Annotated in this window: 50 protein-coding genes and 1 pseudogene (1 of these 51 running past the window's edge); 21 read left to right on the top strand and 30 right to left on the bottom strand. The window is 43.1% G+C overall.

Annotated features, from left to right (window positions below; all coding sequences use genetic code 11):
• A protein-coding gene (locus tag ACN0T8_RS04955; RefSeq protein WP_417879553.1) for a PAS-domain containing protein crosses the window boundary here: on the bottom strand, positions 1-2990 show its 5' portion. The gene continues 451 nt to the left of window position 1, outside the view; the window shows 2990 of its 3441 coding nt (coding positions 1-2990); its start codon is at positions 2988-2990; the stop codon falls past the left edge of the window.
• A 125-nt stretch (positions 2991-3115) separates the two neighbouring features.
• Positions 3116-4276 carry a 3-phenylpropionate MFS transporter gene (locus ACN0T8_RS04950; RefSeq protein WP_417879552.1) on the bottom strand — a complete coding sequence of 387 codons (1161 nt, stop codon included), beginning with the start codon at positions 4274-4276 and terminating at the stop codon, positions 3116-3118.
• 316 nt (positions 4277-4592) lie between these two features.
• On the opposite strand from ACN0T8_RS04950, the gene ACN0T8_RS04945 reads away from it, so the two are divergent.
• The 12 genes from ACN0T8_RS04945 to ACN0T8_RS04890 all read left to right on the top strand — a co-directional run bounded on the left by ACN0T8_RS04945 (position 4593) and on the right by ACN0T8_RS04890 (position 17550).
• Positions 4593-6422, top strand: coding sequence for a DUF294 nucleotidyltransferase-like domain-containing protein (locus ACN0T8_RS04945; protein ID WP_417879711.1), 1830 nt, complete (start codon positions 4593-4595; stop codon positions 6420-6422).
• 4 nt (positions 6423-6426) lie between these two features.
• Entirely contained in the window at positions 6427-7062 is a 636-nt protein-coding gene (locus ACN0T8_RS04940) for a 3'-5' exonuclease (RefSeq protein ID WP_417879551.1), read from the top strand.
• Positions 7063-7239: 177 nt separating this feature from the next.
• Entirely contained in the window at positions 7240-9186 is a 1947-nt protein-coding gene (gene acs / locus ACN0T8_RS04935) for an acetate--CoA ligase (RefSeq protein ID WP_417879550.1), read from the top strand.
• 361 nt (positions 9187-9547) lie between these two features.
• Positions 9548-10006, top strand: a complete 459-nt coding sequence (gene aroQ, locus ACN0T8_RS04930; RefSeq protein ID WP_417879549.1) for a type II 3-dehydroquinate dehydratase — start codon at positions 9548-9550, stop codon at positions 10004-10006.
• A gap of 112 nt (positions 10007-10118) precedes the next feature.
• Positions 10119-10577, top strand: coding sequence for an acetyl-CoA carboxylase biotin carboxyl carrier protein (gene accB / locus ACN0T8_RS04925; RefSeq protein ID WP_417879548.1), 459 nt, complete (start codon positions 10119-10121; stop codon positions 10575-10577).
• 55 nt (positions 10578-10632) lie between these two features.
• Entirely contained in the window at positions 10633-11976 is a 1344-nt protein-coding gene (gene accC, locus ACN0T8_RS04920; RefSeq protein WP_417879547.1) for an acetyl-CoA carboxylase biotin carboxylase subunit, read from the top strand.
• A 509-nt stretch (positions 11977-12485) separates the two neighbouring features.
• Entirely contained in the window at positions 12486-12770 is a 285-nt protein-coding gene (locus ACN0T8_RS04915) for a YhdT family protein (RefSeq protein WP_417879546.1), read from the top strand.
• The gene (gene panF / locus ACN0T8_RS04910; RefSeq protein WP_417879545.1) at positions 12763-14229 is read left to right on the top strand and encodes a sodium/pantothenate symporter; all 1467 of its coding nucleotides are present in this window, start codon (positions 12763-12765) and stop codon (positions 14227-14229) included. The genes ACN0T8_RS04915 and panF overlap by 8 nt, the downstream gene beginning before the upstream one ends.
• A gap of 98 nt (positions 14230-14327) precedes the next feature.
• A complete protein-coding gene (prmA, locus tag ACN0T8_RS04905; protein ID WP_417879544.1) occupies positions 14328-15218 on the top strand; it encodes a 50S ribosomal protein L11 methyltransferase in 891 nt (296 codons plus the stop codon).
• 159 nt (positions 15219-15377) lie between these two features.
• Complete coding sequence (gene dusB, locus ACN0T8_RS04900) at positions 15378-16346, top strand: tRNA dihydrouridine synthase DusB (RefSeq protein ID WP_417879543.1); 969 nt, start codon at positions 15378-15380, stop codon at positions 16344-16346.
• 263 nt (positions 16347-16609) lie between these two features.
• Positions 16610-16906, top strand: coding sequence for a DNA-binding transcriptional regulator Fis (gene fis, locus ACN0T8_RS04895; RefSeq protein WP_027695356.1), 297 nt, complete (start codon positions 16610-16612; stop codon positions 16904-16906).
• Between the two features lie 353 nt (positions 16907-17259).
• Positions 17260-17550, top strand: a complete 291-nt coding sequence (locus ACN0T8_RS04890) for a hypothetical protein (RefSeq protein WP_417879542.1) — start codon at positions 17260-17262, stop codon at positions 17548-17550.
• Positions 17551-17575: 25 nt separating this feature from the next.
• On the opposite strand, the gene ACN0T8_RS04885 is transcribed toward ACN0T8_RS04890, so the two are convergent.
• The 9 genes from ACN0T8_RS04885 to ACN0T8_RS04845 form a co-directional block, all read right to left on the bottom strand.
• Complete coding sequence (locus ACN0T8_RS04885; RefSeq protein ID WP_417879541.1) at positions 17576-17785, bottom strand: hypothetical protein; 210 nt, start codon at positions 17783-17785, stop codon at positions 17576-17578.
• A 181-nt stretch (positions 17786-17966) separates the two neighbouring features.
• Positions 17967-18137, bottom strand: coding sequence for a hypothetical protein (locus ACN0T8_RS04880; RefSeq protein ID WP_417879540.1), 171 nt, complete (start codon positions 18135-18137; stop codon positions 17967-17969).
• Positions 18134-18424: a DUF5681 domain-containing protein gene (locus tag ACN0T8_RS04875; protein ID WP_417879539.1), complete on the bottom strand. Its 291-nt coding sequence runs from the start codon at positions 18422-18424 to the stop codon at positions 18134-18136. Before ACN0T8_RS04875 ends, ACN0T8_RS04880 begins: the two co-directional genes overlap by 4 nt.
• A 23-nt stretch (positions 18425-18447) precedes the next feature.
• Entirely contained in the window at positions 18448-19086 is a 639-nt protein-coding gene (locus ACN0T8_RS04870; RefSeq protein WP_417879538.1) for a hypothetical protein, read from the bottom strand.
• Between the two features lie 282 nt (positions 19087-19368).
• On the bottom strand, positions 19369-21954 hold the full coding sequence (locus ACN0T8_RS04865; RefSeq protein ID WP_417879537.1) for a YfjI family protein: 2586 nt from the start codon (positions 21952-21954) through the stop codon (positions 19369-19371).
• A 209-nt stretch (positions 21955-22163) separates the two neighbouring features.
• Entirely contained in the window at positions 22164-22463 is a 300-nt protein-coding gene (locus tag ACN0T8_RS04860; RefSeq protein ID WP_417879536.1) for a hypothetical protein, read from the bottom strand.
• A complete protein-coding gene (locus tag ACN0T8_RS04855) occupies positions 22460-22645 on the bottom strand; it encodes a helix-turn-helix transcriptional regulator (RefSeq protein ID WP_417879535.1) in 186 nt (61 codons plus the stop codon). The genes ACN0T8_RS04860 and ACN0T8_RS04855 overlap by 4 nt, the downstream gene beginning before the upstream one ends.
• 80 nt (positions 22646-22725) lie before the next feature.
• Positions 22726-23304 carry a hypothetical protein gene (locus tag ACN0T8_RS04850; RefSeq protein ID WP_417879534.1) on the bottom strand — a complete coding sequence of 193 codons (579 nt, stop codon included), beginning with the start codon at positions 23302-23304 and terminating at the stop codon, positions 22726-22728.
• Positions 23304-24518, bottom strand: coding sequence for a tyrosine-type recombinase/integrase (locus ACN0T8_RS04845; protein WP_417879532.1), 1215 nt, complete (start codon positions 24516-24518; stop codon positions 23304-23306). Before ACN0T8_RS04845 ends, ACN0T8_RS04850 begins: the two co-directional genes overlap by 1 nt.
• Positions 24519-25064: 546 nt before the next feature.
• Between ACN0T8_RS04845 and ACN0T8_RS04840 the strand changes: the two genes are divergently transcribed.
• On the top strand, positions 25065-26087 hold the full coding sequence (locus tag ACN0T8_RS04840; RefSeq protein ID WP_417879531.1) for a LacI family DNA-binding transcriptional regulator: 1023 nt from the start codon (positions 25065-25067) through the stop codon (positions 26085-26087).
• Between the two features lie 158 nt (positions 26088-26245).
• Positions 26246-27745, top strand: coding sequence for a PTS transporter subunit EIIC (locus ACN0T8_RS04835; RefSeq protein ID WP_417879530.1), 1500 nt, complete (start codon positions 26246-26248; stop codon positions 27743-27745).
• A gap of 109 nt (positions 27746-27854) precedes the next feature.
• Here ACN0T8_RS04835 and ACN0T8_RS04830 read toward each other — a convergent pair whose 3' ends face one another.
• A complete protein-coding gene (locus tag ACN0T8_RS04830) occupies positions 27855-28676 on the bottom strand; it encodes a helix-turn-helix domain-containing protein (RefSeq protein WP_417879529.1) in 822 nt (273 codons plus the stop codon).
• Between the two features lie 153 nt (positions 28677-28829).
• On the opposite strand from ACN0T8_RS04830, the gene ACN0T8_RS04825 reads away from it, so the two are divergent.
• The 4 genes from ACN0T8_RS04825 (at position 28830) to purD (ending at position 33477) form a co-directional block, all read left to right on the top strand.
• Positions 28830-29792, top strand: a complete 963-nt coding sequence (locus ACN0T8_RS04825; protein ID WP_417879528.1) for a DMT family transporter — start codon at positions 28830-28832, stop codon at positions 29790-29792.
• 325 nt (positions 29793-30117) lie between these two features.
• On the top strand, positions 30118-30252 hold the full coding sequence (locus ACN0T8_RS04820; protein ID WP_417879527.1) for a hypothetical protein: 135 nt from the start codon (positions 30118-30120) through the stop codon (positions 30250-30252).
• A 226-nt stretch (positions 30253-30478) separates the two neighbouring features.
• Entirely contained in the window at positions 30479-32071 is a 1593-nt protein-coding gene (gene purH / locus ACN0T8_RS04815) for a bifunctional phosphoribosylaminoimidazolecarboxamide formyltransferase/IMP cyclohydrolase (protein WP_417879526.1), read from the top strand.
• Between the two features lie 110 nt (positions 32072-32181).
• Positions 32182-33477, top strand: a complete 1296-nt coding sequence (purD, locus tag ACN0T8_RS04810) for a phosphoribosylamine--glycine ligase (RefSeq protein WP_417879525.1) — start codon at positions 32182-32184, stop codon at positions 33475-33477.
• 97 nt (positions 33478-33574) lie between these two features.
• Here the strand turns inward: purD and ACN0T8_RS04805 are convergent, their stop codons facing one another.
• From ACN0T8_RS04805 to ACN0T8_RS04795, 3 genes are all read right to left on the bottom strand, one after another.
• Complete coding sequence (locus ACN0T8_RS04805; RefSeq protein WP_417879524.1) at positions 33575-34306, bottom strand: DUF1481 domain-containing protein; 732 nt, start codon at positions 34304-34306, stop codon at positions 33575-33577.
• An 87-nt stretch (positions 34307-34393) separates the two neighbouring features.
• A complete protein-coding gene (locus ACN0T8_RS04800) occupies positions 34394-34666 on the bottom strand; it encodes an HU family DNA-binding protein (RefSeq protein WP_027695367.1) in 273 nt (90 codons plus the stop codon).
• A 251-nt stretch (positions 34667-34917) separates the two neighbouring features.
• Positions 34918-35511, bottom strand: a complete 594-nt coding sequence (locus tag ACN0T8_RS04795) for a YjaG family protein (RefSeq protein WP_417879523.1) — start codon at positions 35509-35511, stop codon at positions 34918-34920.
• 118 nt (positions 35512-35629) lie between these two features.
• Between ACN0T8_RS04795 and ACN0T8_RS04790 the strand changes: the two genes are divergently transcribed.
• On the top strand, positions 35630-36571 hold the full coding sequence (locus tag ACN0T8_RS04790; protein WP_417879522.1) for a D-2-hydroxyacid dehydrogenase: 942 nt from the start codon (positions 35630-35632) through the stop codon (positions 36569-36571).
• A complete protein-coding gene (locus ACN0T8_RS04785; protein ID WP_417879521.1) occupies positions 36571-37149 on the top strand; it encodes a uracil-DNA glycosylase family protein in 579 nt (192 codons plus the stop codon). Before ACN0T8_RS04790 ends, ACN0T8_RS04785 begins: the two co-directional genes overlap by 1 nt.
• Here ACN0T8_RS04785 and ACN0T8_RS04780 read toward each other — a convergent pair.
• The 6 genes from ACN0T8_RS04780 to nudC form a co-directional block, all read right to left on the bottom strand.
• Positions 37127-38293 (bottom strand): ABC transporter permease, encoded by a 1167-nt coding sequence (locus ACN0T8_RS04780; protein WP_417879520.1) that lies wholly within the window; start codon positions 38291-38293, stop codon positions 37127-37129. The genes ACN0T8_RS04785 and ACN0T8_RS04780 overlap by 23 nt on opposite strands.
• Positions 38290-39447 carry an ABC transporter permease gene (locus ACN0T8_RS04775; RefSeq protein ID WP_417879519.1) on the bottom strand — a complete coding sequence of 386 codons (1158 nt, stop codon included), beginning with the start codon at positions 39445-39447 and terminating at the stop codon, positions 38290-38292. The genes ACN0T8_RS04780 and ACN0T8_RS04775 overlap by 4 nt, the downstream gene beginning before the upstream one ends.
• Positions 39447-40436, bottom strand: coding sequence for an HlyD family secretion protein (locus tag ACN0T8_RS04770; RefSeq protein ID WP_417879518.1), 990 nt, complete (start codon positions 40434-40436; stop codon positions 39447-39449). The genes ACN0T8_RS04775 and ACN0T8_RS04770 overlap by 1 nt, the downstream gene beginning before the upstream one ends.
• Positions 40436-41824, bottom strand: coding sequence for a TolC family protein (locus ACN0T8_RS04765; RefSeq protein WP_417879517.1), 1389 nt, complete (start codon positions 41822-41824; stop codon positions 40436-40438). Before ACN0T8_RS04765 ends, ACN0T8_RS04770 begins: the two co-directional genes overlap by 1 nt.
• Positions 41825-42094: 270 nt before the next feature.
• A complete protein-coding gene (hemE, locus tag ACN0T8_RS04760) occupies positions 42095-43162 on the bottom strand; it encodes a uroporphyrinogen decarboxylase (protein WP_417879516.1) in 1068 nt (355 codons plus the stop codon).
• Between the two features lie 430 nt (positions 43163-43592).
• Entirely contained in the window at positions 43593-44357 is a 765-nt protein-coding gene (gene nudC, locus ACN0T8_RS04755) for an NAD(+) diphosphatase (RefSeq protein WP_417879514.1), read from the bottom strand.
• A gap of 189 nt (positions 44358-44546) precedes the next feature.
• Between nudC and rsd the strand changes: the two genes are divergently transcribed.
• Positions 44547-45038: a sigma D regulator gene (gene rsd, locus ACN0T8_RS04750; RefSeq protein WP_417879513.1), complete on the top strand. Its 492-nt coding sequence runs from the start codon at positions 44547-44549 to the stop codon at positions 45036-45038.
• Between the two features lie 199 nt (positions 45039-45237).
• Here rsd and rpoC read toward each other — a convergent pair whose 3' ends face one another.
• From rpoC to tuf, 9 genes and pseudogenes are all read right to left on the bottom strand, one after another.
• A complete protein-coding gene (gene rpoC, locus ACN0T8_RS04745; RefSeq protein ID WP_417879512.1) occupies positions 45238-49437 on the bottom strand; it encodes a DNA-directed RNA polymerase subunit beta' in 4200 nt (1399 codons plus the stop codon).
• A 114-nt stretch (positions 49438-49551) separates the two neighbouring features.
• The gene (rpoB, locus tag ACN0T8_RS04740; RefSeq protein ID WP_417879511.1) at positions 49552-53580 is read right to left on the bottom strand and encodes a DNA-directed RNA polymerase subunit beta; all 4029 of its coding nucleotides are present in this window, start codon (positions 53578-53580) and stop codon (positions 49552-49554) included.
• 279 nt (positions 53581-53859) lie between these two features.
• Positions 53860-54228, bottom strand: a complete 369-nt coding sequence (gene rplL / locus ACN0T8_RS04735; protein ID WP_089124753.1) for a 50S ribosomal protein L7/L12 — start codon at positions 54226-54228, stop codon at positions 53860-53862.
• Positions 54229-54285: 57 nt separating this feature from the next.
• Positions 54286-54777, bottom strand: a complete 492-nt coding sequence (rplJ, locus tag ACN0T8_RS04730) for a 50S ribosomal protein L10 (protein ID WP_417879510.1) — start codon at positions 54775-54777, stop codon at positions 54286-54288.
• Between the two features lie 286 nt (positions 54778-55063).
• On the bottom strand, positions 55064-55768 hold the full coding sequence (gene rplA / locus ACN0T8_RS04725; protein ID WP_417879509.1) for a 50S ribosomal protein L1: 705 nt from the start codon (positions 55766-55768) through the stop codon (positions 55064-55066).
• A 4-nt stretch (positions 55769-55772) separates the two neighbouring features.
• Positions 55773-56201, bottom strand: coding sequence for a 50S ribosomal protein L11 (gene rplK, locus ACN0T8_RS04720; protein WP_027695383.1), 429 nt, complete (start codon positions 56199-56201; stop codon positions 55773-55775).
• 144 nt (positions 56202-56345) lie between these two features.
• Positions 56346-56894, bottom strand: coding sequence for a transcription termination/antitermination protein NusG (nusG, locus tag ACN0T8_RS04715; RefSeq protein WP_027695384.1), 549 nt, complete (start codon positions 56892-56894; stop codon positions 56346-56348).
• A 12-nt stretch (positions 56895-56906) separates the two neighbouring features.
• The gene (gene secE, locus ACN0T8_RS04710) at positions 56907-57284 is read right to left on the bottom strand and encodes a preprotein translocase subunit SecE (protein ID WP_027695385.1); all 378 of its coding nucleotides are present in this window, start codon (positions 57282-57284) and stop codon (positions 56907-56909) included.
• A 253-nt stretch (positions 57285-57537) separates the two neighbouring features.
• Positions 57538-57671 (bottom strand): annotated as a pseudogene (tuf, locus tag ACN0T8_RS04705) (elongation factor Tu); the annotation flags it as partial.

Genomic DNA, 57671 nt, shown 5'->3' with positions numbered 1-57671 from the left:
TGTGGCCATGAGCGCAGATCTAGGTGATGTCCCAGCAACCGAGTGATTCCGCGAGCGATGGCTAAACCTAATCCTAGCCCTTGATCGGCGCGATTTTCATCGACTCGGGTAAATTCATCGAAAATTTCACTCTGTTTTTCCAATGGAATGCCAATGCCGTTATCCCACACTTCAATACGAATATCATCCTGCGTACGTCGCACACCAAGTAATACTTTGCCTCGACGACCTTCTTGTTGACTATAACGAAATGCATTAGTCAGTAGGTTTTGCAGTACTCGACGGAGTAATTTTGGATCGGATTCAACAATCAACTGAGTCGGTACTCGCTCAAATTCAACATTTTGCTCTGCCGCTAATACGCTAAATTCTGCATCCAACTTGTCTAGTACTTCACGCAATTCAAAACAGCGAATATCGGTCGGCACTTTACCGGACTCTAAACGTGAAATATCCAACAGATCACCAATTAAATCTTCCGCCGCCCCTAAAGCACTTTCGATATGAGCAGAAAATTGCTTAGTATTATCATCACTGGCAGTTTCGTTGAGCGATGAGGCAAACAAACGTGCAGCATTGAGCGGTTGCATTAAATCATGGCTAACAGCAGCCAATAGTCGGCTTTTGGATTGAGAAGCTTGTTGTGCATCTTGAGTTGCACTCACCAGTTTGGTGTTTAGATTTTCTAACTCGTGGGTACGCTCTTGTACTCGGTCTTCTAAGGTTTCATTCGCTTCTTTTAATGCTTGTTCGGCGCGCCGGAAAGCAGTGATATCAGAAAAACTCATGACAAAGCCGCCACCAGGCATTGGGTTACCTTGTACTTCAATCACTTGACCATCTTCGCGAGTTCGAGAAGATGTGTGTTGAGTTCCGCGCTCTAAATGCTCAACCCGACGGCGAACATGTATTTCAGGATCGCCCGGCCCACATAAACCTTGCTGGGAATTATGACGAATAATATCAGCAATAGGTCGCCCGACTTGAATTAAACCCGGAGGAAAATCAAATAGCTCCAAATAACGCTGATTCCACGCCACCAGTCGTAACTGCTTATCAACTACCGCAATACCTTGGCTAACGTGTTCAATCGCCCCTTGCAATAACCCACGGCTAAAGTCATACAGCTCGGAGGCTTCATCGACTATCGCTGCCACTTCTTCCAACTGCATATTGCGACCTTGCAGCGCCGAGGTCAGCACTAAACGCGCGGAAGATGCACCAAATACCCCCGCTAGTACCCGCTCGGTGTGACGAATCAATGGTGCGGAAGCCTGTTGTTGAGGTAGTAACGTTTCTGGTTGTTGTGACCAAAAAAGTTGGAAAGCATTACGTGCTCGCTTGCGACCAACAAAGCGTGAAGCCAGCATTTCTAATTCTGCCACACAGACTCGACTTTGATACAAACTGACATCTTCACTTTCTGGAAATGGTGTACCAACAAACGAAGCGGCTTGCAGGCGTTCACTTAAACTCGAACGCGTCACTAAAGAAACAAAAACGTAGGCCAAACTGTTCACCACAAGGCTCAACGCCATCCCCCAATCGGAAGACTGTAAATTGAAGCTTTGTAGCCATTCAGGAGGGGTAAGGAACCAGACTAAGAAGTTAGTTTCTTTGCTCCCCGCCAGCATATTGGTTTGCAGCATTAAGGTAGCAAGCCATACCACAAAGCCGAAAGTTAATCCGACATACACACCTTTACGATTCCCCTTGCGCCAATACAAACCGCCAAGTAATGCAGGAGCAAATTGTGCGATTGCCGCGAAAGACAATAAGCCAATCACTGCAAGTGAAGGCACCCTATCAAGTATTTGATAAAAGCCCCATGCTCCCGCTAATAACAGGGCAATCAAAGCGCGACGTACATTGAGTAATAGGCCTGAAATATGTCCAGGTTTGGCCTTAGATAACTTCATTCGGCGCAGTAACATCGGCCACACTAGGTCATTAGACACCATAATGGTAAGTGCAATAGTCGAAACAATTACCATGCCACTGGCAGCAGAAGTCCCCCCTAAATAAGCCAGCAAAGCAATGGTATCTGCACCAACCGATAACGGCAGATTAATCACATAAGCATCCGCACTTGAACTACCCAGTAAATATTGACCAGCCCAAGCGACAGGCAATACAAACAAGCCCATCAACACTAAATAGATAGGAAAGACGCGTCTTGCAACATGCAGATCACGCGCTTGGTCGTTTTCCACTATGATAGTGTGGAACTGACGCGGCAAACAAATGATCGCCGCCATCGTCAATAGCATGTGAATCACTAAAGTGGGAATGTTAGGTGCTTGGTAATACTGTTGTGATAGTTGGCTTAAGCTGATATCCGGAGTTTGATAAATCAGATACATCACAAATATGCCAACCACTAAAAAGGCCAACAGTTTAACTACCGACTCAAACCCCACCGCCATCATAATGCCGCGATGATGCTCAGTGTTATCGATATGGCGAGTACCAAACAACATGGTAAACACCGCCAACACGCCAACCACAAACCATGACACCTGCATATCTTGGTAGCCAAGTTGTTGCATTAAATTGGGCGCAACCAGCCCTAGCCCCATGGTAATACCACGTAATTGCAACGCGATATAAGGCAAGATACCAATAACTGCGATTAAAGTGACGGTTATGGCTAACCCTTGAGATTTACCATAACGCGCCGCGATAAAATCGGCAATCGAGGTAATATGTTCACGTTTGGTGATCAGAATTAAACGCGCGAGAATGCGCCATCCCAGAGTAAACACAAGAATGGGAGCAAGATAAATCGGTAAGAAAGACCACATATCTGCACCAGCTTGACCGACCGTGCCATAGAAAGTCCAAGAGGTACAATAAACCGCAATAGATAAACTATAGATCCAAGGTCGCCAACGAAATAACCAGCTTTTTTGCCTATCACCATACCAGGCAATTAAAAACAGTATCCCTAAATACGCCAGTGATACTGGGATCACTATCCATCCTTGCATATCGCCTCAATCTACCATCCATGTATCTTGATTCGATTGTGCTATGGCGAGCTTTTCCCCTCAATCGCTTTACGCCTAATTTGTGGGCTCAGTGCGAAATTACTGGATAATAAATTCACATCAAATCAGTCTGATGATTTTAATCTTTTGGGATCATCTAATTTAATCAATAGAGCCAGGACGCCCATTGCCGCCATTGCCCAGAAAACGCCCGCGCCCCACACTTGATAACCCCAACCACTTAACGCTGTCATCAAAGCAACAAATGCGCCTAGAGGAATCGCATTGTACAAACCTTGCAATGGCACCATATGACGGTCATCAGACTGCTGAATATAACGAATCGTAGCAAAGTGAGTCAGCGCGAAAGTTAAGCCATGCAACGTCTGCAACCCCGCCAACAGCCAAATATCATGAGTCAGCGCCAGGCCACTCCAACGGACTATCACTGCGACAGAAGCAACTAAAAACATAGCACGCAGCGACCACCCTCCGAATAATCGCGCGCTAAACGCAAATAACAACACTTCGGAAACCACCGAAAAACTCCACAAATAGCCAATCATCGACTCGGGAATCCCTACTTCTTTCCAATGAATGGCACTAAAGCTGTAGTAGGCAGCATGAGAACCTTGAATCAAAGCAATCAAGCACAGAAATTTCACGATTGACCATTGCTTGACTAACCCAATAAGTTTCGGTCGTTCTTGATGCTGATCGGCGGCTTGAGTCACCAATAACTGAGTTGGATTACGCAGAGAAAATAAGGTGGCCACCAATAAACCTGCCATCGCCGTATAGACAATCATATCCGCACCAAAACCATTGGCTAAATAACCCACCAATGTTGAACCAACGATAAAGGACACCGAGCCCCATAAACGACTACGGCCATAATCAATCACTTTCAATTTACTGTAATAGTTAGCGACCGCATCGGACAATGGCATACCGGGACCAAAGCTAGCATTAAAACCGACCGTCGTTAACGCCAACCACCAGAAATCACCGCCAGTCAGCACATGCAAGCTACAGAAAATTAACGAAATAAACGTCAGAATACGCAAAGCTGGTAATAAATATTCGACTTTGTGTAGTCTCGGGGTGAGTAATAAATTAGTTACACAGCGAGTAGCAAAGCCTAGCCCAATTAACAGTCCAATATCTGTTGAGGAGACACCTTGTTGTGAAAGCCATAAGCCCCAAAAAGGCAAGTACACACCATAAACAAAAAAGAAGCCGAAAAAATATTGCGATATCCAGCCGAAAGGCGCGAGCTTGAGCATGATTCCATCCAAGGTTTTGTTGAGATACAAAAATCAAACGATATTATGCCTGTAAACCCACGAAGTGACTATTCAAGTAATATTAAAAATACCGAGCCCCCATGATCGAATTAAGATATATAGCCAAACTTCTTGAAGTTGCAATGAGGTGACAAGAGGATGAAGCCCCATGAGCATAGCTTGCCTATTCAATTGGGATGACAACAAAGCGGCAACTTCAAGAACAAAGGATATAGACCAAAGTCGTCTAGCGTGGTTACTAGAAAATAGCCACACTGATACCTCACATTTTTGTATGAGTATGAGTGTCGTTGCCATGCCTGATAAATTTAATATGACATTAGCACCTTTTGATCGCTTGTCAGAACAGCAACGGGCACAACTACGCTCGAATCTTGATGTGGCTTACTTTCGCCAATCCGACACCATACTCACTCCAGGAAAATGTGATGAAAATCTGTATGTATTAATTAAGGGCGCAGTAGAAGAAACCAGTGATGATGGTCGAGAAGTGTTTGCACACTACGGCCATGAAGACATGTTTGATGTGCGCTCGCTACTTGATGGCAGCATAAAACATCGTTATACCGCCCTAGAAGATACCCTTACCTACCTACTTCCTCGACGTATTTTCTTGGCTTTATATGAAGAAAATGAAGACTTTGCCGCTTATTTTGATAACAATTTATCCGCTCGCCAACAACGAATTGAACAAGCACATAATCAACAAAATCTAGCTGAATTTATTCTGACCAAAGTTGATGCAGCTATCTACACCCCAGCATTAATACTTGAGGCGGATGCCAATTTAAAACAAGCCACCGAACAGATGCAGCAACATGGCAGTGATGCAGCATTAATTGCCTTGCCCACTCACCGACATGCCAATCAACAACATACCGATTCACAATTACCGTTTGGCATAATTACTCGTACCGATTTATTGCACGCCATTGCCCTAGATGAACAACCGCTTGATTACCCTGCTCAACAAGTGGCGAATTCTCCGGTTCTGCATGTGCCTGAAGGTGATTATTTATTTGATGCCATGATCATAATGACCCGTTACAAGTGCAAACGCCTTGCGGTAACTCAAGGGCAACAAATCATCGGTATGCTTAACCTCACCCAAGTGCTGAGCGCATTTTCAACCCATTCGCACGTATTAACCTTAAGAATTGCTAACGCCAATAATCTAGAGGAACTGATCGATGCGGCCAGTCGACAACGAGAATTAGTACACACCCTGCAACATAACGGTATTCGTACTCGATTTATTATGGAGCTTATTTCTGCAGTCAATGAACAGATCATAGAGAAAGCGTTTGAGCTTATTGTGCCAGCGCACTTACATGATCACTGTTGCTTATTGGTACTCGGCTCGGAAGGACGTGGCGAACAAATTCTCAAAACCGATCAAGATAATGCGTTAATCATTAAAGATGGTCTACATTGGCATCAATTTGGCCCTTTGATGGACAGTTTCAGTGAAACTTTGCAACGGCTTGGTTATCCACCGTGCCCCGGTAAAGTGATGGTCAACAATCCTGAATGGGTCAAAAATCAGCTTGATTGGAAAAAATGCTTACAACAATGGGCCAAAGAAAGTTCGTCATCTTCGGTGATGAAACTGGCGATTTTTTCGGACGCTCAAGCCATTGCTGGCAATAAAAGTCTACTCGAACCACTGAAACAACAACTACACATTTTAATGCACAATAATGGGCTAGGCTTGATGGAATTCGCTCGTCCTGCGCTAGGCTTTGCGGTGCCATTAACCTTTTTTGGCCAAGTAAAACAAAGCAAACAAGGCATTGATATTAAACAAGGTGGGATTTTCCCAATCGTACACGGCATTCGCACTTTGGCACTAGAGCATCAAATTCTCGCTAGCAATACTTTCGAGCGAATTGAACAGCTACAAAAACAAAATATTCTAGAAAGCTTAACCGCTGATAATTTATCGGAAGCCCTCAAACTGTTTATCAAGTGGCGACTATCACAACAACTGACTTGCCAACATAGTCACAATCAACTGGATGTCCAAAGCCTCAATCGTAGTGAGCGCGATCTACTACGCCATAGCCTACATGTAGTCAAAAAGTTCAAGCAATGGCTTGGTTACCATTATCAAATTAGGGAATAAGCGTATGAACACTCTACAGCGTTTATATTGGTTTTATCGCCTGAAAGGTTCTCCGTATCAACCGTTATTTGGTATGAGCCCCAAAGGTGAATTTGTGTCTTTAGATTGCGAAACTACCAGCTTAAATCCACAACAAGCGGAATTGGTCACCATTGCTGCCACCAAAATCATCAACAACAAAATCATTACAAGTGAGCCGTTTCATATCAAGCTGAAAGCGCCGCAATCGTTATGTTCCAATTCAGTGAAAATTCATCGTATTCGCCATAATGATTTAGCTGAAGGCTACTCGGAAGCCGAAGGATTAGAGAAATTACTGGCATTTATCGGCAATCGCCCATTGGTGGGATACCACATCCGTTATGACAAAACGATACTCGATCGCGCTTATAAAAAGCACTTTGGGTTTCCACTCCCTAATCCATTAATTGAAGTCAGCCATCTTTATCATGAGCAACTAGAACGCCTACTCCCCAACGCTTATTGCGATTTAAGTTTAGAGGCGATTTGTCGACACTTAGAACTACCGATTCAAGAACGCCATGATGCCCTACAAGATGCCATTACCGCAGCATTGATTTATGTTCGGCTCACTTACGGCAGCATGCCAAACCCAAGTCTTGCTTATCGAAAAGGTTAAAACATCCGATCCAGCTCTCATTTCATCCGATAATTTTAGCTAAAAAACCTTTATTAACAATATCTAAGCCTAAAGTCTAATTGTAGAAAACACCTCATAGGCGGAAAGTAAGATAAAACAAAAAAGACAACCCCCTACAGATTAAGAATTGAGTCCTACTCAAGCAAGGAGAGCCCAATGAGTGAAGTTCATATTCATCCAGTTAAAGAAAACATCTTGCAGCAAACTCACGCCGATAATGACACTTACTTATCCATGTACCAGGAATCGGTCAATGACCCACAAGGTTTCTGGGACAAGCACGGCAAGATTGTTGATTGGATCAAACCTTTTACTCAGGTTAAAAATACGTCTTTTGAACCTGGCAACATCAGCATCAAATGGTTTGAAGATGGCCAGCTTAACGTCTCCGCTAACTGTATTGACCGTCATCTCGCAGAACGTGGTGATGAAGTCGCGATTATTTGGGAAGGTGATGATCCAAACGATGACGCGCAAATCACCTTTAACCAACTGCATGAAAAAGTGTGTCGCTTCTCCAATGTATTAAAAGCACAGGGCGTGAAAAAAGGCGACGTGGTTTGTCTTTATATGCCAATGGTGCCAGAAGCCGCCGTCGCCATGCTAGCATGTACTCGTATCGGTGCTATCCACACTGTCGTCTTTGGCGGTTTCTCTCCTGATGCTCTGGCCGGTCGTATTATTGATTCTAACGCAAAAGTTGTGATCACCGCCGATGAAGGGGTACGCGGTGGACGCGCCGTGCCACTTAAAGCTAACGTAGACCAAGCTTTGCAAAACCCAGAAAACAATATTAGCAGCGTGGTAGTTTTCCAACGCACTAGTGGCAATGTTGAATGGAATGCTGAGCGTGATATTTGGTGGCATGAAGCAACCGAACAAGCCTCGCCAGAATGCGCGCCAGAACCAATGAATGCTGAAGACCCGCTATTTATTCTCTACACTTCAGGGTCAACTGGTAAACCAAAAGGCGTACTTCATACCACTGGCGGTTACTTAGTGTATGCCACGATGACATTCAAATATGTGTTCGACTACCAACCAAATGACGTGTTCTGGTGTACCGCCGATGTCGGCTGGATCACTGGTCACACTTACCTTGTATATGGTCCACTCTCTAACGGTGCAAAAACCATTCTATTTGAAGGGGTGCCAAACTATCCGAATACTAGCCGAATGAGCGAAGTGGTTGATAAACATCAAGTCAGCATTTTATATACTGCACCAACGGCGATTCGTGCACTCATGGCAAAAGGCGATGAAGCAATTAAAGGCACCAATCGTTCCAGCCTACGCATTATGGGCTCGGTAGGTGAACCAATTAACCCTGAAGCTTGGGAGTGGTACTACAAAACCATCGGTGATGAACGTTGCCCAATTGTTGATACTTGGTGGCAAACAGAAACTGGCGGCATTTTGATCACGCCACTTCCGGGCGCAACCGAACTAAAACCGGGTTCAGCCACACGTCCATTCTTTGGTGTGCAACCAGCATTATTTGATAATGAAGGAGAGACACTGGAAGGTGCTAACGAAGGTAACTTAGTGATCACCGACTCTTGGCCGGGACAAATGCGCACTATTTATGGTGACCATGACCGCTTTGAGCAAACCTACTTTTCAACCTTTAAAGGGGTTTACACCACAGGTGATGGCGCACGCCGTGATGAAGATGGTTATTACTGGATCACAGGTCGTGTCGATGATGTACTTAATGTATCAGGTCACCGCATGGGTACCGCAGAGATTGAATCGGCTCTCGTGGCATTTGATAAAATTGCCGAAGCGGCGATTGTCGGTATTCCACATGATATTAAAGGTCAGGCAATTTATGCTTACATCACGCTAAATGATGGTGAGTTCCCATCTGCGGAATTACATAAAGAAGTCAAAGACTGGGTACGTAAAGAAATTGGCCCAATCGCCACGCCAGATGTACTGCACTGGACAGATTCTCTACCGAAAACTCGTTCAGGTAAAATTATGCGCCGCATCTTACGTAAAATTGCCACCGGTGATACCGGCAACCTAGGAGATACTTCAACTCTTGCCGACCCAAGCGTAGTCGATAAGCTAATCGAAGAAAAAGCGAATTTGGTGTAGATATCGATCGCGACACCTAAAGCGTAAAAATAAATAATAAAGACCGTGGCTTAGGCTGCGGTTTTTTTTCGTTACTCGATTCTCGGGCGCTACGCTGCTCATGGCTCGAAAAAGAAAAAGCCCTTCTCACTTCAATCATAATATTGAAGGTTTCACATCAATGTCGAGAAACGAGCCACGAGACTCCGAAAACTGGCTATCACCTCATTAGACCAGTAAAATGCTGCGATTTGCGCTGATTTAGCTATAATTGGACAAATCATTAGATGTAGCGTCATTTTTTTTGCTATCTTACTTAGCAAAGCATCAAAATTATGACATGATGCATTTTACATTCACTTTAATGGATATTAGCCACACAATGTCAGCAAACTTACGAGTTCTAGTCTTAAATGGGCCGAATTTAAATTTGCTCGGGTTACGTGAACCGACGCATTATGGTTCTAATACATTGTCGGATATTGTTAATAACTTAGAGGCGCAAGCTAAAGAGTTAGGTATCGAACTGTCTCATTTACAATCGAATCGTGAATACGAATTGATCGAAGCAATTCATGCCGCCTACAACACCGTCGACTTTATCATCATCAACCCTGCCGCGTTTACCCACACTAGTGTGGCATTACGCGATGCATTGCTTGGAGTAAAGATTCCATTTATTGAAGTGCACCTATCGAACGTTCACGCTCGCGAAGCTTTCCGCCATCATTCTTATCTTTCTGATAAAGCAGTTGGTGTGATTTGCGGGCTCGGTGCTCAAGGTTACCAATTTGCACTCTCGGCAGCGCACACTCATTTAAGCCAAACATCATCGGTTTAATGACGTCGCTACCAAGATTTCACGCGTTCAAATTACTTGACCGCGTTTACGATATTGGCAGTAGTTTAACTATTGTCGTGAAATGAATAATTAAATTAATAGAGAACACATTATGGATATTCGTAAAATCAAGAAGCTTATCGAGCTAGTAGAAGAATCTGGCATCGCTGAACTTGAGATCTCTGAAGGTGAAGAATCAGTACGCATCAACCGCTATAGCAATCAAGCGGCGCCTGCGGCTCCAGTTCAATATGCAGCAGCTCCTGCTCCAGCAGCGCCTGCGGCTGCTCCAGCGGCATCTGAACCAGCAGCGCCTGCGGCTGCTCCAGTAGAAACTGGTCACAAAGTACTTTCACCAATGGTTGGTACTTTCTACCGTTCTCCAAGCCCAGAAGCGAAATCTTTCATCGAAGTTGGTCAAAGCGTACAAGAAGGTCAAACGCTTTGTATCGTTGAAGCGATGAAAATGATGAACCAAATTGAAGCTGATAAAACAGGTGTTGTTAAAGCTATTCTTGTTGAAGATGGCCAGCCTGTTGAATTCGATCAACCGCTTGTTGTGATTGAATAAATCTGTTGTCTCAAACAGATCTCTCATCATTAACACCGCAACAAGAGGCAATAAAATGCTAGATAAATTAGTCATCGCGAACCGAGGCGAAATCGCCCTACGTATTCTTCGCGCATGTAAAGAGCTAGGCATTAAAACGGTCGCCATTCACTCAACGGCTGACCGTGATTTAAAACATGTACTACTTGCAGATGAAACCATTTGTATTGGTCCCGCTCGCAGTACAGATAGCTACCTAAACGTGCCACGCATTATTTCTGCTGCAGAAGTATCGGGCGCAGTTGCTATCCACCCAGGTTACGGTTTCTTATCTGAGAATGCCGATTTCGCTGAACAAGTTGAAAAATCTGGCTTCATCTTCGTTGGCCCGAAAGCTGAAACGATTCGCCTAATGGGTGATAAAGTTTCTGCTATCAACGCAATGAAAAAAGCTGGCGTACCTTGTGTACCGGGTTCTGATGGTCCGTTAGACGATGACGATGCGAAAAATCGTGCCTTTGCAAAACGTATTGGCTACCCAGTTATCATCAAGGCCTCTGGTGGCGGCGGTGGTCGTGGTATGCGTGTCGTACGTAAAGATGCCGATTTGGTTGAAGCAATTGCAATGACTCGCTCTGAAGCAAAATCTTTCTTCAACAATGACATGGTTTACATGGAGAAATACCTAGAAAACCCTCGTCACATTGAAGTTCAGGTATTAGCAGATGGCCAAGGCGGCGCAATCCACCTAGGTGAGCGTGACTGTTCAATGCAACGTCGTCACCAAAAAGTGGTAGAAGAAGCTCCAGCTCCGGGTATTACCGAAGAAATGCGTCAATACATTGGTGAGCGTTGTACGCGTGCTTGTATTGAAATCGGCTACCGTGGCGCCGGTACTTTCGAGTTCCTATACGAAAACGGCGAGTTCTACTTCATCGAAATGAACACTCGTATTCAGGTAGAGCACCCAGTGACAGAAATGGTAACTGGCATTGACCTAATCAAAGAGCAATTACGTATTGCAGCAGGCCAACCTTTATCATTCACGCAGAACGATATTAAGATCCGCGGCCATGCGGTTGAGTGTCGTATCAATGCGGAAGATCCAGTGCGCTTCCTACCTTGTCCGGGTAAAATCCAACACTTCCATCCACCAGGTGGTATGGGGGTTCGTTGGGAATCTCACGTGTATGCTGGCTACTCTGTACCGCCACACTACGATTCAATGATCGGCAAGCTTATTACTTTCGGTGAAAACCGTGATGTTGCAATTGCACGTATGAAGAATGCATTAGCTGAAACCATCATTGATGGCATCAAAACCAACATTCCTCTACAGCTAGACATCATGATGGATGAAAACTTCCAGCACGGTGGTGCAAACATTCATTACCTTGAGAAGAAGTTAGGGTTACAGTAAAAGCAGGTTGCTAGGAGCTAGTCCCTAGTTACTAGGAAAAGATAAGAGACCGTGGTGAAAACTGCGGTCTTTTTTTTGTTTTCGGGTTTCGGTACTCGGGCTCTTTCTTGCTTAAGCAAGAAAGAGCGTTAATAAGTGATACAAAAAGCTGTCATCCTTGAGGAGCCTAGGCGACATCGAGGATCTATATTCAACGCGTTGTGAGTAGATTCCCGCTCTCGCCTAGACTCGGCAGGAATGACGTTTTTTTGTTGGGAATTGTGCGTTTCGAGTGACGCGTCTCGTGTTGCGTGTAAGAGCGATCAGCCTCTCGCAATATTTTTTGCTCTTGCTTTTACACGCAACACGAAGCGAAGCGCTCACACAACGCGCAACCATCTTTTCGCTTTTCCAAGCCACGAGAAGTAAAACGCCCGAGATTCGAGTAACGCTCATTTATCCTATTTGTGTTTCTTTTGATTGTTTGTAAAAATGCTTCCCCTCTCTTCACCTCAGTAAAGATCATCTCGATGAAAACACTACAGGCTCGTTATCGACAAGCACATAAAGAAGCTAAGTGGGCGATTGGCCTCGCCTTAGCCTATTTTGTCTGGTGGTATATTTCCGCTTATGGTTTAGCGCCTAGCCCACAAAACATCACCAAGATGCCAACCCTCTACTTTGGTTTCCCGTTATGGTTTTTAATGGCTTGTATAGTCGGCCCAGTTATCTTTACTTTACTGTGCGCTGCGATGGTGAAATGGATGTATAAAGATATGTCACTAGAAATCGAACAAGAAGAACATCATGAATAGCCAAATTCTTATCCCGTTAGCATTATACCTTATTGCGGTGTTCGGTCTGGCTTTTTGGAGTAGTCGCCACAGCAACAAACAAGGTTTTTTAAATGAATATCTAGTCGGTGGTCGTAGCATGGGCGGCTTTGTATTGGCGATGACCCTTGCTGCTACTTATGCCAGTGCCAGCTCCTTTATTGGTGGCCCAGGCGCAGCTTATCAAATGGGACTTGGTTGGGTATTACTGGCGATGATCCAATTGCCTGCGACTTGGCTGACTCTCGGCGTATTAGGTAAAAAGTTTGCCATTGAAGCCCGTCGTCATAATGCTCTTACTTTAAACGATATTCTGTACGCCCGTTATAAAAATCGCGGTGTCGTAGTGTTTGCATCGTTATCTTTATTGTTAGCTTTCTTTGGCACCATGGTGGTTCAGTTTGTCGGTGGTGCGCGTTTGCTGCAAACCGTGACTGGGCTTTCTTACACCCACGGCTTGATGATTTTTGCTATTACGGTTGGCTTGTACACGACGATTGGCGGTTTTCGCGCCGTCGTCATGACCGATACTTTGCAAGGCATCATGATGATTATTGGTACGATTGCATTACTAGTCGGTATCGTGCATGCAGGTGGTAGCATTGGCGAAATCGTCACCGACTTACACAGTATTGATCCGGCTTTAATTACCCCTTACGGACCAAACCACTTTCTCACCGAACCTTTTATGATGAGCTTTTGGGTACTAGTGTGTTTTGGGGTGATTGGTTTGCCCCACGCCGCGGTGCGCTGTATGTCATATAAAGACAGTGGCTCTCTACACAAAGGCATGGTGATCAGTACTATTATGGTGGCACTATTGATGTTAGGCATGCACTTAGCCGGCGCTTTTGGTCGTGCTATCGTGTCGGATATCGCTAGTCCTGACCAAATTATGCCAACCTTAATGATCACAGTTCTCCCACCCGTCGTTGCCGGAGTTTTCTTAGCTGGGCCAATGGCGGCAATTATGTCGACGATTGACTCACAATTAATTCAAGCCTCCGCGACCTTATTGAAAGACTTATACATCAACTACATCAACCCTTCGATGGCACAAGGCGAAAAAGCGGAAAAAACACTACCGAAACTATCATTATGGGTCACCGGTATTTTTGCTGCGTTAGTGTTTGTCGCGGCGCTTAACCCACCGGATATGATCATCTGGCTAAATCTATTAGCCTTTGGTGGCATGCAAGCGGTATTCCTATGGCCATTGGTATTAGGGCTTTATTGGAAAAACGCTTCGGCAACTGGCGCTTTCGCGTCAATGGTGGTTGGGCTGTTTTCTTATATCGCATTCAGTACCTTCAAACCGGACATGGGCGGTATACATGCCATCGTACCGACACTACTACTTGGATTAATCGCCTTTATCATTGGTAGTAAGCTCAAGCCCAACACTCAGCTTCAAACCGTTGATACAAAGACGGTATATTGAAGCCACTTAAGTATATAATCTCTACAAGGCGAGGCGCATCTGCTAAACTTCGCCTCAATTCTTATTTATCCAAATTAACCTAGCAAGAGGCCAATCCCATGCCTTGGATTCAAATTAAACTTAATGCCACTGACACTAACGCCGAAGCCATTGGCGACATGTTAATGGAAGAAACGGGCGCGTTATCTGTCACTTTCTTAGATGCCAAAGATACCCCTGTATTTGAACCACTACCGGGTGAAACTCGTTTATGGGGTGAAACAGACATCCTCGCGCTTTACGATGCAGAGATTGATACTCAACTCGTATTAAACCAAATCAAAGGCAGCCAAATGCTCAGCGACGATTTTGCTTATAAAATTGAGCAGATCGAAGATAAAGACTGGGAACGTGAATGGATGGATAACTTCCACCCAATGCAATTTGGTCAGCGTCTATGGATTTGCCCAAGCTGGCGCGAAATCCCTGATCCAAGTGCCGTTAATGTGATGCTTGATCCGGGCCTAGCATTTGGTACCGGTACTCACCCAACTACCTCTGTATGTTTAGAGTGGTTAGAAGGCTTAGATCTTGAAGGCAAAACGGTCATCGACTTTGGTTGTGGCTCTGGCATTTTAGCGATTGCAGCTATCAAACTAGGCGCTGCCAAAGTGATTGGTATTGATATCGATCCACAAGCGATTTTGGCTTCACGCGATAATGCTGAGCGTAACGGTGTAGCAGACCAATTAGAATTATTCCTACCTCAAGACCAACCAGAAGGCTTAATTGCCGATGTCGTGGTTGCCAATATCCTTGCAGGGCCATTACGCGAGCTTTCAGGCGTGATCACTAGCCTAGTCAAACCAAGTGGTTTATTGGCTATGTCTGGCGTGCTTGATTCGCAAGCAGCCGATGTTGCGACTTACTATCAAGATGCTTTCGAGCTTGACCCAATTATCGAGCAACAAGAATGGTGCCGCATCTCGGGTCAAAAAAAGCCTCAGTAGCACAGCATTAAAAACTTTTTATCTCTACCCTCGGGGTTAATTGACTGAAAAGTAGACAATTTCGCAAACTATTTATGAAATGGTCAAATATTAGTCTTTTCACGCCCCGAAAAAATGCGTAAAATGCGCGCCCTTGCCGAGATGAAGTGTGATGCTGTTTTGAAAATCGGAAATTATACATTACCGAACAACCTAATCGTCGCCCCGATGGCGGGTGTGACCGATAGACCGTTTCGTGAATTGTGTCTTCGATATGGTGCAGGAATGGCTGTCAGTGAAATGATGTCCTCCAATCCTAAAGTTTGGAACACATCCAAGTCGCTACAACGCATGGTACATGAAGGCGAATCGGGCATTCGTTCTGTACAAATTGCGGGCGCAGATCCTGATCTCATGGCACAAGCTGCGCAAATCAGTGTTGAAAACGGTGCTCAAATCATCGACATCAACATGGGTTGTCCAGCCAAAAAAGTGAACAAAAAACTGGCAGGTTCCGCGTTGTTGCAGCACCCCGATATTATCGAGCAGATATTAAAAGCGGTGGTGAATGCAGTTGAGGTTCCAGTAACCTTAAAAACGCGCACAGGATGGGACACAGACAATAAAAACTGTGTTGAAGTTGCCAAGATGGCTGAGCAATGTGGCATACAAGCGCTGGCACTCCACGGGAGAACGCGAGCTTGCATGTACAAAGGCGAAGCAGAATACGACAGCATTAGAGCCGTTAAACAAGCTATCTCTATTCCGGTAATCGCCAATGGTGATATTGATAGCCCAGAAAAAGCGAAATACGTATTAGATTACACTGGTGCGGATGCTCTAATGATTGGTAGGCCTGCCCAAGGTCGACCTTGGATTTTTAACCAGATCCAACATTTTTTACAAACCGGAGAACACTTGCCACCGCTTCCAGCAGAAGAAGTGCAAGACATCTTAATTGGTCATGTTCAAGCCCTTCATGAGTTTTATGGAGAGTTTTTAGGCCCTCGCATCGCTCGTAAGCATGTGGGTTGGTATCTAAAAGAGCATGATAGTGAAGGTGAGTTCCGCCGTATTTTCAACGCCATCGAAGATGCAGAAAAGCAAATTGATGTGCTAAGAAATTATTTTTATACCACGAGTATTTAAACACTCGCAGCAAGACGACCCGCGAATGAAGCCTAGTGATTCAGGTTAATAAGCATCGTCAACAACGCTGTCGCTTTAAACATAAGCAGGGTAAATACCACCCTAAATAGTTAAAGTTACAGCTAGGCGGCAAGTGAACGAGGCCCCATGAGTTTAGCTCGTCTAAATGATTGGGGTGAGAGAACGCTGCCAACAACGCTGTCGCTTTAAATATGACGGGTATCGTTGCATTATAATTACCAGAAGAAGAGCTAAGACTAATTATGTTCGAACAAAATCTGACTTCAGAACCATTCACAGTTACTACTGTTACATCACAAGACCAGATCACACAGAAGCCACTACGTGACTCTGTAAAAGCATCTTTAAAGAACTACCTTGCTCAGTTAAATGGCCAAGACGTTAACGATCTTTACGAATTAGTATTAGCTGAAGTTGAACAACCAATGCTAGACATGGTTATGCAGTACACTCGCGGCAACCAAACTCGCGCAGCGAACATGATGGGTATCAACCGTGGTACTCTTCGTAAGAAGCTTAAAAAATACGGCATGAACTAGGATTGAAACCTAAGTGTTTGATTTAAAAAGGCTTTCTCAGTTAATCTGGAAAGCCTTTTTCATTTGAACCCACATTTGAACCCACTTTTATAAAGCTACCCCTCAGAAAAGCATTAGAATAAATCATGTTAGCCTGTCTGGGGGGCATTAAATGAAATTGATAATTATTATTATTTGACACTAAGGATGGTTTCAGACTGATTTTTGTTTGGATAAGCCCTAACCTGCGAACCTGCATTACCTGCGAATATAAAAAATAGCTTAAAGTTTAGACCAAAACACACTAGACTGGCTAACTTGAACGATACTAGGACTTACTTTTAGTATTTGGGGAGCATTACAAAGGATTGATTATGAAAAAAATTATAGGAATAGTAGCAGCAGTCTTAGCATTAGCAGCTTGTACTTCAAAACCAACACCAGAAATGCTTGCTGTTAAAGCTGTAAACGATACTGACAGCTGTCAATTCATCAAACTTCAATACATAGAGACTGCACCATCTAACACCTCATATTATATTCAAAAATATGTTGTTAGAAATAAAGGGGATTCATATAAACTGATCTCATCAACCCCACTCACAATATTATCTGCTAATGACTCGGTAGGGACTAATTTTGAAATATACAAATGTAAAAACTAGCTAATTACAATTAGGTGAGTTCAAACTAATGTAACTCACTTTCTTTTTGCTCCAACACTTCCAAATAGTCATTCTTTAAGTGTCGATAATGTGGCGGGAAAGAAACATAAATAGGCAAGCCGTATTTTGCTAACCATCTGCGGGGCGTCATGGTATCACCTGCGACAATAGCCTCAGCGTACCAGTCCAAGTCCTCGTCTGAATATTCATAATTGCCTTGCTTATGAATAGTCATTCACACCTCTTTATTGTGTGCTTTGAGTCCTAGCTCGTATTTGTCTAATTCGTCTTGTGTAGCGTCTTTTACCCACGTAAACATTTGATTCTTATTCTGGTCAAATATCGCTAGAATCTCGCCCTCTGGCGTGCAAATAGTGATATGGAAATTCTCCACACAATTGACGCTTTCTAGCTTTTCAATACGCTTTAAATGAATTTTGTTCATCGAGTGCCTGCCCTAATAACCGTTGAAAGTCTTCTTCCGTTCCAGAAAGCAAATGAGCGTTTGCTAGTGCCTCCTCTAGTGAGTCGTACAGCTTATTGCGCTCTAGGTTTTCAATGCGCTTTAGTAGTTGAGCCTTATTCATTCGCTGCGCTCCTCAAGTGCTTTCAGGCGTTCTTCAAACTCGCTGATCTCTTTTATCTTCATGCGTAACATTTCACCGTCTAAGCTGTCATCGGACGTAATCGCTTTAAGTGCTGGGTGCGTACGCTTTAAGATTTCTTGAACCGCCCACTGTTCACCAGAAAGTAACGCTGCCTCAAGCTGCCTAACTGCCTCTTGCGTGATCTTCTCACTGAATTTCCCTTTTGTGTTTTTCGAACCTTTAGGGCGTCCCGTTGGGTTGCCCGATTCGCCCTTTTTAAAAGTCATAATTCACACCTCAATAAAACGGCTTATAGAAAGCCGTTGTCTTGAATTTTTGCAGCATTGTTTGCCGGTGCTGCCACTTGGTTAGCCACTTCTAAAGCTGCCTTGATAACGCTGTCAGCATAATTAATAGCTCGACTAGTTGAGCCTAATTCATCTTGTCTACGTGTAAGCTCTGGGCTGTGCTGCTTGATGTGTAAGTCATTTAGCGAGTCTAAGCGTTCTTGTGTAAGTCCACTCATGAATAAAGGCATCTTGTTTAGGGCGTTCATTACAACCGGATCACGCTCTGCTACGCCTTTGTTTTCAGCTCCCTTATAAGCGTTCACGATATTGGCGGCAAAATTGCTCTCTATGCCATTCACCAGAAAATCAGATTTAGCAGCGTTGTACTTTTCAACTTCAAAAGTCATCTTCACTGCTTTCTCTGCCACGGTATTTGATGCTTTCTCAAGTTCTGCGATCATCTTTTTCGCAATACTGGCTTTTTCTAATGGTGTGCGTACTTGGTCGGCTCGCAATGCTTTTAGTGTGCTAAAGGCATTAGCTGCGGTATTCACCACGCTTTCAGGGTTTAGGTTGGTAATAATCGGAGTCCGTTCAAAACTGCGAAAATGTGGCGGTTGTTCTAAATGACGTTGTGCTTCTTGGCTTAATGGTTTCATGTTTCTGTTCTCTCTATAAATGTGATCTACCTCACAATTATAACAATCAAAACCTATCAATAACAGAAATACAATTGATAAAACCTATTAAAAACCTTGTTTTTCTCTTGTTGTTTACAGTTGGGTGAATTTACTAGAGTGGGTTCATTTGTGGGTTCAAATTAATAAAAAAAACCAGATTGGCTAATAAAATTACTTTTATTTCATTAAGTTAATGCAATTCATTTAATTCATAGACAGTGAATTAGGCAATAAAAAGCCCCATTTAAGGGGCTAATTTACTTATGATTGATAGTCTGGGTGTACATGGTATTGGACAGTGTCTCTACCTTTATCGTTTCGCTTAACTATCTCTTTGATGTATCCCGATTGCTTTAGCCTGTCTATGGCGTTCTCTCTAAGTTCTTTTGTCGTTAAACCTTTCCAATCCTTTTGGCTGACTAAATGCTTAGTGAAGAAAGGCGACAATTGCGGTAACTTCGATAGCAACACTTTTGCAGGTGCGATCTCTTGCTCAGCGTTAAAGTAAGTCATTATGCGGTTTGCATGGCTCTCTAAGTATTCCATCCATGCTATGGCACGCTTTAAATGCTCAATAGCAATAGTATCGCTTGGCTCTGGTTCTTCGCCCGATAACGTTGCGCCACACTCACCAATCAAGTGAAATACTAATGCGAGTTTTGCACACAAAGCAGGGTACTTACCCAACATGCTTTGCCATTGACTCGTTGCTGACTTTTCACGTTTGATCATGTTCTTAGCCCATTTCTCCCAAAGGTCTTGGGCGTCATTATCAAACTTACATACTAATGGCTCATCGTATTCACCAAGATAGGCTAACGCTTCATAAGTGCTTTTGGCTGCTGTCTCTGCCAATATGTTTGGGGCTTTATCTACATATTCCATCTCTGAAAAATCAGGATAAACCAACATTTGCATAAGGCGTTCTAACAAACCATCATCACCATGACCGTTAACCTTGCCCGCTAGTAATGGCGTTAACTTAGCTGGCTGAATACCGCCCATAATTGAGATAATGACACGATCTAGCTCTACGTTTCTTCGTGTTACTCGTTCTTGTGAGTACCCACCAAAACCGTTAAAGCCCTCAAGATAAAAGCCTCGTTCATGCTGGCGGTCTGCTCGTTCCATGTTTGCAAGCCAGCTAGAAAGCTCGTCACGAAACATTAAAACACCTAACGGGTTTTGCTCTAACCTTATTGCTAGTGCTTCACTTGTTGAGTCGTTTATTACTGCCTTTCTAATTTTAGGCGGTTGCGGTTGTTCTTTTTTAGCCTGTCTTTTTAGCTTTAATGCCTCGTCCTTATTGCCATCTTTTAATGCTTCCTTAGCTTTCTCATTTGCAGATTCTAGCTCGTCTTCGTAAAGCTCCTTTTCAAGCTCGTACATTTCCATTTTTTCAGCATTGAGTTTATCAATCACACTTTTTTGTGCGTGTTCGAGTAACCTACGTCCACAACTTAAAGATGGCGTTTTCTTGGTTGACGGTTGACCAACTGCACCGCCCCACATAGTTGGAACAATACGCCAGCCAGTATCTAAGCGTTTCGGCTGAATCTCGGCACTTCCACCAATAAGCGCACCGGCACAAATAATGGTGCTAATTGCTGCAAAGTCTGCTGGGGCTTTATCCATTCGGTGGCTAAAGTCCATTACATAATTTTCTAGCTGTGGCGGTAGTAGTTTTGGATCAAACGATTGAACCTTAACAAGCTCAGCCTCTAATGCTGTCGGCTTCTCCCACTGTTGTGGCAAGTCCTCGAATTTATCTGCAATCAGTTCTTGGCTTCCCTTAGCGTAATTGCGTTGATTGTGTCGCTCTAGCGTGTCTCCGTCTATTGTTCTTGTTTCTCTTGCGTAGGCGGTAGCTGCTTTTATGATTGTTTCCTGACTGATTGAGCCATATTCAAACTGACAGTAAACATCAAATTTATCATGCGAAAAACCATCACAAAGCGGATCGCTAGTATGGCTTGAAACATAACGCCCGTTAGAATCATCACGATAAGAAATAAAAACACCAGGAGCGCCACTTGTGCTATCAGGGTGAAGCCATTTTTTACCTTTACGCTTAAAACCTTTATTAGCTAAAAGCTCATCCCATGTAATGGAATTATTAAAGTGATCAATAGGGCTAACACCAGTCTGGCTAACAAATTTAGGCGGTGATAGCTTGGTTTTCTTCTCTTGTTCTGCTATTTCGTTCTCTTGCTGTAAAACTAAAGCCTTAGCACCATCAACAAATTGAGAATTAAAAACGTCTATAGGTTCGCCTTTTTCAATGGCGTATTGATAGCAATCTTTATTGTAAAAACTTAAAGCAGGTAAATAGCTAATTTGCTGACTACGTTTAGCGCAATCATCACCATCTAAAGCAACCGTTAAGCCTGTTTGTAGCGTTTGCCAATGGTCTAGGTCTATCGCTTCACTGATAGGCACAACGACACGCCAGCGCATATCCTCGGGCTTACTGCTCATGGTCGAATAAATGTAATAGCTATTAATGCCAATCTGTTTTAGTACGCTTTTAACTTCCTCTAAAGGGCTGTTGCCATCGTCAATATCTGCCACTAGGCAAGTGTAATTATTATGGTTTTCAACTGCGGATTTCTGCTTGCTTGTACCAATATCTGACGGCAAAAACCAAGCGCACAAACTTTTAGCCTGTCTGAGTTTTTTGTTCGTATCGGGTTGATATTGTGTAAGGTCTTGCGGGTTGATTATTGCGTGTTCTAAATCGGATAAACCCATAAGGCAAAAGCCGTTTGTCTGGGTGTGATTTGCCCCTGTAGTGAGTCCCATATCTAAATGATCGAACTCGTAGGCAATTGCAGAATTATCTGTCATGCGCTATATTTCCTATTGATTTGGGCGGTTGGTAAGTCGCCAAACTACAACCAACCGCCAATTTGTTTAAACGCTCGCCTTTTGGTGGGCGTTTTTTACATAGTTAAGGGTGAATGAATTAAGTTCAAAACATAAGCCTTTGTTTATAAATGACTTTAAATTTATCCAACTTAACTTTATCGAAAATGAACCCACTAATAGACCCACTTTCATTGGTCTTCCTCATCAATCGTCCAAAGATCATTAGGAATGCGACTGTAATTTTTTAAAGCCAATTCAATAGCTTTACCTAGCCCCCCTACATAAAAATTAGCCATTCTGCAGCGTTCTTCTATGTATTGAAGCATGTAAGTCCAAGCTAGCTCCTTGCTACCGTCAGGTTTAACAAGCACATATCCAATGCCGTAATCAAGACCGCTTTTCCTAAATTTAATCCCATACTGTCGGCACATTTCGTACACGTTATTGATTGTGGATACTGGTCGGAATCCTTTTAATTCGTAACTCATGCTGCATTCTCCTGCTGTTTTAGCCAGTCTTGGATTGCTTCAGGTTTCCAGCCTAATGTGCGACCATTTAATTTAATCGGCTTAGGGAACTTCCCTTCATCGACCCACACCCACAAAGTCGAACGGTGGCGATTGAACATCTCGCAAACTTCACTAATTGTTACTAACTTTTGATTTACCATATCTAAATGCCTCTTATGTTGTTTAGATATGGCTATCTTATAGTGACGCTTTAGTGGGAGCATGGGGGATAAATTGACAATTAAACCCCCAAAAACTCTCTTAGCAAACTTTCATCCATATTATCGATTTCTTTTCTGTAAACATTTTCAATACTTTCAAATGTTATTGGATCGATGGAAAGCTTTATTTTCCTAGCATTTCTCTTTACATCTTCTTTTATCTCACCATCATCTGAATAAATACTTCCATTTTGCTCAAAAATAACCTTATAAACCTCTATCGCTTTAATTAAGGATTTTTCTCTTGAAGTATCCTCTCCTTTTAACGACTTGTTAGAAGATAAACTCTCTAACTTATCAAATGCTATTTTGTATTTAAGACGACAATGACAAAAATCAATTTTGAAGCTAAGGCTTTGCTTGGTTTCATCTTGAAATCTATTCTTTGGCTGACCTTCTCGAAACTTAAATTTTGAGCCTGATTTAGTGCGACAATCCTCAAGTAAATCTGCCAGTAGATTCCGTGCGTACTCACTCATAGGGCGATCACCTCTCAATTCATCTATTAATAACCTTTTATCTACCACTCCAGATTTAAAACATGCTCCCCAGCCGAACATATCATCCAAGCCTACTGGATTACCTTTCTTGTCATTCATCACTTAAACCCCACTACGTTACTTTTATTATCAATATTCATTAATTTGCTGACCCATAAATCTAAAGCCTTACGCTTTTGCTCTAGGTATTGTGATCGGTTATAAACGCCAGCGACCCCACCAATTGAGTGACCTAATAAAGATTCGATAATATGTGGCTGAATACCCATATTATTAAGATGAGTTGAAAAGGTGCGCCTTAAATCATGTAAACGCCATTTCTCATGGTTTAGCTTGTCTGGTAGGTTGGCTGCCCAGCAACTAACCGCTGGCGATCCCTTTTGTTCACCCAATAAATAGCCATTTTCTGATAGCTCAATAAGATGGGTTAAATAAGGCTTTAATGCTTCGGGAATTGGGCGAGTGATCTCTTTTCTATTCTTTGATTGTGATTTGGGAACAGTCCAAACCATTGCGGTTAAGTCCCACTCTTCGACTTGGCTTAATCTGATTTCTTGCGTCCTTGCACCGAAACAAAGTAATAATTTGATCAGGTTTGCGTAATACCAATTAGAGCGCACATTATGACACCAATCCCAGACATCATTTACTTCATTGAGTGTTAAAAAGCGTTCTTTCTCACCTTGCTTTCTTCCAACATCAGAACCAATATTTAATTCTTCTAATGCATCGGTTTTACAAACCCTATGCTTACGACAAAAAGCTAGTGCCTGCTTAACATTGCCAAAAATATAACCTGCCGCCACTGGAGCTGCCTTGTAATAAGTGCCTTGTGCAATATCATCAAAAACTCTCAACCAATGATAAGTCTGAATTTCATCAACCGGTAAATTTCCCACTCTAGGGTAAATATGGCGTTTGAATTGCATTTGATGTTTATCCCAATTAGCACGTTTTTCCATAGCATGCTTCTCAAGCCAATACTCTAAAGCCTGCTCAACGGTTAAAGCATCACGGTATTTATCTTTAATTATTTGCAGCTCAATAGCGGGATCTTTCCCCTCTTTAAACCACGCTTTACACTTTCTAGCTTTCTCCCTAGCTTGCTCTAGCGTCATGCCTCCAGTTTTACCAGTGTAAACACCTAACGCCACATTCTTAGCTTTCTTATCAATTCGATAGCGATAAACAAAAATAACCTTTCCGCTTTTTCGAGCTAATACACTTAGCCCGTCTCTGTCTGATATTTTCTTTGGGACGTCACTGTCATGACCTTTGAGTAAAGACTTTAGTTTTGCATCTGTTAACGCCATATCATCACCTTTTATCTAATTCCGCAGGCTTCGCAGGTTCGCAGGTTGTCGGTTATCAACAAAAAAAACTTAAACCCACACTTGTGGGTTTATTAAAGTAAATGAACCCACATTTGAACCCACATTTGAACCCACTTTTAAGCTAGCACGAAACAGATTAAAGGCAAACACAACAGGACACAATCAATTAATTAACCATTGCTAGACAAGGCATTAGAAAAGATAAGGCAGGATATAACAAGACAGGTTAAAACATGTAAATGGTTAATACGGCATGAACTAAAATTAAGTTAGTTTGATATAATAAAGGCTTACTATGATTTGTAAGCCTTTCCTATTATTGAAAACTCTATAAAAGAAATATTGCTATCTATTTTAAACATATCCAAAACCATCACTTCTCCTGAATCAATAACTCCCTCTCAATTTTTTCATTCACTTTCTTCTCACCATTCTCGAAGATGCAAGATAAATCTGAAAAATATCAGCTATAGTTGACTCTCTAAGCCGTGATGATGGCCATATTTCACTATTCAAGCAGAGTTCATGAAAAATACAGTTACGATCAAAGACATTGCCAAAAAAGCCGAAGTATCGACCACAACAGTGTCAATGGCATTAAGGAGTAAGGGAAATATTTCAACTAAAACAAGAGATAGAATCATTAAGATTGCTCACGATATTGGCTATGTACGCAATCACCTTGCCGCCAAATTGCGATCTAAATACAGCAAAACCGTTGGTATCGTGGTAGGTGATATAAGTTGTGAATACACATCCCATGCTTTAAAAAGCTTGCTTGATAGACTGCAAAAACAAGATTATCTGATCAATATTTATCAATGCGATCATCAATGGAAAAAACTCACCGAACAAACTCATCAGCTCGTCTCCCAAGGAGTTGATGGGATCTTTTACTGTTTATCTGAAGGCGCTTGTTATCACGCGGCATTAGATTTTGTCCCGGATGATTTACCCATTATTGATTTATCAAAAAATACTATCTTTACCGATAAAGTCGATTATCTCGGTATCGACCACGCTAACTCAGGAAGAATGGCAACAGACTATTTCATTAATCAAGGTCACAGAAAAGTTGCCTATGTCGGAGGCGAAACCGGCTCAATGTGCAGAGCTGAGCGAATTTCAGGCTACTTTAAAGCCCTTAATCACGCCAATTTATCCGTAAGCATCCATTGTGTTTTGGATTCAGATGAAGGGTTATCTGAAAGAATTTTTCATTTATTAAAAGAAGATGCAGCTATCTCGGCCGTGATCTGTCATGATCTTCAATCCTACGGTGAAGCGTGTATTGCCATCGAACGTTTAGGCCACAAGGTTGGCTACGATCAAGTCTTCGGTAAAGTTGTCTCTTTGATCTGCTTTGTGGATACAACACCAACCTTCACTTTTAACTATCAACCTTTATTTATTTCAGCCGATCTGGGGGAAATAGGCGTTCAAGCTTGCCGACGATTTTTTGAGGTCAACCAAGAAATGGAAGACTCTCCCAAAGAGAAATCTCCTTCTTTTCGCCTGATGATCCCGTCTAGCATTCATCATAAATAACCATTTTATTAAAATTTTCGAGAAGTAAAACGTTTAACTAAAAAGTCGATTTATAAAGTAAAACGTTTAATTTTTAATAAAAACATCGCTTTATTTCGCTTACTTGACTTGGCCCTTCTTATAATCTCCTTGTCATGAATTCAAGGAGGAAATGATTTATGAACCTTATAAAATCACTCACTGGCGCCGTTTCCAGATTATCGTTAATTGGCCGTGCGTTAATGCTACCGATTTCACTCTTACCCGCTGCAGGCTTATTGCTCGCCTTTGGAGACAAGTTTGACCTACCATTAATGATGCACGCAGGTGGCGTAATCTTTGATAACTTACCCTTATTATTTGCTATTGGATCGGCGGTGGGCTTAGCTGGAGAATCGGGCATTGCAGCATTATCAGCTGCGGTTTCTATTCTCATCATTAATACCACAATAGGCACGATGTTAAATATCACGCCTGAAATGGCAATGTCCGGTGGAAAATATGCATTAGTGCTTGGTATTCCTACCCTGCAAATGGGTGTGTTTGGAGGGTTAATTTCCGGTATTTTAGCGGCCTACTGCTACAATAAATTTCATGCGATACAGCTTCCTGAATTTCTAGGATTCTTTTCTGGAAAACGTTTTGTTCCCCTCACCACTGCATTATTTTCTTTTTTTCTTGGTTTATTACTCCCTTATATTTGGGGGCATATTCAAGATGGTATCAATGCGTTATCTGGTATCGTCAATGGTGGCAATCAGGCATTATCCACCTTCATTTTTGGCTTAACAGAAAGGGCGTTAATCCCTCTTGGATTGCACCATATTTGGTACCCTTCTTTCTGGTATTCGTTTGGTGAGTACACAACGACAACAGGACAAGTTATTCATGGGGATCAAACCATTTGGTTCAAAATGCTTGCCGAAGGTGTGAAACCCTTCTCGACTGATAGCTACCAAAATGCTGGGAAGTTTATGCAAGGCGAGTTTCCTTTGATGCTGTTTGCACTGCCTGCGGCTTGTTTGGCCATGTACCATGAAGCTCACACCAAAAACAAAAAAATCGCCGCGGGTATTTTATTTTCTGCTGCATTAACTTGTTTCTTAACCGGCATTACGGAACCTGTGGAATTCACCTTTATTTTTGTTGCACCTATTTTGTACGTCTTTAACGCTATCATGGCGGGCCTGTCTTACATGGCGATGTATTTATTAGATGCTCATATTGCGAAATCGTTCTCAGCGGGGTTAATTGACTATATCTCATTTGGTATTGTTCCATCACTCAATGGTTTTGAAACTAATTATTTAAGCGCGGTGATTGTCGGCATCCCAATGGCAATTATCTATTATGCTGTATTCCGATTTGTAATCAGAAGGTTAGATGTAAAAACTCCGGGTCGTGTCACCATCACGACTAACATTGATGACATTTCAGATAATGAGTTAGCCACCAAAGTACTCGCAAGTGTGGGCGGACTTGATAACATTCAATCATCTACGGCTTGTATCACACGATTGCGATTACAACTTAAACAAGGTGATCTTATTGATAAAGATAGCCTCACCCAATTAGGTGCTAAAGGAGTGGTTTATGTCGGCGATACTGGAATTCAAGTGATCCTTGGCTCCAGAGCGCAATTTATTTCTAATGAAATTGAAGGGCTATTAAAAGCATAATAAAATAATCCCTGCTCTTAAATTCAAAAAATTATCGATTTAACAAGGTTTACGTGAATTCGTAAACCTTGTTATTTTGAGTACTGCTTTTGCAGCCCCTCCTTCTTTATTACTCATTTAAATGAGGTTGAATACCACTAACTTGTTGGCGATAAACAGCTGGGGTTAATCCTGTATGACGACGAAACATTTTAATGAACGCGGATGCATCGCTATAACCTAACAAGAAAGCCACTTGATTAATTGAATCATTTTCCTTGAGTAACTGTAAAGCCGTCACAACTTTTAAGCGCTGTCGCCATTCATTAAAACTCATACGCAATTGTTTTTGAAAACGACGCGTTAAAGTTCTCTCGGTTGAATACACTGATTTAGCCCAATCAGATAAACCGCGATCATCAGCGGGATTGTCTTCTAATGCTCGTAAGATAGGCTGTAATAAAGCATCTTGCGTTGTGGGAAGAAAATCATCGACTTTGTGAGCGCTCGCTAACCTATCAAGTAATACATCGGTTAAACATTTGTCTTGATGACTTTCAATTTTATCCACTTTTCGAATAATTAAATCATCAATAATAGCAAGCACCAGCGGTGGCAAGGCGATCATACAAGCCTCTGTAGGCAAACCTTCAGAACGGGCAATATCAATATTAATTGCGCAATACTCAACATCCCTTCGGTTAAAAGCACGATGCGGCACATTAGCGGGAGTCCAAATGGCATAACCGGCAGGTGATACCATTTTTCGACCATTAACTTCCATCTCTAACACGCCTTGTTTAATGAGATGAATCTGTCCCCAATTATGTTGGTGCGGCAACGTTTCTGTGCCACCAGCAATGTGAAAGTAATGTATGAATACCGTACTTGGTAATTGCTCAACCAATTTAGGCATAAAGGTTGGGTTGCCATTCATTTGATTGTTTGTCATCACTCCATCCCATTTATCCGCTTGTCTGAATCGACCTATTCAGTGTCCGATTCAACCTACAATCTTTTATTTCTTTCATGCCACACTACATGTTCAGTTTGATAAAACGTTTTATCGTTAAGGTATAACAAGTTTCTTCAAGGAGGAACAACCATGACAACAGACTCCAAAACCTTATTTGTCCGTAGCTTATTTCCGACTATCGCTGTTGCAATATGGGCAACCAATGCAGTCGTCAGTAAAATGGCAACGACAACCATTGAACCTGGCACCATCGCATTTTATCGCTGGTTTGTAGCATTATTAATTCTCACACCATTTTGTTTAGTTGAAGTGTCTCGCCAATGGCTGGCAGTCAAAAAATACTTATTGAAGCTAACGATCCTGGCTTCTTTAGGTATGGTTCTCAATCAAAGCTTGGCCTATTACGCAGCTTACACCACCAGCGCCACCAACATTGCTATTTTCTTATCGTTAATGCCGCTGATTGGTTTATTCCTCGCAGTACCACTGTTAGGTGCTAAGTTGCACAAAATGATTGTACTCGGTGCCGTAATTTCATTCTGTGGCTTAATTTATATGCTCAGTGAAGGCAACCTAATGCATCTTGTTAACCAAGGCTTAAAACAAGGTGATCTATTGATGCTTGCGGCATCTTGTGCTTATGCCTTGTATTCCGTCTTACTAAACCGTTGGAATTTGCCCTTAACCACTTGGTGTACAGTCTATTGCCAAGTATTTCTTGGCGCGCTTTTACAACTACCTTTATTGTTTTCAAGTCAACACTGGGGAATCGAAATAGAGGCTTGGCCCATGGTAGGGTTTGCTGCGCTGGCCGCTTCCATCATCGCTCCTTGGTGTTGGTTAAAAGGCGTCGCGTTAATTGGTGCTGAACGTGCGACCTTATTCATGAACTTAGTGCCTATTTTTACGGCTAGCATCAGTATTGTTTTGCTGGGCGTACATCCAACCCAATACCATCTTATTGGTGGTGCACTGGTATTTTTGGGCTTAACGTTGGCGCAGCGGAAACCCAAAACGATGAATATGCTATCATCACTTCAACCATCCACTGCAAGTCAAGCAAACCCACCGCTGTCCAACGATCGTAAATAAACCCTAAAATCACTGCAATTTTATGTCATCGTTCCGCTACTGCAATCGGTGCAATATACGGCGCTCAAGCGGCAGGAAAGACAATAGGTAAGGATAACTACATTGGCCAACAAACCGCATTACAAATCATACGAAAAATGCAGCAACCGAATTTGCCACCACAACGGATTATTGTTCCACCAAAAATGATTCTGCGAGACTCCGCTTAACAACCCCACCACATCAGGTTATCATTTGACCACTTTTATAATGGTTCAAGGATGAAACATGAAAAGCTCTACTCATTATCTTCTCCTATTATTAACAGCAGCAATGTTACTGAGCTGTGCACACCAAGATAAACAAGAGCGCTCGTGATGCTGCACTGGCCACTAAAGAGGCAGGTAAAACCATCAGTCACGCCACTCGTGATGCCGCTAAAGAAACTGGCCACTTTTTCCGAGATATATTCAAAGATTAAGTTTTTGATTTTGTTTAACATACAAAAAAGCCAAACGATTGCGCGAGCTTTTTGGTTTGAAGTTAGTTAGAATGTGCGCCATCAAATCTTGGCGTTTTGTGATCGATTGGTCACCACTCTCAAACAATTAAGATTTTTACCAAAGTATGCTAGCTCTCGCTCTAGTTTCACTTTGGCAAACATCTTTTTCTGTTTTTAACTCCGTGATTTAAGGAATATGGAAGCCATGCAAAACGCTCGCCCAATTCGTCGCGCTTTAATCAGCGTATCTGACAAAACTGGTATTGTGGAATTCGCTCAAGCACTCACTCAACGTGGTGTAGAGATCCTTTCAACTGGCGGCACTTTTAAGCTGCTGCAAGATAATGCCATCACCGCCACAGAAGTGTCTGATTACACAGGTTTCCCTGAAATGATGGACGGTCGTGTTAAGACTCTTCATCCAAAAGTACATGGTGGCGTATTAGGCCGTCGTGGTACGGATGAAGCGGTTATGGAACAACACGGCATCAACCCTATCGATATCGTCGTGGTTAACCTTTACCCATTCGCTGAAACGGTTGCCAAAGAAGGCTGTACGCTAGAAGATGCCGTTGAAAACATCGATATCGGTGGGCCAACTATGGTTCGCTCTGCGGCTAAAAACCATAAAGATGTCACCATCGTGGTTAACGCGCACGACTACGACCGCGTGATTGCAGAAATGGATGCTAACGATAAGTCTCTAACCCTAGAAACGCGCTTTGATTTAGCGATTGCAGCATTTGAGCACACTGCGGCTTACGATGGCATGATTGCGAACTACTTCGGCACTATGGTTCCTAGTTACGGCGAGAACAAAGAAGGTGATGAGGAAAGCAAGTTCCCTCGCACTTTCAACCAACAGTTCGAGAAAAAACAAGATATGCGCTACGGTGAGAACAGCCACCAAGCCGCAGCTTTCTATGTTGAAGCGAATCCTCAAGAAGCGTCAGTTTCAACCGCTCGCCAAATCCAAGGTAAAGCACTGTCTTACAACAACATCGCCGATACGGACTCTGCCCTTGAGTGTGTGAAAGAATTCAACGAACCAGCTTGTGTGATCGTTAAACACGCTAACCCATGTGGTGTGGCATTAGGTGAAGATATTCTAGAAGCCTACAACCGCGCTTACCAAACCGATCCAACATCAGCCTTTGGTGGCATCATCGCATTCAACCGTGAACTAGATGCGGCAACAGCAACCGCTATCACTGAGCGCCAATTCGTTGAAGTGATTATCGCCCCGTCTGTTTCAAAAGAAGCGGTAGAAATCGTTGCGGCGAAGAAAAACCTTCGTCTACTAGAATGTGGCGAATGGACAAGCAAAACCACTGAGTTTGATATCAAGCGTGTAAACGGTGGCTTACTAGTTCAAGATCGTGACCAAGGCATGGTAGAACTAGATGACCTTAAAGTGGTATCAAAACGTCAACCAAGTGCTGAAGAATTAAAAGATGCACTATTCTGCTGGAAAGTGGCGAAATACGTGAAATCTAACGCGATTGTGTATTCAAAAGGCGATATGACGATTGGTGTGGGCGCTGGCCAAATGAGCCGCGTTTACTCAGCCAAAATTGCGGGCATTAAAGCCGCTGACGAAGGCCTACAAGTTGAAGGTTGCGTGATGGCATCAGATGCTTTCTTCCCATTCCGTGATGGTATCGACGCTGCTGCAGAAGCGGGCATTAAATGTGTGATTCAACCTGGTGGTTCAATGCGTGATGATGAAGTCATTGCCGCAGCCGATGAACACGGTATGGCGATGATCTTTACCGGCATGCGTCACTTCCGTCATTAATTTTTTCGTTTCTCGTATTACGTTTCTCGTATCTCGATAGATCGCTTTTGATTTTCCGAGTCACGAGAAACGAGCATCCGAGAAACGTACATAAAAGAGATACGATAAATATGAAAATACTAATCATTGGCGCCGGCGGCCGCGAACATGCACTCGGCTGGAAAGCGGCGCAAAACCCAAACGTTGAAACCGTATTTGTTGCACCGGGTAATGCGGGTACCGCGCTTGAGCCTAAACTTAAAAACGTCAATATTGGTGTAGAAGATATTGAAGGCTTAGTTGAATTTGCGCAAAACAATAGCATTGAATTGACGATTGTGGGCCCAGAGGCACCACTCGTTATTGGTGTGGTTGACGCTTTCCGTGCGGCAAAATTACCTATCTTTGGTCCAACCAAAGATGCCGCGCAACTTGAAGGCTCTAAAGCGTTCACTAAAGACTTCCTAGCGCGTCATAAAATCCCAACAGCTGATTACGCTAACTTCACTGAAATCGAGCCTGCATTGGCTTATGTGCGCGAAAAAGGTGCACCTATCGTGATTAAAGCGGATGGCCTTGCAGCCGGCAAAGGCGTAATTGTTGCGATGACGCTACAAGAAGCAGAAGATGCCATTCAAGATATGTTGGCTGGCAATGCCTTTGGTGACGCTGGTAGCCGAGTCGTCATCGAAGAATTCCTTGATGGTGAAGAAGCCAGCTTCATCGTTATGGTTGATGGCTCTAGCGTTCTACCAATGGCGACGAGCCAAGACCATAAACGTGTCGGTGATAAAGATACCGGACCAAACACCGGCGGTATGGGTGCTTATTCTCCAGCACCTGTTGTGACACCTGAAATCCACCAGCGCGTGTTGGAAGAAGTGATTTACCCAACCGTTCGCGGTATGGATGCAGAAGGTTACCCTTACACTGGCTTCCTTTATGCCGGTCTGATGATCATGGCTGATGGCACACCTAAAGTGATCGAATATAACTGCCGCTTTGGTGACCCTGAAACACAACCTATCATGATGCGTATGCAATCTGATCTCGTTGAGCTTTGCTTGATGGCAATTGATGAGAAATTAGATGAAGCAGAATCTCACTGGGATCCACGTGCTTCAATCGGTATCGTACTCGCTGCGGGTGGTTACCCTGGTGATTACGCTAAAGGTGATGTGATCAGCTTACCTGCTACCAATGATGTTGAAGGTGAGAAGATCTTCCATGCGGGTACAGCGAACAATGCCAATGGTGAAGTCGTGACAGCCGGTGGGCGCGTACTATGTGCAACGGCATTAGGTAACACGGTCTCAGAAGCTCAACAACATGCTTACGAGCTTGCAAAACAAGTAAGCTGGAACGGTATGTTCCATCGCAATGATATCGGTTATCGTGCGATTGCTCGTGAACAAGAGCAGAAATAAATTCTCAGCCCAATAAAAAAGCAAAAGCGCGTACTTGATAAAAGTACGCGCTTTTTTATTTTCAAAAACAATATATTGAAGTCACTTAGGGATAGCATTAATTCATAATAAGGTGAGCTCGTTGAATACAGCCATGAACCGGCTTCTCTAACGATAATAACTTCTCAACTATCACGGTTTTACTCTTTTTATCTTTATAACCAATAAACGCAGCATAGCTGTTTAAACTATTAATTCGCTCTTTTACCGCGAATGGTATATTAGCGACTTGATCAAACTGCAAATTGTTATATTGAATACCATCACATGAATCAAAGGTACTACCATTCCATATCCCCTGAATTAACTCAAAACCTCGGTCATGGATATCATCGACCTTTTTGACTAAGTCTTCCGCTTGTTGTGAGTAATAATCTAAGTCTTTTTGGTTTAATGGTAATATTTGGTCATCTAAACGATAACGCTGATAAATCGCCTCGCCTTCAGAGCTAAAACGAATATGCACAAGAAACGGCTTTAAACCATCGCTGCTTTGTTGCATTTCACCTTCACGAACGATCTCTTTAATGGTGCCCTTTTGCCACTGGTAGCTACTTTTATACCAAGCATTATCCGGTAATTGAACGTAATCTGATGCCACCCTCGGCTTAGATAGAGCTCGAGTATACCAATAGAAAGCTTTTGAAGTGCCTTCTAGCTCGCCACCGGATAACTCGGCAGACTCGATTGAGCCTGAGAATTTACTACTGATATGATCTGTCCATGAGCCAGATGATGAACAACCGGCAAGCAAAGATAAGACAAGAATGGAAAATAAACTACGTTTCATAAAAAACTACGCTGAGAAGACACTCAGCGTAGTATATACATAAACAACCGCTGGGTGCGAGTTGCAAATTATCAAGACAAAGTAAAATTATTTTACTGCGTCTTTTAGTGCTTTGCCGGCTGTGAATGCTGGAACATTTGCGGCAGAAATTTGGATCTCAGCGCCTGTTTTAGGGTTACGGCCAGTGCGAGCTGCACGGTGGTTAATTTTAAAAGTACCAAAACCAATTAGTTGCACTTGATCACCATCTTTAAGAGCGCCAGTTACGCCTTCAAGAGTTGCTTCAAGAGCCGCTTTAGCTTGAGCTTTAGATAAGTCTGCTTTTTCAGCAATGGCATCGATTAATTGAGTCTTGTTCATTCTAGGTTTCCCTTCTCATTGTTTTTAAGGTCTGAAGTCACTCTAAATCATAAAGGCCACGTCTGGCAAAGGTTTGTGGCACTTCTTTTGATCTTATGACGTAATTTTGACCATAATTTGAGCCTTAACTCACATTTTGTATTTTTTTAGGAAAATCAGATACAAAATGATGAATTTTAAACTATTAATGCTTTCTTGATTTAAATGACACTACATTCATTAGAATAATCTTTTATGGCAATTTCATTACATTAATGTTCAACACTAATGCCAATATTACTCATGCCTTCTTCACGTAGTTCGATACGTAACTCTTTGATCAGATCAATATCGCGAACTTCTGATTCACGTAGTGGACGGAATAATGCCCATTGAACATCCCATTCTTGGCAAACCGCTTCATTCTCTTTTTGATTTTCGTTGGTGATTTCATCACTACCTTGTGCTTCTTCAAGCTGAGCAACTGTTTTAACAGAGACTTGGCTTAAGTCGATCATCGATTCAAACATTTCTTCACGGTCGAGCAGAGCATGTAGCAGAATAGATAAGCCAATACAGGCATCAATCGCAGGGTATACCGCATAGAATTGATAGTCTTCTGAGCTTGGGATCAACTCTTCTAGCTTTTCAAGTTGACGTTCGAAATTCACTTTGGCAGTTTTAACCGTTAGCACTTCCCAAACACTGTCTAAAATCTCACGGTATTTTCGCGCATCGGCAAATTCGGTATTTTCACAAAATAAAGCGTAGTTTGGATACATACGCTCACATAAACAGGCCATGAAAGTCATTTGCTGCCAAGGGACGAATTTTTCTAAGCGGACTTGAAGGGGATTCTGTAGCATAATTACGTTAACTCATTCCAAATAATACCAGACATGGGAAGTGTACTTGATAACCGTATCGTTTACTTGAAAAAGCATTCGGTTTACCTAAAAAAAGCATGGAGCTTAGTATAATTTAATGAAACCAACTGTCGAAACATCTGCTACCCCATTATTGTATATTGCATCAAAACAGCAGCAGGATTACCTAGATTTATTACAACAATCTAGCTTAAAACATATCGCGATTACTCAAGATAAATCACAAGCGAACATCGTCTTGGCCGATCCGCCCCTTCTGGCTAAATATCTTGATGAATTCACTAATCTAAAGTGGGCTCAAGCTACTTATGCCGGTATTGATAAGCTCACTAAACCGGAACTACGCCAAGACTACACTCTGACCAATGTGAAAGGAATTTTTGGACAACTTATTAGTGAGTATGTTTTAGGTTATAGCTTGAGCTACTTCCGACACTTGAATCAATACCAACAATTACAAGCTCAAAATAAATGGCAACCTATTGAATACCAGTCTGTGATGGGAAAAAAAGTGGTGATTCTCGGCACAGGTTCTATTGGTACTCAACTCGCAGCATGTGTGTCGGCATTAGGGTTTGTCGCGATTGGTGTCAATAGCCGAGGTCTGATCCCACAAGGCTCAATGTTCAGCCAATGTTACTCAACCGAGCAACTCGATGAAGCATTAGCCCAAGCCAATGTGGTCGTTAATGCCCTACCGAGCACGCCACAGACTTATCATATTTTAAACGCTCAACACTTATCACATTGCCAATCGGCTTTATTATTTAATATTGGCCGTGGAACGGCGGTCGATGATGATGGCTTGTTACTGGCTTTAGAAAAAGGTTGGATTGCACACGCTTATTTGGATGTTTTTCCGCAAGAACCATTACACCAAGAAAGCGCGTATTGGCAGCACCCTAATGTCAGCATTACTCCGCATATTGCGGCCAATAGCTTTCCTCAACAAGTCTTCGATATTTTTAAGCAAAATATGCAACGCTGGAAAAATCAACAACCATTATTAAATCAAGTGGATTTTAGTCGAGGTTATTAGTGGCTAGTTTTAGATTGCTATTAGATAACATTCAACAATGCCAGATTTGCGCCAAATCGCTTGCCCATGGGTGTCGGCCAGTGGTTCAAGCTCACCCTGATGCCAAGGTATTAATTATTGGTCAAGCACCAGGCTTAAAGGTTCATCAAACTGGTATTCCTTTCAATGATGCCAGTGGTGAGCGCTTACGACAGTGGATGGGGATTGATAAAACGCTCTTTTATGATCCGCAGTTTCTCGCCATTATGCCTATGGGGTTTTGTTATCCGGGAAAAGGCAAAAGTGGCGATTTACCACCGCGTAAAGAATGCGCGCCGCAATGGCATGAGCAATTACTGAATCAATTGCCAAATATTGAACTGATATTATTGATAGGCCAATACGCTCAAGATTATTACCTAACCAATAAACCCAAAACCTTAACTGAGACAGTACAAGCTTGGCAGCAGTATCAACCTAAATATCTACCTTTACCGCACCCTTCGCCACGTAATAATATCTGGCTCAAGAAGAACCCTTGGTTTGAACAACAACTCGTCCCGCATCTGCAAAGCATTATTGCTGAACTACAACGTTAGTCGATTTCGCTTTACGCTGCATCAACCACAACGCTAAGCCGCCGTAGATCGCAACTTGTGCCCAGAGGTGCCAAACATAAGGAAGGACTTGTTCGAAGCTTGCGCCCATTTGATTAAGACGCAAAAAACCATTAATCGCAGGGGTCGAGGGCGCTAATTGTGCTAACCATTTAAGTAAACTTGGCAGCTCTGAAGTCGGCCAGACAAAACCGGCACAAAAAACCAAAGGCAAAGAGCTCAATACCACAATTAAAGTCGCCAATTCTTTACGCGGAATTAACTCGCCCATCACCATCCCCAAACCAATCACAGCGAATAAAAACGGAATAATTAACGCAAATAAATGGGAAATAGAAGCAAGGCGACTGATGCCATAAAACTCGAAACTAAAGCCGAAGTAGTACATCACCAATGGAATATAAGTTAGTAATAGAATAACCGCTCGTGCCGACCACATATCAAACGCTGAACAATCTTGCCAATATCCCATTTGCTTAGTTTGGCGCTGTTCATTAAGACCGCCACCGAGTAAACCCGCGGCAATCAATAAGGTTTGATGCAAAATCAACACAAACACCGCTGGTACTATGTAGTTAATATAACCATTAGTTGGGTTAAAAACTGGCTGCATCGACAGTTTAATTGGCGCATATTGCTGAGCCGCCAAAACCAAATTTTCTCCCGACATGACCATTCGAGACACTTTAGCCTGCGCCGATAACGTCCCGCCCGCGGTGGCGAGCCCTTCAACGACCGTTCCATAAATCAGAAAATAAGCCGCATCACCGGCATAGGCTAACGTCGGGCTTTCACCGAGTAATAAATCACGAGCAAAGTGGCGAGGGATCAATAAAATCCCATGCACCTTACCTTGATTAAATAACTGCTTGGCCTCTTGTAAGCTATAGGCATGTTGAGTGATTTGAACCTGTGGCGTGGCATCAACCATTCGCTCAAGTGTTCGACTGGTTGAGGTGTTATCTAAATTGACGACCACAATTGATTGCTCACGCGGTAGTTGCTGGCTATAAGGTAGAGGATATAAAAACGAATACATCACTACCCCACCAAACACGGTAAGCAGTAATGCCGAATTGGTATAAATCGACTTTAATTCACAGCGAAACACTTGCCACCAGCTCATGATACGGCGTCCTGTTTATCGGATGACACCAAAGCTCTCGCTCTTAACCACACCACCAGCAGTAACGTTAAAAACACACTCAGTGCGAGCAGTGAACCCATCACTTGCGACAAATTGACACCGTTATTGACCTGTTTTACTTGCACATCAATATAGTGGCTCACCGGTAATAAACTGCGCCAAATCTGACCGAGTAACGGCATATCTGAGGTTGGAAAAGTGATCCCCATAAAGGCAAAAGCTGGCGCGGTAAATGCGGCAACAAAACTCATTGAACGGGTGGCATCTAAAGTGATCATAAAAAATAACGCGCCGACACTTTGGCAAGCCAAGACCATCAATACTTGCGCCGATAATAAAATCCCCCAACTGCCGTGCATCGGCCAACCTAACCAGCCGTACATCCCCCATAAAAACACCATACCTTGCGCGAGATATAACGGAGAGTAAGCCAACAGCTTAGTGACAACTGCCCGCAAAGGAGTGACAGCAAGCCAACTTTGCATGCCTTGCGTTCTTTGCTCTAATGAAAAACTCAGCACGGTAGTCGCGACAATTAAGATTTGCCATAACGCAGGAATCGCCGCCGAGACCAAGAATTGGCCATAATGACTATTACTATTAAATAACGCAGTGATTTGAGTTTGAATCGGCACCGCCTGAGCTAACGCTTGTTGTGGAACAGTATCGCCTTTGCTGAGATTCTTAACTGCTTCAATTTGCGCGTTAAAAGTACCCTGGGCTTGCTGCATAGCGGCGTTGACTAACTTACCAATCAAGATAAATTGGCTATTATAAAAGGTAGTAATGGTAGGAGGATGACCCAGTAATACATCTTGAGTAAGACTATCTGGGATCACCACTAAGGCGTAAATTTTACCCGATTGCAGATCTTGTTTGCCTTCCGACACCGAAGTGTAGCTTTGAGTCACTTCTAAGGTAGGACTAACATCGTAATAACGCACCACCCCACGCGACATACTTGAGTGATCAAAATCAACGACTCCGATCGCAAGATCTCGAGCGCTGCCAGCCGAGAATATCCACCATAGTGCAAAAAACATCAGCAGAGGTAACCAGAACAACATTGCCTTTAACCAAGGTTGAGTGACTATCTGTCGCCATTCTTTAATCAATGCATGCCGATGCAACATTAATCGTGTCCTACATTCTCAAGCAACACACTCATGCCAACTCGCAAACCTTCAATTGGTTGAGTTGGACGAGCTTCCACTTCAAAAGTACGCATATCAAAACCTTGATTGGCATCGGTAGTGCGCCAAGTAGCGAAATCGCCCATCACGGCGACATGAGAAACCACAAAGTTATATTGCTCATCACTTAGCGCAGGAATCGTTACTTTGAGCTCAGTACCTTGTTTAAATTGTTGTAATTTATCTTCACGAACGTGGAAAATCGCCCACGCATCCTGCATATCTAAAATCGTCACCACAGGAAAACCTTGCGGGGCTAGCTCTCCAGAATGAAGCAAAATATCGCTCACTTCACCATCATGCCAGCTGGAAACTTGAGTATCAGCGACATAGGCTTCAACTTCAGCCACCGCACCAGCGGCTTGTTTTTCTTGTTGCTGAGCGGCGCGCTTAGTCTCATCACGTGCGCCCTCTTGCGCCATTTGGTACATTTGATAAGCGGCACGTTCGGTATATAACGAAGCCTGCCATTGAGTGTAGGCTTCATCACGTTTTTGCTCTGCGACCACGCCATCTTGATACAAATTTTGTACTCGTTGGTAGGTTTTTTCCATCAAACTAGAAGCGGCTTTCGCTTTACGCCATTGATCTTGCGCAGCCGCTATCTCTTGGTTACGTGTGCCTTTTTCGGCTTGTTCTGCCATCGCACCCGCTGCACCTTGAGCGGCTTTCGCTTGCGCTAATTTAGCTTCAATCTCTGGGCTTAAAATAGTAAAAATTTGCTGACCTGATTTAATTTGATCGCCTTTTTTAACCAACACTTGATCAATGCGCCCCGGCACTTTCGATGAAATCAAATATTGCTGCGCTTCAATCTGGCCTTGAAAACGTTCCGCTTTAGGTTGATAGGCAAGCCAAAAGGTATAAGCCAACCAGACCAAAGCCAAAGCCACAACACCAATAAAAATAATCGATTTACGTGAGCGCATTATTGAACCTCTAATCCTTGATATTGTTGGTATTGATTAAAACTGTCGACTTCACCACTGATCGCCAATAAGCGCGATAAAGAAAGAACATATTGATAAGCCGCTGCTGAGCGTTGAGTTTTAATGCTATTTAAATACATTTCCGCATCCACTACATCCAAAGAAGTCGCCAGCCCCTGACTAAAGGCTTTCTTCTGCAAGCTAATGTTTTCACTGGCCATGCTGACACTCGAGGCTAAGCCATTGTATTCTTCTAACGCTTGATTAGCTTCACGATAAGTTTTTTCCACCAGCAAAGATAAATCTTGTTTGGCTTGTGCGCGTAAATAACCTACTTGCTTAATGGCACTATGGGCAACGCTGACTTTTTCAGAGCGACCTGAAGTATCCAGTAGAGGAATGCTCACGCCAACCCCTACGAGCCAATCTGGCGTATTATCGCCCACTAACGTGTCATCTTGGTACAAGTTGTAATTACCGTAGAGATAAACTTCTGGATAATATTTTCCTTTCTCTACATCAACCAATCCACTGGCTTGCTTTTCTTTGGCATCCAAAATGCTCAAGCCAGGGTAGCTTTGCAAGGTTTTATCCATAAAGGCTTGCATCGGAGGTAGACTTTCATTAATAAAAAGATGGGTAGAAGGTTCAGCCAGTGCCGGTGCTTTAATCAAGTTCGTCAGTGCCATTTGGGCGATTTCCAGATCACGCTGTGCTTTTTTAGTATCAACTTGCGCCTTATGATAAGCGGTTTCTGCTTGTAGACGCTGCACGCGAGCGATTTGGCCTTGCTCTTGCATTTTGAGTGCGTTATCGAAGTGTTCTTTTAAGCTTTGCTCAACTTCTTGTCTAGTGGAGAGTATTTGTTGCGATAACACCACACCAAAATAGTATTTCGACAAATCTTCAAATTTACCTTGCTGCTTCATTTCCAATAAATATTTAGCCTCTTCAGATTTTGCTTTGGCAATATCTTGCGCCGCTGAAATCCGCCCTCCTGTAAAAATAGGCCAAATGGCACGAATCGAACTAGTAAAGACATCCTTTTCCACCAAAGTCGAGGTCAACATGCTATCAAAGGCTTGAGTTAAAGTACTGGAACCTAACGAAGTACTGTCCGCAAACTCAGATGGGGAAACGTCAATATCATCGTCTAAACGTGTGTAATTGGCACTTAAAGTAATGCTTGGTAAGTTCATCGCGCCAGCTGCTTGCTGTTTATATTCAGCTTGCTCAACACTAGCACGCTCTGCGGCTAAGCCATCATTATTTCTCAGTAGTGATTGCCACGCTTGATAAAAAGTCACGTGTTGCGCCCAACTCATCGTTGGCATTAATAAGAGTAGTGGAAGAGTAAAAATAGCAAGGTGATATTTGAATCGATGCATGTGTCTGTTACTTATCCATAGTAGGTGCTGACGACTCATTATAGGTCGTAGATTGATAGACAGATCCGAGCAGTTATTCTGCAATAATATGCTGGAAAAAAATGAGAGATAGCTCACCATCCCCTGTGACTTAGGTATACCACATTAACGGTATCAATGAATGATCATTAATTACTGCCGAAACAAATAAATAAAAACGCAGCCTAGATTGAAGACTGCGCTCTTATTATTTATTACTAAATTATACACTCAAGTACGAAGAGTATAGGATTATTTATGATACGGCTTAGATAGTTCATGTACCGCATCAACAAATACACCAGCGTTTTCTGGCGGTACATCTAAATGAATACCGTGACCTAGATTGAATACGTGACCAGTACCGGCATCACCAAAACCTTCTAGAATCGTAGCGACTTCTTGGCGAATACGTTCTGGCTGAGCATACAGCATTGACGGATCCATATTGCCTTGTAATGCTACTTTATCACCCACACGAGCCACGGCATCTTGAATATTAATCGTCCAATCAAGACCAATCGCATCGCAACCTGTAGCCGCAATTTTTTCTAACCACATGCCACCATTTTTAGTGAATAGCGTAACAGGTACGCGGCGACCGTCATTTTCACGAATCAAGCCATCAACGATCTTATGCATATATTGTAAAGAGAAATCATGGTAATCACGTGATGTTAATACACCGCCCCAAGTATCAAACACCATTACAGACTGAGCACCGGCTTTAATTTGAGCATTTAAGTATTCAATGACACTATCAGCCAGTTTATCTAAAAGCGCATGCAGAACGGCCGGATCGGCATACATCATTTTTTTGATTTTAGTGAACGCTTTAGAACTTCCACCTTCCACCATGTAAGTTGCTAGTGTCCAAGGGCTACCAGAAAAACCAATCAGCGGCACTTCACCTTGTAAGTCTTTACGAATTTGACGAACCGCATTCATTACGTATTGCAACTCACCTTCTGGATCAGGCAAACCAATTTTATCAACATCAGCTTTACAAGTAATTGGGCGCTCAAATTTAGGGCCTTCACCCGTTTCAAAGTATAAACCTAGTCCCATGGCATCTGGGATAGTCAAAATATCAGAAAACAGAATCGCCGCATCAAGCGGAAAACGACGTAATGGTTGAAGCGTGACTTCTGAAGCTAACTCGGCATTTTTACATAAAGACATAAAGTCGCCCGCAACACTGCGCGTTTGGCGATATTCAGGTAAATAACGACCGGCTTGGCGCATCATCCATACTGGCGTGTAATCTACCGGCTGTTTTAATAAAGCTCGTAGATAACGGTCATTTTTCAATTCAGTCATTTTTCTATCCTAAAAATTTGAGGCAGTCTTTATATCCAAGTGACTTGGGTATATTTGGCGCTTATTCTAACATTACACAGCGCACATTTTGCTAATGGTTTGTAATCCAGATCATATTCTTGAACATTAAAATCTATCGCAATTTGCTTCAATTGAGGCATTTGTTAATACTTTGTTGGCTAGCACAATTATAACGAGCTGAAACACATGAATGTTCAGCATCTCATAACGACATCTTACTTACCCCTCCGGCAATCCCGGAGGTTTTTTTTATTCCCTTCGCAATTGAAGCTTCATCGTCGTTGACGGCGTTCATTCGCCTCAATCATTTAGACAAGCTAAACTCATGGGGCCTCACTCACTTGTCGCCTAGCTGCAACTCCAATTTCTTTGGGAATAATCGTTAAGTATATGAAATAAAACTATGCTGTTATTCAATGTCACAACCTAGTGTATGTTCGATCAAGGCGCGTGCAATGGTTCCCTTTGGAGCAATCGGCGGTAGCTCATTAGCACGAAACCAACCGGCTGATGACAATTCATATTTATCCACTCGAACCTCACCACTGTCATAATCCGCTAAGAAAGCCATCATCATACTAGACGGAAATGCCCAAGGTTGACTGCCAAAGTAACGAATATTGGTGACATTAATGCCAGTTTCTTCTTTCACTTCACGCGCCACACATTGCTCTAGCGTTTCCCCGACTTCGACAAAACCAGCAATCACGGTATGCATGCCACTTTTATGACGAGCATGATGCGCCAATAGAATTTTATCGTCTTTACGAATCGCGACGATGATACAAGGAAAGATTCTCGGGTAATGCAAAGTGCGACAGTCATTACATTGCATCGCCAGTTGATTATGATTAAGACGATTACGCCCACCACAATACGAACAAAAGCGTTGAGAAACCGACATGTAACCATATTGAACGGCGCGGCTAGCCATCAAAAAAACGGCTTCAGGAAAAGATAATAATTCTCGTAATGGCGTCATTTCGAACTCATCGTCAAGATCGCTGGCATTCAACCAAGCACACGGAACACCATCTAATTCACCAATAATAACCGCATGTTCTATTGGTAAATTGAGTGCTTCAGCAGATCCATAAGGCAATGTTTTGTCTTGCAAATGTAACGAACTGCCATCAACGATACACCAGTTTACTTTTTGATCTTTTTTTAACATCTGCTCATCTCATTGCTTGAAGTTCCACCATTTTACTGGCAATCTAATTTCATACCAGTGCTTATCGATTTGCTGCCTATAAACACTCATATCACTACATGGTATACACTATCAAAAAGGACCCTCTATTAATCACAAAGTAGAGCGGCTAAACGCCAATAACGCGTTAGCTATTATGAGGATACAGCCATGCTAAATAAACTAAAACAGACTCAAGCACAATTTGGCGGTTCCAGTGAAGTCATCGACCATTGGCTCGACACTAGACAAAACTTGATTGTTGAATATTGGAAATTGGCAGCATTAAAGCCAAGCCATCATAAACAAACCGCCATCGAAAAACTTCCTTCTCCTGAAGAGTTACAAGATTTCTGCCAACATGTGGTGGATTATATTTCTGAAGGTCATTTCAAAATCTACGACATGGTGATGCAACAATGGGAATCAACCGGCTTTTCACCAACCGAAGACATTAACACCACATATTTTAAAATTGTTGAAACTACAGACCCTTTACTGAATTACACCGACAAATACGCCGATGTTGGGATCGAAGATGAACTTGAAGATTTTGATTTCGATCTATCACAAATTGGTGAAGTATTGGAAGATCGCTTCGAGTTAGAAGATCAGCTAATTCAGATGATCGCTGAAAGCTTAGAAATCCCACCGGGGGCTTAACATTACTTTTCATTTTTCAGGCTACCTTCATTTAAGGTGGCCTTTTTCTTGTAAATTATTGAAATATGTTTGACACCAACACGTACTCATCACGCTATTTCACATTAAATTAATTACATAAACATTTTATACCAGAAATAAAAAAGGCACCCGAAGGTGCCTTTTTAACAGTCTTAGCTTACGTCAATCTCTTTAAAGATTATTCTTCAGAGAAACCTGCGTTAAGTAGTGCTGCAAGGTTATCCGTTGCTTGTTCAACGGAAGGACCTTGTTCTTCACCTTCACGTTGCTTTTGACGATCTTGGTGGTAAGCATAACCAGTACCAGCTGGGATCAAGCGACCCACAATTACGTTCTCTTTCAAGCCACGTAGTTCATCACGTTTACCAGAAACCGCAGCTTCTGTTAGTACGCGCGTCGTTTCTTGGAACGAAGCTGCAGAGATGAACGACTCAGTTGCTAGAGACGCTTTAGTGATACCTAGTAAGTCACGCTCGAACTGTACAAGTGCTTTGCCTTCAGCTTCAAGCTGACGGTTAGCGATTTTAACTTGTGCAAATTCAACTTGCTCACCTTCAAGGAATTCAGAATCACCAGAATGCGTGATTGTACACTTACGTAGCATTTGACGAACGATAGTCTCGATGTGCTTATCGTTAATCTTAACACCTTGTAAGCGGTAAACTTCTTGAACTTCGTTAGCAATGTATTGAGTAACAGCGTGAACACCACGTAAACGTAGAATGTCATGCGGTGTTTCTGGACCATCAGAGATCACATCACCACGTTCCACTTTCTCGCCTTCAAACACGTTAAGCTGACGATGTTTATGAATCATTTCTTCATAAACCTCACCGCCTTCGCGCGTGATTAATAGACGACGTTTACCTTTGGTTTCTTTACCAAACGACACAGTACCGGTGTGCTCAGCAAGAATCGCAGGCTCTTTCGGCTTACGTGCTTCAAACAAGTCAGCTACGCGAGGTAGACCACCGGTGATATCTTTGTTTCCGCCAGATTTCTGAGGGATACGAGATAGTGTGTCACCAATGCCAACTTCCGCACCATCTTCAATGTTAACGATCGCTTTACCCGGTAGGAAGTATGCCGCTGGCATATCCGTACCTGGAATCATCACATCGTTACCTTGAGCATCAACTAATTTGATCACTGGACGCATATCTTTACCAGCTGATGGACGCTGTGCTGGGTCGACTACTTCACTTGAAGATAGGCCAGTTAGGTCATCAGTTTGGCGAGAGATAGTCACACCATCAATCATGTCTACGAACTGGATACGACCTGCCACTTCAGTGATGATTGGCATGGTGTGCGCTTCCCAGTTAGCGACAATATCACCAGCCGTAACTGCTTCATTGTCGCCTTTGCTTAGCAAAGAACCGTATGGAAGTTTGTGTTTCTCTTTCGTGCGACCGAACTCATCAATGATGGTCATTTCAGATGCACGAGAAGTGATTACAAGCTTACCATCTTTGTTCGTTACATACTTAGCATTGTGAAGTTTCACAGTACCCGTTGTTTTCGCTTGAATGCTGTTTTCTGCTGCTGCCGTTGATGCCGCACCACCGATGTGGAACGTACGCATAGTAAGCTGTGTACCTGGTTCACCGATAGACTGTGCTGCGATAACACCTACCGCTTCACCTTGGTTCACTTTATGACCACGAGCGAGATCACGACCGTAACAGTTTGCACAACAACCGAAATCAGCTTCACAAGTTACGACTGAACGTACTTTGATCTTATCAACAGAGTTGTCTTCAAGGATCTGACACCACTTCTCATCAAGTAGAGTATTACGTGGAATCAATACTTGCTCAGTACCTGGCTTAACGATGTCATCTGCAACAACACGACCTAGAGCAAGCTCAGAAAGTGCAACTTTAACATCACCACCTTCGATATGAGGCATCATATCTAGGCCTTCGAAAGTACCACAGTCATGCTCTGTAACCACAACGTCTTGCGCAACGTCTACTAGACGACGAGTCAAGTAACCAGAGTTCGCAGTCTTAAGTGCCGTATCGGCAAGACCCTTACGAGCACCGTGGGTTGAGATAAAGTACTGAAGTACGTTTAGACCTTCTTTAAAGTTTGCTGTGATCGGCGTTTCGATGATTGAACCATCTGGACGAGCCATAAGACCACGCATACCGGCTAACTGACGAATCTGCGCTGCAGAACCACGAGCACCGGAGTCAGCCATCATGTAGATGCTGTTAAACGATTCTTGTTGTTCTTCTTCGCCATCGCGGTTAATCACGGTTTCAGAAGAAAGGTTATCCATCATAGCTTTTGCTACGCGGTCGTTGGTAGACGCCCAAATATCGATAACTTTGTTATAACGCTCACCCGCAGTAACAAGACCAGATTGGAATTGCTCTTGGATTTCGCGTACTTCTTCTTCTGCTTCAGAAATTTCAGTGTATTTCGCAGCCGGTACAACCATATCGTCGATACCAACAGAAACACCAGAAAGTGCTGCGTATGCAAAACCTGTGTACATGATTTGGTCAGCAAAGATTACTGTATCTTTAAGACCAAGCTTACGGTATGCCTCGTTCAACAAGGTAGAAATTTGCTTCTTACCTAGTTTTTGGTTCACGATGCTGAAAGGTAGGCCTTCAGGTACGATCTGCCAAAGCATTGCACGACCAACAGTGGTATCAACCATGCCAGTATTTGTTGTGCGGTTACCGTCTTCATCAACCACAGTTTCAGTGATACGTACTTTAACGCGAGCATGAAGCTCAGCAGTCTTAGTACGGTATGCCTTTTCAGCCTCTTCAGGGCCAGCAAGGTACATACCTTCACCTTTAACATTGATCTTGTCACGAGTCATGTAGTAAAGACCCAATACAACGTCCTGAGAAGGTACGATGATCGGATCACCAGATGCTGGTGAAAGGATGTTATTGGTTGACATCATTAATGTACGTGCTTCAAGCTGAGCTTCCAATGTTAACGGTACGTGTACCGCCATTTGGTCACCATCGAAGTCGGCGTTGTATGCCGCACACACAAGTGGGTGAAGCTGAATCGCTTTACCTTCGATAAGTACAGGTTCGAATGCTTGAATACCAAGACGGTGAAGTGTTGGTGCACGGTTTAGTAGAACTGGGTGTTCACGAATTACTTCGTCTAGGATATCCCAAACAACCGCTTCTTCGCGCTCTACCATTTTCTTCGCTGCTTTAATCGTTGTAGCCATGCCACGAGATTCTAGCTTGCTGTAGATAAATGGTTTAAATAGTTCTAGTGCCATCTTCTTAGGAAGACCACACTGGTGTAGACGTAAGTATGGACCGACTGTAATTACAGAACGGCCAGAGTAGTCAACACGCTTACCAAGTAAGTTCTGACGGAAACGACCTTGCTTACCTTTGATCATATCAGCCAAAGATTTCAGAGGACGCTTGTTAGAACCGGTGATCGCACGACCGCGACGACCGTTATCTAGTAGGGCATCAACAGATTCTTGCAACATACGCTTTTCGTTACGTACGATGATATCTGGAGCCGCTAGGTCTAGAAGACGCTTCAAACGGTTATTACGGTTGATCACACGACGGTATAAGTCGTTCAGATCTGAAGTCGCAAAACGACCGCCATCTAGAGGTACTAGAGGACGTAGATCTGGCGGTAGCACTGGAAGTACTGTTAAGATCATCCACTCAGGGTTGTTGCCTGAAGCAATGAATGCCTCAACAAGCTTCAAACGCTTAGTGATTTTCTTACGCTTAGTTTCAGAGTTAGTGGTTTCTAGCTCTTCACGCATTTGCTCAGCTTCTGCGCTCATGTCCATGGTGTGTAGCAGATCTTTGATCGCTTCAGCGCCCATTTTCGCAACGAACTCGTCACCCCACTCTTCCAAGCGGTCTAGGTATTCTTCTTCCGTTAGCATTTGACCTTTTTCAAGATCAGTCATGCCAGGTTCAGTCACTACATACATTTCGAAGTAAAGTACACGTTCGATGTCACGTAGCGGAATATCCATTAATAGACCGATACGAGATGGTAGTGATTTTAAGAACCAGATATGTGCAACTGGAGAGGCTAGCTCGATGTGGCCCATACGGTCACGACGAACTTTAGTTTGTGTAACTTCTACGCCACACTTCTCACAGATAACACCACGGTGTTTCAAGCGCTTATATTTACCACAAAGACATTCGTAGTCTTTTACTGGACCAAAAATACGCGCACAGAACAGACCATCACGCTCAGGCTTGAACGTACGGTAGTTAATAGTTTCTGGCTTTTTAACTTCACCGAAAGACCATGAGCGAATCATGTCTGGAGAAGCTAGACCGATTTTGATTGCATCAAATTCTTCGGTCTTATGCTGTGCTTTTAGAAAGTTCAGTAAATCTTTCACAATCAGCTCCTGTAAGGAGTTAAGAGACGCTCAAATTGAACGCCTCTTTTCTACCGGGTTAAATCCGAGAGTTCTTTATCATTAATCGCGCATTTGCTTAATAAATAATAATGATTACTCTTCGTCTTCTAGCTCGATGTTAATACCTAGCGAGCGAATCTCTTTCAACAATACGTTGAACGATTCTGGCATGCCAGGCTCCATGCTGTGGTCGCCATCGACGATGTTTTTGTACATCTTCGTACGGCCATTCACGTCATCAGACTTAACAGTTAGCATTTCTTGAAGCGTGTAAGCAGCACCGTATGCTTCTAGTGCCCATACTTCCATCTCACCGAAACGCTGGCCACCGAACTGAGCTTTACCACCAAGTGGTTGCTGAGTTACTAGGCTGTAAGAGCCAGTCGAACGTGCGTGCATCTTGTCATCAACCAAGTGGTTCAGTTTCAACATGTACATGTAACCTACCGTTACAGGACGCTCAAACTTATCACCCGTACGACCATCGTATAGGTCTAATTGACCAGACGTTGGAAGATCAGCAAGCGCAAGCAATTCTTTAATTGCTGGTTCGTTTGCACCATCGAATACAGGTGTAGCAATCGGTAGACCGCCACGCAAGTTTCCGATTAAAGTACGGACTTCATCATCAGACAGTTCAGCAATGTTCACTTCTTGACGAGTCTCGCCTAAGTCATAAACTTTCTGTAAGAACTCACGGAACTTAGCCAGTTCTTGTTGCTCTTTCACCATCTGGTTAATCTTGTCGCCAATACCTTTCGCTGCAAGACCTAAGTGAACTTCAAGGATCTGACCGATGTTCATACGTGATGGTACACCCAGTGGGTTCAACACGATGTCAACAGGTTGACCTTTTTCATCATAAGGCATGTCTTCAACAGGGTTGATCTTAGAGATTACACCCTTGTTACCGTGACGACCCGCCATCTTATCACCAGGCTGAATGCGACGTTTAACTGCAAGGTAAACCTTAACAATCTTCAGTACGCCCGGTGCAAGATCATCACCTTGAGTGATCTTACGACGCTTAGTTTCAAACTTCTTATCAAAGTCAGCTTTTAGCTCATCCCACTGCTCAGCAAGTTGCTCAAGCTGAGACTGCAGTGCATCGTCTTCTAGTGTTTGTACTAACCACTGCTTACGATCTATTGAGTCTAGTTTCGCTTCAGAGAAGCCACCAGAAATCAGCAGAGAACGAACACGCGCTAATAGACCACCTTCAAGAATTTGGAACTCTTCAGTTAAGTCTTTCTTCGCGTCTTTCAACTGCATTTGTTCAATTTCAAGCGCACGCTTGTCTTTTTCTACGCCATCGCGAGTAAAGACTTGAACATCAATGATGGTACCTGAGATAGAGTTAGGTACACGTAGTGACGTATCTTTAACATCAGATGCTTTTTCACCGAAGATTGCACGTAGCAGTTTCTCTTCAGGAGTCAGTTGCGTTTCACCTTTAGGGGTTACTTTACCAACTAGGATGTCGCCACCCTTCACTTCAGCACCAATGTAAACGATACCTGACTCATCTAGTTTAGATAGAGCAGACTCACCTACGTTTGGAATATCCGCTGTAATTTCTTCGCTACCAAGCTTGGTATCACGAGCCACACAAGAAAGCTCTTGAATGTGAATCGTTGTGAAACGGTCTTCTTGAACGACGCGCTCAGATACTAAGATTGAGTCTTCGAAGTTGTAACCATTCCAAGGCATGAATGCGATACGCATGTTTTGACCAAGTGCCAACTCACCAAGGTCGGTTGAAGGACCATCGGCAAGAACGTCACCACGTGAAACAGGTTCACCCGGTAGTACAGTTGGACGTTGGTTAATACATGTGTTTTGGTTTGAACGGGTGTACTTAGTTAAGTTGTAGATGTCGATACCAGCTTCACCTGGAACCAACTCATCTTCGTTAACTTTAATTACGATACGAGAAGCATCAACAGATTGAACTGTACCGCCACGTTTCGCAACTGCTGTTACACCTGAGTCAACCGCTACATTACGCTCAATACCAGTACCGACTAGAGGCTTATCAGCTTTTAGTGTTGGTACTGCTTGACGTTGCATGTTTGCACCCATCAATGCACGGTTCGCATCATCGTGTTCTAGGAACGGGATAAGCGAGGCAGCGATAGATACAACTTGGTTTGTTGCCACGTCCATGTAGTTAACATGGTCACGTGGGTGAAGACCAGATTCACCTTTCTGACGAGCAGTGATTAGCTCATCGGCAAAACGGCCTTCGTCAGTCAAGTGTGCGTTCGCCTGAGCGATAACAAACTGACCTTCTTCAATAGCAGAAAGGTAATCTACTTCTTCAGTTACAACACCATCAACAACGCGACGGTACGGAGTCTCTAGGAAACCGTATTCATTACAACGAGCAAACGCTGATAATGAGTTGATCAAACCGATGTTTGGACCTTCTGGCGTTTCGATCGGACATAGACGACCGTAGTGAGTTACGTGAACGTCACGTACTTCAAAGCCGGCACGCTCACGTGTCAAACCGCCAGGACCTAATGCAGAAATACGACGCTTGTGCGTTACTTCTGACAACGGGTTGTTCTGATCCATAAATTGAGAAAGCTGTGATGAGCCAAAGAACTCTTTCACTGCTGCCGAAATCGGCTTAGCATTGATAAGGTCTTGCGGCATGATCGCATCTAAATCACCAAGACTTAGGCGCTCTTTCACTGCACGTTCAACACGGACTAGACCAACACGGAATTGGTTTTCAGCCATTTCACCAACAGAACGGATACGACGGTTGCCAAGGTGGTCAATATCATCCACTTCACCAATACCGTTACGAATACCGATCAGTTTTTTCATTACCGCAATGATATCCGTTTCATCAAGGATACCTTGGTCTTGTGCATCTTCACGTTCGATAGAGCTGTTAAACTTCATACGACCAACAGTCGATAAGTCATAACGCTCTTCAGAGAAGAATAAGCTTTGGAATAAAGATTCTGCTGCTTCTTTCGTTGGTGGCTCACCAGGGCGCATCATTCGGTAGATTTCTACAAGTGCAGAAATACGATCCGTTGTGCTGTCAACACGTACTGTGTCTGACATGAATGGGCCATGGTCTAAGTCATTAGTAAACAGAACTTCAAGCTTCTTGTAACCTGCTTGAGAAAGGTTCGCTAATGCTTCCAATGAAATTTCTTGGTTCGCTGCAACGATCAGTTCGCCAGTTGATTCATCAACATAATCTTTAGACGCGACTTTACCGACGATGTACTCAACCGGTACTTCGATAAATTCAACGCCATCTTTTTCAAGATTACGGATATGACGAGCCGTTACGCGACGGCCAGCTTCTACGTAAACCGTACCATTTGCTTCAATATCAAATGATGCCGTTTCACCACGTAGACGATCTGGTACCAACTCCATTAATAGAGTTTGGTCTTTTACTTCAAAGCGCACTTTTTCAAAGAAGATATCTAGGATCTCTTCTGTTGTTTTACCTAGTGCACGTAAAATAATTGATGCAGGAAGCTTACGACGACGGTCGATACGTACGTATAAGTTATCTTTCGGATCGAATTCAAAGTCCAACCACGAACCACGGTAAGGAATAACACGTGCGTTATAAAGCACTTTTCCTGACGAATGGGTTTTCCCCTTATCGCTGTCGAAGAACACGCCTGGGCTTCGGTGCAACTGGGATACGATAACCCTCTCAGTACCATTAATTACGAAGGTACCATTGTCTGTCATGAGTGGAATTTCACCCATATAGACTTCTTGTTCTTTGATGTCTTTTACAGTACCTGCTGGTGCGTCTTTATCAAATACAACTAGACGCAGTTTAACGCGTAGTGGTTTTGAATAAGTGACACCACGAATTTGACATTCTTTTACGTCAAATACTGGTTCGCCAAGACGATAGCTAACGTATTGCAGCTCAGAATTGCCGTTATAGCTCTGAATTGGAAAAACAGAACGGAAAGCAGCTTCAAGACCGTATTGACCTTCAGGATCTTGTTCAATGAACTTGTCGAATGAATCGAGCTGGATCGATAGCAAATATGGAACGTCCAATACTTGTGGACGCTTACCAAAATCCTTACGGATGCGCTTTTTCTCGGTATAAGAGTAAACCATGGGGTTCCTCAGCTAGCTGATAAGTGACCCAAACTGCCCAAGACACGTTTCATATCAAATTAATTGATAAAACGGGAGCAGTGACTAACAACACTGTTTATGTGGGTACATCCTAATCTCATCTGAACGTTTTTATTTCAGCAGAGCCTTAGCGATGTTTTTTGCTGGGTCATAGATCCCTAAACAGCGGGAAAATTAATCTATGCCCTACAGCGCAAAAAGGCCGGTGGTTAATTAACCACCAGCCATTAGCCTTTCGGCTAAGAAATCAAGTATAAATTACTTAACTTCAACAGAAGCACCAGCTTCTTCTAGTTGTGCTTTAAGAGCTTCAGCTTCTTCTTTAGAAACGCCTTCTTTAAGCGGAGCTGGAGCACCATCAACTAGACCCTTAGCTTCTTTAAGACCTAGGCCAGTTGCGCCACGTACTGCTTTGATAACAGAAACTTTGTTACCGCCAGCAGCAGTTAGGATTACGTCAAATTCAGTTTGCTCTTCAGCAGCGTCACCGCCAGCTGCGCCGCCAGCAACAACAGCTGCTGCAGCAGAAACGCCGAATTTTTCTTCCATAGCTTCGATAAGCTCAACAACTTGCATTACAGACATTTCTGCAACTGCGTCTAGGATTTGCTCGTTAGTAATAGACATAACAATTCTCTTTTAAGTTAACAATAAGTTTATTTAGCAATCAGTAAAAAGCAAGGCTTATGCAGCGTCTTGTTTTTGATCGCGAACAGCAGCGATAGTACGTACCAACTTGCCAGCAGAAGCTTCTTTCATGCACATCATTAGTTTTGCAATCGCTTCGTCGTAAGTAGGTAGTGTCGCTAGTACATCAGCGTCAGTAACTGCGCCTTCAAATGCAGCAGCTTTGATCTCAAATGCTTTGTTCTCTTTAGCGAAGTCTTTAAAAAGACGCGCTGCAGCACCTGGGTGCTCGTTAGAGAAAGCGATCAAAGTTGGACCAACGAATACGTCTTTTAGGCATTCGTAGTCTGTACCGTCTACAGCACGGCGAGCTAGTGTGTTACGAACAACTTTCATGTAAACACCCGCTTCACGCGCTTGTTTACGTAGAGAAGTCATTGCACCAACAGCAACGCCACGAGAGTCAGCAACAACTGCAGAAAGTGCACCACTGGCTGCTTCGTTAACTTCAGCAACAATTGCTTGTTTGTCTTGAAGATTTAAAGCCATTTGGATTTACTCCTGGTTGTAGTTACACCACTCACTGATAATTCAATGAGTGTTCTTTCGGTGCATTCCCAAATGAATATTTTTTACAAAATACGACCATCAGTTCGGGCACCATCTACGTAGGTATTATTAAGTTAAGCCAAAATTACTATTGGTTAACGCCTACGGTCTTGGATGGAAGCATCATTTGCTCTGCCTTTCTTAAAAAGAGTTAGGCAAAATAAGCAACACTCCAACCATAATTAGGCGCAAAATTATACACAAATTCTGCGCCTAAGCAAATTAATTAAGCAACAGTCGTGTTCAGAGTCGCTTGATCAACCGCAACACCAGCACCCATAGTGGTAGAGATGCTTACTTTCTTCAGGAAAGTGCCTTTCGCAGAAGAAGGTTTTGCTTTCTTAAGCGCCACTAGAAGAGCTTCTAAGTTCTCTTGTAGTTGGTTTGCTTCGAAAGATGCTTTACCAATAGTAGTGTGGATGATGCCGTTTTTGTCGTTACGGTAACGAACCTGACCCGCTTTAGCATTTTTAACTGCTTCAGCAACGTTAGGAGTTACAGTACCAACTTTAGGGTTTGGCATAAGGCCACGTGGACCTAAGATAGTACCTAGTTGACCAACAACACGCATTGCATCAGGAGAAGCAACAACAACGTCGAAGTTCATCTCGCCTTTTTTCACTAGCTCAGCTAGATCTTCCATACCAACGATATCTGCGCCAGCTTCTTTAGCTGCTTCAGCGTTTGCACCTTGAGTGAACACTGCTACGCGGATTTCACGGCCAGTACCATGTGGAAGTACTGTTGCGCCACGAACGTTTTGGTCAGATTTACGAGCATCGATGCCTAGGTTTACAGCAACGTCTACGCTTTCTACGAATTTAGCAGTCGCTAATTCTTTAAGAAGAGCAACAGCTTCGTTGATGTCGTATTCTTTAGTCACATCCACTTTTTCGCGGATTGTTTTCATACGCTTAGTAAGTTTTGCCATGATCTTATCCCTCTACCACTAGGCCCATTGAACGAGCAGTACCCGCGATAGAACGCTTCATCGCTTCGATGTCTGCGCCAGTCATATCTGCAGCTTTAGTTTCAGCAATCTCTTGTAGCTGAGCGTCAGTAATAGTACCAACTTTCTCAGTGTTTGGACGGCCAGAACCAGACTTAACACCAGCAGCTTTCTTAAGAAGAACAGCAGCAGGCGGAGTCTTAGTTACAAATGTGAAAGAACGGTCGTTGTATACAGAGATAACAACTGGGATTGGAAGGCCTTTCTCAACAGATTCTGTTTTTGCGTTAAACGCTTTACAGAATTCCATGATGTTTACGCCATGTTGACCTAGTGCAGGACCAACCGGTGGACTTGGGTTTGCCATACCAGCTGCAACTTGCAGTTTGATATAAGCTTCTACTTTCTTAGCCATTTTAATTCCTAAATTTTGGGTACAAACGCTAATCGCTTGATCAGCTCCCCGCTAGCTTTACATTAATACCTGTAAAAAGGCGCGAAATTATAGTCAAACTTCACACCTGAAACAAGTCTTTTGATGCTTTATTAAGCAAATTTATTAGTCCGATTTTTCAACCTGACTGAATTCAAGCTCAACCGGTGTTGCACGACCAAAGATCGACACAGACACTTTTAGGCGGCTCTTTTCATAGTCAACTTGCTCAACCGTACCATTGAAGTCAGCAAATGGGCCTTCAGTAACACGAACCACTTCACCTGCTTCAAATAATGTTTTCGGTCTTGGAGCTTCACTCGCCTGCTCTAAACGATTCAAGATAGCATCAGCTTCTTTATCGGTAATTGGAGCGGGACGATCAGAGGTGCCACCAATAAAGCCCATAACACGCGGAATACTACGTACTAAGTGCCATGATTCATCATTCATTACCATTTGGACTAACACGTAGCCTGGAAAGAATTTACGCTCACTCTTACGACGTTGACCAGCGCGCATTTCCACCACTTCTTCAGTAGGTACTAATACGTCACCGAAAAACTCTTCCATAGCGTGCATTTTGATATGTTCGCGAAGAGATTGTGCAACACGGCCTTCAAACCCAGAAAAGGCTTGAACCACATACCAGCGTTTTTTTGGTGCTTCACTCATGTTTAAAACCCCTTACACTCCAGTTGCTAGAGCAATTAAACGAACCATGATGCCGTCAATTCCCCATAGCAATAGAGCCATTACAATACTTACAGCTAATACGATAAATGTTGTTTGCATTGTTTCTTGGCGTGTAGGCCAAACCACTTTGCGCACTTCAAGTTTTGCTTCGCGAGCAAATACAATCGTAGCTTTACCTTTCGTTGTCAGAGCCGCTACACCAAGGGCAGCTGCAATTAAAATAACAACGGCTGCTGCACGAATCGCAACAGACATTTCACCATACAGGTAATTTCCCACAACAGCAGCCGCTAGCAGTGCAAAAGTGATAAACCACTTAAAAGCATCTGCCGCTTTTGAGCTCTCATGAGTTTCAGCTTTGGCTTTCATAAACAAACCTGTGAAAAGTTTTACTTAAAAACGACAATAACCCCGCAATTGGCAGGGCTAACTCATTAGTTTAGGACAAGCCATCAACTAAATAAATTAGATATAAATCTAATACAATTCTTTGCTGAGTCAGTTACAAAACGACCAATTTATGCCTTCATTTTGTTCAGCGTAGAAAAAGGGCATCAAATGATGCCCTTTTTGATAGTCGTTAGTCAAATACAATTCGTATTTAAACTTAAAGTTTGGCTAATTAAGCGATGATTTTCGCTACAACACCAGCACCAACTGTACGGCCACCTTCACGGATAGCAAAACGTAGACCTTCGTCCATCGCGATTGGTGCGATTAGAGTAACCGTCATTTGTACGTTATCACCAGGCATTA

It is taken from the genome of Vibrio sp., from assembly GCF_048266485.1.
GTDB lineage: Bacteria > Pseudomonadota > Gammaproteobacteria > Enterobacterales > Vibrionaceae > Vibrio.
Note: the sequence above shows the minus strand (reverse complement) of the source record. Positions and strands in the feature narration are given on the sequence as shown.

Excerpts from the sequence above, each read along its gene's own strand:
- ACN0T8_RS04875 (WP_417879539.1), bottom strand. The coding sequence starts at position 18,424 with ATGACTTTTAAAAAGGGCGAATCGGGCAACCCAACGGGACGCCCTAAA.
- ACN0T8_RS04850 (WP_417879534.1), bottom strand. The coding sequence starts at position 23,304 with ATGAATGACAAGAAAGGTAATCCAGTAGGCTTGGATGATATGTTCGGC.
- ACN0T8_RS04950 (WP_417879552.1), bottom strand. The coding sequence starts at position 4,276 with ATGCTCAAGCTCGCGCCTTTCGGCTGGATATCGCAATATTTTTTCGGC.
- accB (WP_417879548.1), top strand. The coding sequence starts at position 10,119 with ATGGATATTCGTAAAATCAAGAAGCTTATCGAGCTAGTAGAAGAATCT.
- ACN0T8_RS04940 (WP_417879551.1), top strand. The coding sequence starts at position 6,427 with ATGAACACTCTACAGCGTTTATATTGGTTTTATCGCCTGAAAGGTTCT.
- ACN0T8_RS04775 (WP_417879519.1), bottom strand. The coding sequence starts at position 39,447 with ATGTTGCATCGGCATGCATTGATTAAAGAATGGCGACAGATAGTCACT.
- purD (WP_417879525.1), top strand. The coding sequence starts at position 32,182 with ATGAAAATACTAATCATTGGCGCCGGCGGCCGCGAACATGCACTCGGC.
- nusG (WP_027695384.1), bottom strand. The coding sequence starts at position 56,894 with ATGAGTGAAGCACCAAAAAAACGCTGGTATGTGGTTCAAGCCTTTTCT.
- secE (WP_027695385.1), bottom strand. The coding sequence starts at position 57,284 with ATGAAAGCCAAAGCTGAAACTCATGAGAGCTCAAAAGCGGCAGATGCT.
- ACN0T8_RS04800 (WP_027695367.1), bottom strand. The coding sequence starts at position 34,666 with ATGAACAAGACTCAATTAATCGATGCCATTGCTGAAAAAGCAGACTTA.
- acs (WP_417879550.1), top strand. The coding sequence starts at position 7,240 with ATGAGTGAAGTTCATATTCATCCAGTTAAAGAAAACATCTTGCAGCAA.
- rplA (WP_417879509.1), bottom strand. The coding sequence starts at position 55,768 with ATGGCAAAACTTACTAAGCGTATGAAAACAATCCGCGAAAAAGTGGAT.
- purH (WP_417879526.1), top strand. The coding sequence starts at position 30,479 with ATGCAAAACGCTCGCCCAATTCGTCGCGCTTTAATCAGCGTATCTGAC.
- hemE (WP_417879516.1), bottom strand. The coding sequence starts at position 43,162 with ATGACTGAATTGAAAAATGACCGTTATCTACGAGCTTTATTAAAACAG.
- ACN0T8_RS04795 (WP_417879523.1), bottom strand. The coding sequence starts at position 35,511 with ATGCTACAGAATCCCCTTCAAGTCCGCTTAGAAAAATTCGTCCCTTGG.
- rsd (WP_417879513.1), top strand. The coding sequence starts at position 44,547 with ATGCTAAATAAACTAAAACAGACTCAAGCACAATTTGGCGGTTCCAGT.
- ACN0T8_RS04770 (WP_417879518.1), bottom strand. The coding sequence starts at position 40,436 with ATGCGCTCACGTAAATCGATTATTTTTATTGGTGTTGTGGCTTTGGCT.
- rpoB (WP_417879511.1), bottom strand. The coding sequence starts at position 53,580 with ATGGTTTACTCTTATACCGAGAAAAAGCGCATCCGTAAGGATTTTGGT.
- ACN0T8_RS04780 (WP_417879520.1), bottom strand. The coding sequence starts at position 38,293 with ATGAGCTGGTGGCAAGTGTTTCGCTGTGAATTAAAGTCGATTTATACC.
- ACN0T8_RS04890 (WP_417879542.1), top strand. The coding sequence starts at position 17,260 with ATGAAAAAAATTATAGGAATAGTAGCAGCAGTCTTAGCATTAGCAGCT.
- rplJ (WP_417879510.1), bottom strand. The coding sequence starts at position 54,777 with ATGGCTTTAAATCTTCAAGACAAACAAGCAATTGTTGCTGAAGTTAAC.
- nudC (WP_417879514.1), bottom strand. The coding sequence starts at position 44,357 with ATGTTAAAAAAAGATCAAAAAGTAAACTGGTGTATCGTTGATGGCAGT.
- ACN0T8_RS04915 (WP_417879546.1), top strand. The coding sequence starts at position 12,486 with ATGAAAACACTACAGGCTCGTTATCGACAAGCACATAAAGAAGCTAAG.
- ACN0T8_RS04845 (WP_417879532.1), bottom strand. The coding sequence starts at position 24,518 with ATGGCGTTAACAGATGCAAAACTAAAGTCTTTACTCAAAGGTCATGAC.
- ACN0T8_RS04870 (WP_417879538.1), bottom strand. The coding sequence starts at position 19,086 with ATGAAACCATTAAGCCAAGAAGCACAACGTCATTTAGAACAACCGCCA.
- ACN0T8_RS04835 (WP_417879530.1), top strand. The coding sequence starts at position 26,246 with ATGAACCTTATAAAATCACTCACTGGCGCCGTTTCCAGATTATCGTTA.
- rplL (WP_089124753.1), bottom strand. The coding sequence starts at position 54,228 with ATGTCTATTACTAACGAGCAAATCCTAGACGCAGTTGCAGAAATGTCT.
- ACN0T8_RS04945 (WP_417879711.1), top strand. The coding sequence starts at position 4,593 with ATGCCTGATAAATTTAATATGACATTAGCACCTTTTGATCGCTTGTCA.
- fis (WP_027695356.1), top strand. The coding sequence starts at position 16,610 with ATGTTCGAACAAAATCTGACTTCAGAACCATTCACAGTTACTACTGTT.
- ACN0T8_RS04860 (WP_417879536.1), bottom strand. The coding sequence starts at position 22,463 with ATGAGTTACGAATTAAAAGGATTCCGACCAGTATCCACAATCAATAAC.
- ACN0T8_RS04765 (WP_417879517.1), bottom strand. The coding sequence starts at position 41,824 with ATGCATCGATTCAAATATCACCTTGCTATTTTTACTCTTCCACTACTC.
- ACN0T8_RS04885 (WP_417879541.1), bottom strand. The coding sequence starts at position 17,785 with ATGACTATTCATAAGCAAGGCAATTATGAATATTCAGACGAGGACTTG.
- ACN0T8_RS04830 (WP_417879529.1), bottom strand. The coding sequence starts at position 28,676 with ATGACAAACAATCAAATGAATGGCAACCCAACCTTTATGCCTAAATTG.
- ACN0T8_RS04880 (WP_417879540.1), bottom strand. The coding sequence starts at position 18,137 with ATGAATAAGGCTCAACTACTAAAGCGCATTGAAAACCTAGAGCGCAAT.
- ACN0T8_RS04805 (WP_417879524.1), bottom strand. The coding sequence starts at position 34,306 with ATGAAACGTAGTTTATTTTCCATTCTTGTCTTATCTTTGCTTGCCGGT.
- ACN0T8_RS04855 (WP_417879535.1), bottom strand. The coding sequence starts at position 22,645 with ATGGTAAATCAAAAGTTAGTAACAATTAGTGAAGTTTGCGAGATGTTC.
- ACN0T8_RS04840 (WP_417879531.1), top strand. The coding sequence starts at position 25,065 with ATGAAAAATACAGTTACGATCAAAGACATTGCCAAAAAAGCCGAAGTA.
- accC (WP_417879547.1), top strand. The coding sequence starts at position 10,633 with ATGCTAGATAAATTAGTCATCGCGAACCGAGGCGAAATCGCCCTACGT.
- aroQ (WP_417879549.1), top strand. The coding sequence starts at position 9,548 with ATGTCAGCAAACTTACGAGTTCTAGTCTTAAATGGGCCGAATTTAAAT.
- prmA (WP_417879544.1), top strand. The coding sequence starts at position 14,328 with ATGCCTTGGATTCAAATTAAACTTAATGCCACTGACACTAACGCCGAA.
- ACN0T8_RS04865 (WP_417879537.1), bottom strand. The coding sequence starts at position 21,954 with ATGACAGATAATTCTGCAATTGCCTACGAGTTCGATCATTTAGATATG.
- panF (WP_417879545.1), top strand. The coding sequence starts at position 12,763 with ATGAATAGCCAAATTCTTATCCCGTTAGCATTATACCTTATTGCGGTG.
- ACN0T8_RS04825 (WP_417879528.1), top strand. The coding sequence starts at position 28,830 with ATGACAACAGACTCCAAAACCTTATTTGTCCGTAGCTTATTTCCGACT.
- rplK (WP_027695383.1), bottom strand. The coding sequence starts at position 56,201 with ATGGCTAAGAAAGTAGAAGCTTATATCAAACTGCAAGTTGCAGCTGGT.
- ACN0T8_RS04790 (WP_417879522.1), top strand. The coding sequence starts at position 35,630 with ATGAAACCAACTGTCGAAACATCTGCTACCCCATTATTGTATATTGCA.